The sequence below is a fragment of the Arcticibacter sp. genome, assembly GCF_045629565.1.
Classification (GTDB): domain Bacteria; phylum Bacteroidota; class Bacteroidia; order Sphingobacteriales; family Sphingobacteriaceae; genus Arcticibacter.
This window is the reverse complement of record NZ_JAZQRL010000123.1, coordinates 1-56,301: the sequence shown is the minus strand read 5'-3', so window position 1 is coordinate 56,301 and position 56,301 is coordinate 1. Positions and strand designations below refer to the sequence as shown.

Below are 56,301 nucleotides of genomic sequence, written 5' to 3'. Positions count from 1 at the left end.
TTTTTCAGCAAACAAAGATTCAAAGATGGACTGACCATCATGAAGGGCGCTATCGCAGGATTTTCTGATGACAAGGCTATGAAATTGAGTGCTTCTCTTGCATATTATACGGTATTCTCTCTTGCCCCTTTGCTCTTACTGATTATTTCGCTCGCAGGAATCTTTTTGGGAAAAGAAGCGATTCAGGGTCAAGTGTTCTCCGAGATTAATGGCTTGGTCGGAAACCAGGCCGCTAAGCAGGTGGAGGACATGATAAAGAACCTGGAAAAATCCGGACAAACGACCATGTCTGTTATAATAGGTTTTATAACTTTATTAGTGGGGGCAACAACCGTATTTGGTGAGATGCAAGACTCAATAAATACTATTTGGAAGGTAAAGGCAAAACCTAAAAGAGGATGGGTAAAGCTCATAAAAGACCGGCTCCTATCATCTTCCCTAATAGTGAGTATAGGGTTTCTTTTGATTGTATCATTGATGGTTAACGGCATGCTGCTTGCCCTTAGCGACAACTTAAAAAGTCTACTTCCGGATGTGACGGTGGTGATCTTTAATATAATCAACGCAGCAATTAGCTTTATTGTGATAACTATTCTATTCGGAGTTATCTTTAAAGTGTTGCCGGATGTCAAAATAAGTTGGAAAGGAGTCAGAGCCGGAGCGATTTTTACAGCTTTGCTATTTATGCTAGGACGTGTACTTATCGGGATCTATATAGAGAAGACAAGTACGGGTTCAGCGTATGGCGCCGCAGGTTCCTTAATAGTGATTCTTCTATGGGTATACTATACTGCAGCGATCCTTTACTTCGGAGCAGAGTTCACGCAATCTTACGCTCAGTTTACAGGCGCCAGGATAGAGCCTGCCGATTATGCTGTACACGTAGAGCAGAAAGAAACGGAAAGGGATGTAGACGTATTACCACCACAAAAAAGGACTGACGAATAGTGTGCTAGTATCTGTCAATCCAATCCTCCGCCTCCTGGGCATTATTAAAAAATTGTGCAATAACGGCTCCGTTCATCACATCAACCGTTTTCCGGGCAGATAATTGCGCAAACGCACTTGGAGAAAAGATCCAGGCAAAATATTTCAACCCGGCTTTCTCCATGAGAGAAAGCCATTCCTTGCCAGCCCACTCGGATGCTTCGGACCATGTGCCCGATACGTTAGTATTATCGTTTACAACCTTGTAACACTTATTGGCTTTCAGCATGTCCAACATCTGCATGCATCCATGCTTTACGGATTCAAGATTTTGATAGCCTGTCCAATCAACGTCAAGGCGATTCTTACTGGCATTATAAACAATCGTTACTTTTTCATCGTTATAATATCGGTCGGTCTGATTATGAGACTTCAGAACTGAATCCCTATCAATAGGGAGCATGAAGAAGAATACTGAACCGCTGTTAATCTCGCTCTCTATCCAGAAACTTCCTTTATGTCTTTTGAGTATTTCTGAGGATATGAACAGCCCCAGGCCCAACCCTTCAAAACGCATAGCCGTGTTATCAACCCGATAATATCGATCAAACAACCGATCCAGGTCTGTCCTCGCTATGCCGATTCCAAAGTCTTGAACGGAAACAACAATATTCCCTTGTTCTATACGACTGTTCACTATAATCCTTTTTCCTCCGGGTGAATATTTAACTGCATTGGTTAAAATATTGTTCATTACCTGCTCCAATCGGAACTGATCACCTGTATACAGCACATCTGTAACAGCCTCAAGAATAATTTCGTGCGATGAACTTGTATGCTGGACACTCTCGATGCTATCACGAAGCATTTTTTCGAAAGAAAACGGACTCATTGAGTAATTCAGCTTTCCGGCATTAATCTTACTGACGTCAAGAAGATCACTTATAAGTTTCTCAAGTCTCAAAATATGATCCGACGATTTTTGCACAAAGCCATTCAATTTGCTCTCATCCGTTGTGCGTTTCATCAGCTGGTTAAATGCTTTGATACTTGTCAGGGGCGTTTTAAGCTCATGACTGGCAATAGACAAGAACTCATCTTTTCGGCGTTCGTTGTCTTTTTGCATTTCAATGTTAGTATTTGTGCCCATCCAAAGCTTGACCTCTCCGTCCTCAATAAGAGGAAGGGCTCTGGCTAAATGCCATTTATAACTTCCATCGTGAAACAACAAACGAAATTCGGCCTGATAGGCTTCACCCGATGCAAGAGCGGCTTGCCATGCTGTAAACGATTCACTCAAATCGTCTGGATGAACAAATTTCTCCCAGCCAAAGCTTGCAATCTCGCTAGGTTTATAACCAAAGTCGTTCGCAATAATCTCGTTTACGTAATCCAGTGTTCCATCTGCCGCGGCAGTCCACACTTGTTGGGGTATCGTATTCAACAGAAACCGAAAACGCTTTTCACTGGCTTCAACCAGACGCTTCGAGAGCACCTGCTCCGTAACTTCTGTAGCCACAATCATAATACTCACCGTCTGGCCTGTTTGGTCCTTCATCGGGTGGTACACGAAATTAAAATACACGTCCTCCAAAACACCATTTCTTACCAACCGAGCCATGACCTCGTTGCCATAGTAAGGCTTTCCGCTTAGGTATACCTCATCTAATATGGGCAAAAACGACTGGCCCTCAATCTCAGGCAAAGCATCCTTCAGATACTGGCCAATGATATCTTCTGTTTTGCCCCACACCTCAAGTATTTTATGATTTGCCGACTCAATCAGGAGGTTGCGGCCACTTAATACGCCTATGGCAACCGGCGCGTCGGCAACCATGAAACGAACTCTTGACTCGCTTTCGGCCAACCGTCGTACCATTTCCTGAAGATCTTGCTGCGAATGTTCGAGCTGCTCATTAATCGTAACAAGCTCCTCATTGGTTGATGTCAGCTCTTCGTTTAATGCTTGCTGCTCTGCCTCGCTTATTGACAAGGCAAGAGTTCTGTTTGCAACCCGTTCCTCAAGTTCCTCATTAAGATCACTCAAACTCTGTTGAGTTTGCTGAAGAGCATCATTAATGGCACTTAATTCTTCGTTAGCAGCAGCAAGTTCTTCATTAAGCGCCTGCTCCCTCTGCAGTAACCCGCTTTGTTCGAACGCATAGCCATTATTTAACAAGATACCAACGTTCATCCCTACCGTCTTAATAAACAGGGTGTAGTCCTGATCTAATTTCTTTCTGGGAGAAACGCCTGCAATCATGATTCCTCCAACCTTGTTTCCTTTACTTATCGGAACGACTAAAGCCTCACGACAATATTCATCAACCCAAACGCTGCGTACAGGCTCACTGAGATGTCCCTGCAAAGATTGAATATGTATAGAATCCTCTTCAATGATATCGGCTATTGATGGCCACTGGCAAGCCTGAGCATCCTCTTTTGATATACCTGTATAGCCCGCCAAATAGAGATCTTCCTGATGACCTTCTACGTAGGTATAAATTAAACAAAATGGAATATCTTCTTTTGCGTTATTCAAGATCTCCAATGCGGTACCCAATCCGGAAGCAACACTTTCAGGTGTATCCAATTCTGCCAGGAAGTGCTGTAAGACCACATTTCTCCGATCATTAATTATCCGGTAGGTCGTCTCCACAACAGCATTAAACACTCCTCCGATTTCACCGTCAATCCCTATAATCGGTGAAAGAGTATAGTCAAAATAACATTCTTCGGTATAGCCAAACCGGTTCATCAACAATAAAGCGTCGGGCCTACGGATAGAATCACCTGAGTAGAGTACCCGTTTAAATTCCTGATCCAGTACTTCCCAGATTTCTGACCAGGCAACTGCTCCCGGCTTTCCTAAAGCCCAGGGATGCTTATCGCCAGGTATAGTGCTGTAAGCATCATTATATAGGATGGTATGATCATCTCCCCAATAAATTGCAATAGGAAACCCTGAGTTAAGGCTGATACTGACCGACATTTTCAGACTTTCCGGCCAGAGGTCGGGTGCACCGAGTGAAGTTTGCGACCAGTCAATAGAACGCAGGAGCGCGCCGGTTTTGGCACCGCCCTCGAGGAATTTATATGTTGACACGATATGTAATGATAAAAGGGTATGAACGGCTAACGCAGCTGCAAATAAACGTATTTCTAACCGTGTTAATAATCTTTAACATCAAATTGTTTGTCCCTGAAGTAGTAATGTCTATCTTCCTCAGTGATTGGCCTGAGTACCCGACATGGGTTTCCTGCCGCAATTACATTGTCTGGAACATCGCGCGTAACTACACTGCCAGACCCGATTACCGCATTATTTCCAATCCGCACACCGGGATTAACAACTGTGCTGCCTCCTATCCATACATTATTGCCGATATGGATTTCGATCCCATATTCATAGCCAGAGTTCCTCGACTCCGGATGTATCGGATGGCCCGCTGTGAACAATGAAACATTAGGCCCAAACATGACGTTATTACCAATGCGAACCTTAGCCACATCTAAAATAACGCAATTGAAATTTGCCCAAAAATTGTCACCTACTTCTATATTTCTTCCGTAATCACAATGAAAGGGTGCCAAGATATGGACATTCTTCCCGGCGACACCAAGAATATTTCTTAAGGCTTTATCTATCGCTTCGGATTCGTCAGGCTTTAAAAGATTATATTCATAAATCCTTTTTTTATTTTCCAATTGCTCTTCCGCAAGCCCGTCCAACCAGGCTTTGTACGGCAGGCCACTTAACATTCGTTCTTTCTGATTCATGTCTATATAACGGGTAATGGTATTTAATATATATTTAGAGAATACGTGATTGCTAGAATCCTAGGATTTAACTACACAAAGCAAAAGAATTGTTTCTTATTTTTAAAGCTTATGGTTGACCGATTTTCATAAGACTTGCCAGGGTTGATATGAAGCTCCATCCAGAAAAGATCGCGTTGGGCTATGTACTGATTATATGATTAATTGTATATGAAACCAATATGGAATTCGGTCTCCCTTCTTGCTTAATTCTATGCACTAAAAAAGCATCGAGAATCGAATTTGCATAATGTAAATGAGTGCCAGAGCATATTTCAGGATCGCCCTTTCCCCTTAGGGATATATGATCGCAGTAATTTGAAATGCATAGAAGTGGATAAGGCTGCTGAAGATCATTATGGCTATACGCGCAGTGAATTCTTAAACATGAGCATCCTTGACAATCGCAGCCTTCTAGATCTTGGCAATGATAGGCATCAACTCCGGGAAATTAAGAAATTTATAAACTGATTGGAAGCTGTGCAAAAGAATTCGATATCCTAATAAAAGATATCGCCAAAAACATCAGGGACTAACTACAGCTTAACGAGATACTACTGATTAGCCTCTTTCAAAAGATCCTCAATATCCAACGTTCTAGTGTACATATCCAGTGACCCATCGCTTTGCACAGGCCACATCTCTTTTGGCCTATCCCAATAGAGCTCAACTCCATTACCATCAGGATCGTCCAGGTATATCGCTTCAGAAACACCATGATCGCTTGCTCCTGTCAATGGGTAGTCTGAAGAATATATTCGCTTGAAAATCAAAGCAAGATCTTTTCTTGTGGGGTAGACTATCGCTGTATGGTACAAACCTACGCTTCGAGGATCCGCAGGGCCAGAGCCCTTGCTCTGCCATGTGTTTAAGCCTATATGATGATGGTATCCCCCTGCAGAAATAAAGGCTGCCTGACTGCCATACATCATGGTAACCTCGAAGCCTAACAAGTCCCGATAGAAAGCTAAAGAGCGGTTCAAATCAGCTACCTTAAGGTGAACATGCCCTATCCGTGTCTGAGCAGGTATTTTATATGGTTCCATAAGCAATTAATCTTGGTAATTTATAAAGAAAGCTGGCAGATGCTCCGCACAAAGCTAATTAACTTTTATTTATTAAAAAGTAATCCATCAGCCAATTGCCTATTTGAAGTTTCTGCCTCCATGAAACGCATCTTTTGGTATCTGTTCCCGTACCTGCGCCCGCTTATTATGTATGGGGTAAGGAGCATTCTTTTCGTCAGCTCTGGACATTGTAAGCACTGGTAGATCATCTTGCGGTTGCTGGACAAGCTTGCTGAGTAATTTTGTCAGATCATAACACTTCCTGACAATCACGTGCACTACCTGGCCCTCTCGTTGAAGTTTGCCCTCTACCATAAGCAGTCGTGCCTGCAATATCTCTTTACGGTAAGTTTCAAATAGCTTTTCAAAAACAACAAGATTAGTAAAGCCGGTTTCATCTTCAATGGTAATAAAGCATACACCGCCTGCTGTTCCGGGCCGTTGACGCACAAGAACCAAACCGGCTACCTTCACCAACTGACCATCCTGAATGTCGTTATTAACAACCTGGGTAGATAAAATACGGAGCATTTCCAGTTGCTGCCGAACAAAACTAACAGGATGAGCCTTTAAGGATAAACCCACCGTTGCGTAGTCTTGAACCACATGTTCGCCGGGCGTCATTAATGGAAGTTCAACCTGAGTTTCCAGAATACTCTCTGAAGGTTGGCCTTTAAAGATTTCAACTGGCATATCCTGTAAAGCAGATACTTCCCATAATGCTTTTCTGCGATCTAAACCAATCGACCTGAAAGCATCGGCATCCGCTAAGCGTTCTAACATTGCAATGGAGATACCTGCATCCCTTAATGCTGTAATACTCGTATAGCCTTCCCCACGTTTTGCTACCAGCATATCCATCTCATCTTCACGCAGACCCTTAATTTGTCTGAAGCCCAGCCTTATGGCATAGTACTTACTTCCTTTCTCTTCAAGCCGATTATCCCAGCATGAATGGTTAATATCAGGTGATCGGACATCCACTTCATGCTTTTGGGCATCAATAACAACCTGCGCAGGCTGGTAAAAACCCATAGGCATACTATTCAATAGCGCTGCTGCAAAAGCATCGGGATAATAGCATTTCAAATAGGAAGAAACATAAACCAACTGAGCGAAACTGGCAGCATGGCTTTCTGGAAAGCCATAACTTCCAAAGCCTTCAAGCTGTTTAAATATTCGCTGTGCAAATTCTTCAGAATAACCGTTAGCCAACATACCATTAATGAGCTTTTCCTCATACTGATTGACCAGCCCTTTAAATTTAAAAGTTGCCATACTACGACGCAAACCGTCTGCTTCGGCTGCCGTAAATCCGGCAGCTACCATAGCTATCTTCATGGCTTGCTCTTGGAACAATGGAATCCCTAACGTTCTCCATAAAATCTCCTTTAGCTCTGGGGATGGGTATTCAATGGGCTCTTTAAGTTCGCGCCTTCTTAAATATGGATGAACCATATCTCCTTGAATTGGCCCCGGACGTACAATAGCCACCTCAATAACCAGATCATAAAAACACTTAGGCTTAAGTCTTGGCAGCATTGACATCTGCGCACGACTTTCTATTTGAAAAACCCCTATAGTATCTGCATCACTGATCATTTCATATACTTTCTCATCCTCCGGGGGGATATTTGCCAGTGTAAAGTTCTTACCATAGTGCTGCTTGCAAAATTCAAATGCCTTCCGGATACAAGTAAGCATTCCCAGTGATAGCAAATCCACTTTCAAAAACCCGAGAGCATCAATATCATCTTTATTCCATTCTATATTCGTCCTATCCTCCATACGCGCATTCAGGATAGGACATAAATCCGTCAGTTTACCTTGTGTAACCACAAATCCACCTGTATGCTGTCCTAACTGTCGCGGAAATCCCATCATTTGGGCAGTAAGCTCAAGCGTCTTTTTTAAGTGAGGATCATCAGGATTTAACCCTTGTTCTGTTATACGCTTACCTTCAAACCATTCATCAGTAAACTCCCATATAGAATTAGAAAGACGATTCACCGTATCCACGGATAGGCCCATAGCCTTTCCTACATCGCGGATAGCTCCTTTTTGATGTTGCTGGGTAACAGTTGCCACAATAGCAGCCCTATCACGACCGTATTTAGTGAAAACATACTGGATGATCTCTTCTCTCCTCTCATGCTCAAAATCTACATCAATATCTGGCGGTTCATTACGTTCCGGAGAAATGAAACGTTCAAATAACAGATCAAATTTAGTGGGGTCGACTGAAGTAATGCCCAGGCAAAAGCAAATAGCTGAATTGGCAGCAGAACCACGGCCCTGACAAAGTATCCCCCTTCTTCGTGCTTCCCTAACAATGTCTTCCACAAATAGAAAATAATTTGCGTAATCCATTTTCTTAACGAGCTCCATTTCATAGTTAACCATGTTTACCACTTTATCAGGAATTACCTCTCCATAGATTTCATGCGCTCCTTTCCAGGTCAAGTATTCAAGCTCATCAAGTGGCGGTCTGCCACCTTGTTTTATTTCTGTCGGGTAAACATATTTAAGCTCATCCAGAGAAAATATACAAGCTTCAGAGATCATCAAAGTATTCTGTATCGCTTCAGGGAAATGTCTGAACAAACGATGCATCTCATCAACAGGCTTGAGATACCGTTCTGCATTCTGGAACAAGCGAAAGCCTGCCTCCTGAATAGTACATTTATCACGAATACACATTAAAACATCCTGCAACTCCCTGCGGGAAGGATGATGATAATGCACATCGTTTGTGGCAACAACTGGTATATGGTATTGGTCAGATAGCTGTCTTATCCGGAATATCTTTTTATCATCATCTCCGAGGTAAGATCTGGTTGCCGACAAATACAACCACTTCCCAAATGCTTCGCGATATTCCCTTATAGAATCTGTAAAAGACTGTTCAAATTTAAACTGACGATTAAGTGCTTTTGGCATCACAGCTGTAAAAAGGATATCTTTTGCATGATCATAAACATCTTGCCTGTATAAATAACACTTCCCTTTTTCAGCACGCAAATTCCCTTTGGTTAAGAGTGCAGACAAGCGACTATATGCTTCTTTATCTGTGGGATAGGCAAGTAAAGAAGGACCGTCAAGTAAATCCAAACGGCATGCCGGTATAATCTCCATATCCTTATCTCTGGCAACAACATGAGCCCTTACAATCCCTGCAAGTGTATTACGATCTGTAATGGCTATTTTTTTATATCCAAAAGCAGCTGCCTGATCCACAAGCTCTTCTGGATGAGAAGCTCCCCGAAGAAAGCTAAAGTTTGAAGTAATTTGTAATTCACTATAGCCCATAACATATTCTTATGCAAAAAATCCGTGAATGTACCATTGATAAGGTTGTTCATTAGAATAGTGTCCTGACCGAAACAACCAGTAGCGTTGACCATGTTGATCTTCCACCTGGTAGTAGTCACGGTGTTCTCCGGCATCCAGCCACCATTCCCGCTCTATCCTTTCGGGGCCATCCGCTTTAATTATTTGATGGCGCACAGCCTTGTAAACAAAAAACTTTGGTGGATGGTCAGGTATCAAAGCCATCACTTCAATTGGTTCAGGATTTCTGAGCAGCTCTGTAGGTCTGGGTCTGTCAATACGCCATTGAGTAGAGGCTTTTTCAGAAATAGAATCAGCGTCTTTCACTGAATATTCTGGCCAGTACCGAGTATCCGGCAGATAACGATGTATAACATGCGCTCCAACTTTGCCTGCTACTCTATCCAAAAGACAGATCACACTCCTGTCCTTTAAACCACGAGTTCCATCCCATAACACCTCTTGTGGAACGATAAGATTGTCAACGCTCGAGGCAGTCAGGGTAAAGAGTTCTATACCCAATGCCGGGCGAATCTGATCGATCTTCAGCTCAAAAAGCTTGAACAAATGACTAACACTATGTGTGGGAGCATTCGTTCCAATGTCAATCTTGATAATCTTTCCGTCAACCCTATAACATGTTAATACTCCGGTGCGTAAGCCTTTTCCCTCCTTTTCAAGACGGAGGCATAAACATTCAAGCAATCTGTTTATACCAATTTCAATTCCTTTACGAGTTTTAATGGGCTCCAGGCAAGGCAATCTTTCCTGAAACTCCACCGGTAAGGTAATTGGATGCATGGCTTCCTCCTGTGTACCTAATGCCTGACCTAACCGTATAAGAAAACTTTCTCCAAAGCGCCTTCTTAAAACCGATCGAGGCATTCCTATAAAGCTTTTGATATGATAAAAGCCCAGTTTCTGAAGCTTGGCAACAGTTGATTTTTCTAATCGTAAGGCTTCTGGAGGAAGAGAAAGCAAGGCTTCCGCATGAGTTCCCGGAAGAACCAACGGTGTTGTTTTTCCAAAATGGGATACCGCCCATGCAGCTCCAGGGGTATCAGCAATAGCTAAACGTATGGTGAATCCTTTTGCTTTCAAATGTGACTTAATATCCTTCAGGTATTCCCGCTCTCCTCCCCACAAATGTGGACATCCGCTAACATCCATTATCAATCCGTCTGATGAAAACTCATCCATCGCAACTATTGGTGTATACCTTATACACCATTCTCCCAAAGACTTAAGCAATTTCAAGACCCTTCCTGGCTTTTCAGCAATGACTTCTAGTCCAGGACAAATGGCTTTTGCATCAGCAGCACGCATCCCTGGCTCAATACCCTGCCTTTGCGCTTGAATACTAACTGCTGTAACCACCATACGACCGTGGTCAGCCACTACAAACACAAAGGGAGTATCCTTCAACTCAGGGTGCCTGATTGCCTGCCAATCAGCCAATAAATGACAAAACCATATAGATACATAGCGCTTTCCCATCACTATCCAATTTGTTGTTGATCTCCGTAATAGAAATTATCCTTGTTTTTCTCATGATCTATATTGACGAACCGGTCGCCTGCCCATTCCAGTTCCCAGCTTCCCAGGGTACCATTTCGTACCTTCAGAAGTTCCACATTCCATCTAGGGAAACCAATGCCAGGCATCTCTTCTTCATTATAACTTGGCAAAGGGCTTATTCTCCACCTTGCAGTAGCAATATTGCTTATCGCTTTTCGCGGATTTTTGCGCAGAATGAAACCGGTCACGCCATTCTTCTCCACAGCGAGCTGTAGCCTTCGGGATTCCGTTACATTAAGGGAGTTAATTTCAGCTACTACCGCACAAAGTGCATCACATTTTAAAGATTCTTCCATAATCCAGAGTACGTCTTGTTCTTTAGACACATCCATGAAAATGATACGCTCCGGATCTACGTTAAAGGTGCGAAGTGATGCAGGATAGAGTTTGCGGGATGTACTAATCCAAACGCAACCAGCACCATCTTTCATAAGAACGGCAAGAAGAGCTCCTATAAAACCTTCACTTGCAGCAGAATGCTCAGGCATAGCACATATAAATTCATGGATTCCCTTGGTTGGAAAGATTCCGTTAGGAAAGGCTGTTTCAACTATTCCGAGTCCTATTTGCTCCGCTGTACCAGACTCTTGAGGCTTATATCCCTGCCATAGAAGAATATCTTTCTGTAATTTTTCAATCAATTCTTTTTTTGCATCCATCATGATACCATTAGTTCCTACTGTCCTCGCTTATACTGTCCAGCAAAACTAATGCTAAAATTATTAGCAAAGTATATTTGTTGAAAATATTCCTTTAAGGTTTAATCTCCGGGTATCCCTGCTTTGATGCTTGAAAGCAGTGGCCCTATTACTAGAAAAGAATAATTAACTAAAGCACCCACCAAATGGCCCATACTCTCTGGCACCCATATTATTCCTCTAAATTCTGTGCATATAGCTTAGGGCTTTTACCGAAATGTTTTTTGAAACATCTACTGAAATAATACGGATCATTAAATCCTACTTTCTCGCTTATTTCACTTACAGAGAGCTCAGAAGTTTTAATCAGTTCTAACGCCTTCTTCATACGATACAACAAGATAAATTCTGTTGGCGAATAACTCGTAAGTTTGGATATTTTTTTTTGTAGAAGACTCAAGCTTACGCACATCTGATCTGCCAGTTCACCTGCGCCGAAATTAGAATTAGACGTGTTTTGTCGTATAATGGATATGACTTTTTCCAAAAAGATAGCGTCCTGATCTTTTACGCCTGCTTCAACAGGAACATCCTCTGCAGATGTAGAAAATAACCGGCGCAACTTCATTCTGCTTTGAACGAGATTACGTATTCGTAACCGTAAAAGATCTACATCAAAAGGTTTGCTAATATAATCGTCAGCTCCCGCTTCGATTCCTTCAATCTGACTTTCTATGTCTGCTTTAGCTGTTAGAAGCACAACCGGAATATGCATGGTTTTAACCTCCTCTTTCAGTTTAATTAAAAGCTCCACTCCTGACATTCCTGGCATAACCACATCCGAAACAATAATATCAGGTGTATATTTGATTGCTGCTTTAAACCCCTCCATAGCATTTCGTGCTTGCGATATCCGATAGTCAGTTGACAACTGCCTCGATATAAACTGCAACAGTTCTTCGTTATCTTCCACCAAGAGCACATGTTCTTTTCCTTTTTCATATTTTGGAAGAGTTCTTTCCTTGGACTGAAGAACTCTTCCCCCAAAAAGATCCAGGACCTGCCCTTTTTCGTAAATAATCCCTTCTGTTTCAGAAATTTCTCTCTGTTCATTTGCGTATGCTTCAACATTTATTGGAATTCTGACAACGAACTCTGACCCGATATCTACAGTACTCCTTACGGTAATATGCCCCTTATGTAATCGCACCAGTTCCTTAACGATTGATAGTCCTAAACCCGTTCCTTTGGTATCGATATTTGTTAATGACTCTCTGTAAAACTCCTTAAATACTTTACCTAAACTTTCCTCAGGAATTCCTACACCCGAATCTCTTACAGAAACTTCAAAATAAGTTAAACCTTTTATCCACTTACCAAATCCAACTTCAGGTTCTCCGGTACGCAGAGGTTGGGTTAAGCTGATCCCTGATCGAACATTAATCCTCCCACCAGAATTTGTATAATTAAACGCATTTGCAATTAAATTAAAAATCACCTTCTGAATCTTAGTTGCGTCTGCGGCTCCTTCAACGTCACAATTATCATGCTCTACCTCAAACAATATCTGCTTTTCTTTTGCCAATTCTACAAACAAAGCCGCTATCTCATCCACTAAGGTCGTGAGACTTATAAGTTTAACTTTCAATGGCAGATTTTTATTTTCAATACTCCTAAAATCCATTAACTCGTTTATCAGATGAAGAAGTCTTCCTGCGTTGCGCTTAATGACCATTAGATTTTCCTTCATTTCGAAGGTATCCGCAACTCCTGACAGTAATTTATTAACAGGCCCAATAATCAGTGTTAAGGGCGTCCTGAACTCATGAGATATATGTGTAAAATACTGCATGCGGTATTCACTGATGGCTTTTATCCGGCTATTGAGTTTCACCACCTGATCCCTGCTTTCTTCAAGCTGCTTATTTTGACAACGAATGACCTCCGTTCTAGCCTTTACTAGTTGATCAAGTTTTCGTTTCTGCATCCTTAAGCTCCGGGTTCTGTAAAAATTAAGCCAGATAATAACACCCAACAAAACAAATGCGGAAATCCACCGAAACAAACCGGTTTGCCACCAGGGTGGTGTTATATTAACTTGCAAAGCTACTTCGTCCTCACTCCAAACACCATCATTGTTTGAAGCCTTTACCCTGAATACATATTCACCTGGTTGTAAACCGGTATAAGATGCATACGTTTTATTACCTGCAACATTCCATTCTTTCTCAAGACCTTCGAGTTTATATGCATATTGATTATTTTCAGGAGATGTAAAACTTAACCCAGCAAACTCAAACTCAAGAAAACTCTGGAGATGACTTAATTGCACTCTCTTTTCAAAGCTTATACTCTGGCTAAGTGGTGACCCTTTCGCGTTTATGGAGGCAGACTTGTTAAAAATCTTTAAATCAGTCAATACTACAGTCGGAACCAAAGGGTTTTTCTTGATGCTATCAGGATAAAAGTAGTTGAAGCCATTAATTCCCCCAAAAAGCATAGCACCATCGCTCGTCTGCAAGCATACTCCCTTTTCAAATTCGTTACCTTGTAAACCGTCATGAATATTGAACTTATTCATTTCTCCTGTTGAAGTTATGAAGTTTACAAGACCATCAACGGTACTCACCCATAAGTTGTCATGCTTGTCAATTAATATTCCACATATGATATTACTGGGGAGGCCGTCACTGACTGTAAAGATTTTGAACTTTCTATTTTTAACATCAAATTGATTTAAACCATTATTGGTTGCGATCCACAAATTCCCTTTATTGTCCTTTTGTATGGAATTAGTTCTCCCATTACTCAAACTAAACTTCTTTTCACTTGGAGAGAAGTGCAGTAACTTACCTGTTTTCCTGTTGAAGTTATACATCCCGGAGAAGAGAGTAATAATATACATCTCCTCGTCATTATACTCAAAGATCTGCACCGCAGATGGAATTTTCAGAACGGACTTTAGCGACGAATTCACCGGATTATAGGTACAAAGAGAACTGGTTGTTCCTACCCATATTATGCCTTTTTGATCTTTGTGAACTAGCTGTATTCTCCCACGTTTAATTACCGCAGAATTTTCATATCTTAAAACAGGTGTAGTGAACGCTTTATTGGATTTATTAAAGATGAACAGGCCTGAACTGTTTGTTCCGATCAATAAGCGTTCAGAATCCAGTGAGGTAATACTCAGCACATTTCCGTCGGTCAGGCCCTTCTGTGCACGTGTGTTGCTTTTATAGTTAATGAAGGTGCCTTTTTTGGGATCAAACTGACTGATACCACCTTCGTCACGTGTTCCGACCCATATCTGCCCATCGGGTTCTTGATAGAAACATCTAATATTACTATTAAACAATCCATCTGACTTAAAATTGACCTTATATTGAAAAAAACTTTTTTTGTAAGGATCGTAATAGTTAAGCCCTGCGTAAGTACCGACCCATATATACCCTTTTTTGTCACGGTAAATAGCAGTTATAGCATTACTGGTGATCCCTTTTGGATCATTTGGAATATTACTATGCCCGCTAAGAAAATCGACGTTCTTTCGTGCATAATCATAAGTATAAAGTCCTCCTCCATCTTTTGCTCCTATCCATATTTTTCCATGTTCATCTTCAACAACTCCTGTTACATTATTTGTTAACAGCGAATGCCCTTTACTATAATGCCGGCTTTCACCACTTAACTCATCGAAAAGAAAAACGCCATGATCTCCCGTTGATATCCAAAGGTTCTTTCGGCTATCTTCTCCAATAGAGCGGACATTTGCCGTATTCTCTGGCATGTTGTAACGAAGCAGCCTATTGTTTATCAAATCATACTGAAACAGGCCACTCGTTCCTAACCATAACCTTCCTTTCGAGTCTTCGAATATGTCGTTTACTACCTTCTTACTTATCAGTCGGCTAGTCTGAAATACAGGACTTTTCTGGTTCGATATATCTTTATTGAAATAAAATAGACCAGTTGATGTTCCAACCCAAAGACAGTTTCTTTTATCAAGATAAATCTTCAGAATACTTGTCCTGAAGAGTACCGAATCCCTGCTGCTGATACGCAACATATTACCGTTATTATAAAACCGCTCTTCCTTACGGTTAAAAAACGAGATTCCCTTTCTGGTTCCTATCCACAGATCTCCATTTTGCGGATCACAGGATATCGAGTTTACATAATTATCGGACAGGCCATCCTCAGTTTTATAAAATTTAAACCGCACTCCATCATACCGTGAAATTCCATCTTCTGTACCCAGCCATATAAAACCAAACTTGTCCTCTGTGATGCAGTTAATTTTATTTGACGATAACCCTTCCTGGCGGGTGAGATGTTTAAAATATGGAGCTACCGATTGTGAAAAACATGCCGTTATTTTTAAGCTAAAAAGGGCGGTGAAGATCACAAACACATAACATTTGTTAACTAGCATTTATTAAAATTAGGTTTACTGTGCTAAAATTACCACAATTATCATGCGTCCACAAAACAAAGTCTGATAACTACCTACATACCTCCTAAGTGCTTCTATAAGAGCATTGATAAGATCAATTTCTGTTTTAATCCATTCGATATCCTCTTTCGTCCATTTGATTGGATCTTGTCAAAACGTTCCTTTGGTAAGGCAGGATGATATAACTAACCATAGGCCTGCCAGCTAATCCCATTTTTATGAAACCTCAATTATTACGACTTTCAAAGGAGCCGACACAATCTTTTAATGTAAGGCAGGATATAGTACCTGATGTCAATAACAAGTGGCACTATCATGTAGAAGTGGAGCTCATACACTTCAATAAAGGTAAAGGAACGCAGTTTGTAGGTGATAGCATCAATCGATTTCAAGCAGGTGACGTTGTTTTGATAGGTTCAGAAATGCCCCACATTTCCCGCTTTGATGATCAGTATTTTGAACCAACTAACAATCTTCCCGTCGATATCAGAGTAGCTCACTTCCAACCTGGCTTCCTCGGTGAAGTTTTCTTAAATCTTCCAGAAAATAAGATTATTCGAGAGTTACTCGATAAAGCTAAAAGAGGTATAAAGGTCACTGGGCAAACAAGGAAAATCGTAGCCGCGCTTATGGGTAAGATGCTGCAAACAGAAGGCTTCGAGCGAATGCTCATACTTATAGAAGCCCTTCATGAAATAGCTAGATCACCTGGCATTGTTCTTCTGTCTTCTATAGGTTTCAAACTTGACTTCAAAGAAAGCGAAAGAGTAAGCGATATATATGCCTATACGTTCAAACATTTTAAAGACAAAATATCACTGGAAAAGATTGCTGAAATTGCGAATGTCAGCCCAAATTCATTCTGTAGGTTTTTCAAGTCCAAAACCGGAAAGACTTTTTCTCAGTTTATTCTGGAACTAAAAGTGGGTCACGCTTGCAAGCTGCTAATAGAAAACAATTACAGTATCAAACAAATTTGTTATGAAAGTGGCTTTAATAATTCAGCTAGCTTCTATAAATATTTCAAGACAGTCACAGGTAACAGTCCATCAGCATACCAGAAAGATTTTTTGAACAAAACCAAGGTGGTTTCAATGTTTACAAATAATGAAATACTCCATTATAAAGAAGCAAAATAAACCTAGAACAGCAGTTAAAATAGCAGATACAATTGCCAATTTGCTCCTATATCTACCTTAATGATCTCTATATATTCGCTTAATCCTGGCGCATGTCAGTCGGATAATGGCATGCTAACATCAGGAGTTCGCACAGTATGATAAAGAAAATCCTTTTATCAGGAGGTGTTGTCCTTATTCTGGCCTTCGCTCCTAAAACCGAAAAAAAATGGCAGTCTGAATTGTTAAAAGTTAGTGCTGATGGAAAGCTTGAATATATCCCTGATGAGAAAGGGAATATTCTGCCTGACTTCAGTCGGGTAGGATATCATCACGGAGACCTGCAGATTCCTGATGTTCCTGTAATAAAGACCGTGTTTCCTCACCCGACAGGAAGCAGCGATCAGTTAATTCAGAAAGCCATAGACGAGGTTGCCAGAAGGCCTTTAAATAACAAGGGTTTTCGCGGCGCTATCCTCCTGAAGAAAGGCACATATAAGATTTCAGGCAGCATAAAGGTGCCTCATAGCGGAATCGTATTACGAGGCGAGGGGGATAGTGAGAATGGAACACGTATAATCGCTATCGGAACAGCTAAACGACCACTCATTGAAGTAGCAGGTTCGGGGAACCTTTCAGAAGTCCCAGGAACCAGAGTAAGCGTTACAGACTCCTATTTAGCTGTGGGAACCAAGTCATTGAACGTAAAATCAACTAAAGGATACCATGTAGGGGATGAAGTGGTTCTTCTTAGAAAGGGAACCTCGAAATGGATCAGCGATATCCGAATGGATGCGATTCTGACCCGTCCTGGGACGCTACAGTGGCGACCGAATGACTTCGATCTTCATTTCGAAAGAAGAATTACAGGAATTAAGGGCAACACGATAGTACTTGATAATCCCGTCATGATGCAAATCGAACAGCAATACGGAGGAGCAAGCATCTATAAATCCAGCTTCAAGGGAAGGATTCGGGAAGTTGGCATTGAGAACATTCTTTTCGAATCTGCCTATGTGCATGATACTGACGAAGAACATAGCTGGACCGGCGTCCTCTTTAATAAAGTCGAAAATGGATGGGTGAGGAATATTACTGCAAAGTATTTTGTATATGCCGGAGTAAGCCTCGACGAATCAGCTAAAAACATTACAGTAAAAAATTCCCGATGCCTGGATGCAAAATCGGTAATTACGGGAGCCAGAAGGTATTCCTTTAATAACAACGGACAACAGAACCTGTTCATGGACGTGGAAGCCAGTGACGGTCGTCATGATTTTGTAACAGGAGCCCGTACTCTCGGCCCAAATGTTTTCTACAATGGTAAAGCTAGGAAAACACATGCAGATATAGGCCCCCACCACCGCTGGGCTGTCGGAACATTATATGATAATATTACCACAGATGGAGACATAAATGTGCAGGACCGTGGCAATTGGGGAAGTGGCCATGGCTGGGCCGGTGTTACTCAAGTCTTATGGAACTGTACAGTTAGAAAAGCTGCGGTACAAAGTCCTTGGGCATCGGGAACCAATTACAGTATAGGTACCGTGGGAGAGAAATATGAAGGACGACTTCCTGGAAGGCCTGATGGATTTTGGGAGAATCCAAATAAGAAAGGCCTATATCCTCAATCCCTATACATGTCTCAATATCAAAACAGACAAAAACGATAGCGGTTCATTCTTCTCTTAGAGCTTGAGACCACCACATTAAGAACGTCAGAGTTTGCTACTTAAAGATTAAATTGCATTCATACAAAAAGGCTGGTCGTAACCCAGCCTTTTTTGTATGTACAGAAATATTTTTTTGTCCGGTCTCCTTTTCTGCCTATTTTAATAATTTGAGTACAGGAGCGCCGGCATCTAGATTTCTTTTTCGCAGCAACGCTTCCAGGTAATAATAGTCGGCATAATTTAACGGCACATCTACTTCACTATTGGATGGTTTAGATCCTGTACTATGAAGCAGAATAAAACCCTTGTTGTGCTTTACAGGAGAGATATATTTAGTGCCTAAACTTGTCAACATGTTGTCTGCTGACTCTCTATACCTTCTTTCACTCTGGCTGTATGTACTGAGTTCATATAAGCTGGAAGCAATAACAGCTGCCGCCGATGCATCTCTTGGCTCATTCGGAATATTCGGAGCATCAAAGTCATAATAAGGAACCATATCTTCCGGCATATTCTTATGGTTGAGGATGTAATCTGCAATGTGTTCTGCCTGCTCTAAATATCGCTTATCTTTGGTTTCACGGTAGCAAAGTGTATATCCGTAAACGGCCCAGGCCTGCCCACGTGACCACGCCGATTCATGACTAAAGCCTTGATGCGTATTTTTCTTTAAAACCGCACCGGTTTGCGGGTCATAGTCAATGACATGATAAGAGCTGTAGTCGGCCCTGAAATGGTTCTTCATAGTCGTATTGGCATGCTGAACAGCAATGTTATAAAAGGTGGAGTCCCCTGTTAGTTTTGTTGCAGCGAATAATAACTCGAGGTTCATCATATTGTCAATAATGACCGGATTTACCCATTTATCACGGCTATGATCCCAGGAAAGAATCGCTCCGGTTTTCGGGTTAAACCTGGCAGATAATGTCTTAGCAGATTGCACCACAACATCTTTGTAATGAGGATCCTGAGTAAGATTTAAGCCAGTACCAACGCTACAGTAAATTTTAAATCCCATATCATGTGTCGTTCCATTGGTCTGTTCTTTTTCTATTTTTGACGTGTATTTTCTTGCTTCATTCTGCCACTTATTCGCTCCTGTATGCGCATACAGATACCACAACACCCCCGGGAAAAATCCGCTGGTCCAGTCCCGGGATGCCACAAGTTTTAATTTACCACCTTCAAGGGTCCGGGGCGAAACAAGTTCAGGCTTAGCCGGATCATTAGCCTTTATAACTTCACCAAGCATAACAGAAGTTTGCTTTTCAGAATGTTTAATTGCTTGGTTGATTTTGAACTGCTGTGCATCAGCACTCTTATACAAAACAGCTGTAAGTACAGCAATACAGATATAACTATATTTCATAATCTAAATTTATATTTACTTAACCAGGGGTATTAATTGCATTTCAAGAAGTTTAAAAAGCTCCGTTCCTTCAGTATGCAACCGTTTCACTGATAGTCGGTAAGAGGAAGCCGGTAAATCAATAATACCAAGCTCCTGGAGAACTGGAATATCCTTCGTACCTCCTTTCGGGATCATCTTAAATGAAGAACCATTTATACGGATATCGTAAGCCATCCCCGGTTCTGTTACAGGAAGATACCGGGCCAACAGCCTGTACTTAGAATCATGAAGCATCTTTAAATCCCATGTCAGGTAATCATTGGCAGACTTCCACCCTTCAGCAAAATAACGATTTGCTTTCCCATCTCCGAAACTGAAGCCGTCTCCATGGATGTCTGCGTCAAAGGCGAGCAAACGATAAACGCCTTCTTTGGAAGTAATCCTTCGTTCCCCATCAGACTGTACATCTCCGGCTATATCCACAACAACAACTGCGTCAGCGTCATCCGGAGATTCCAATGGCACCCCAATCGAAAAATCAGCTTCTCCTACTTGCTTCACCTTTAATGAGCGGCCCCTTGGGTCTGTTAATACGTATGCTTTCAAAACTTTATTCTTCAGTCCGCCTAACTCCAGGATGCCATCTTTCGGCCAGTTGAATACATGCAAATAAAGCCTGCCCGGCTTTTCGGTTATAACTCCCCAGGATGGAACAGGTATACTACTCTTTCGTGTGCCATAAATACTCTCTTTATTCTTGCGGATCCAGGATCCTATACTGTCTAAGATCTGCGAATCTTTTGTATCAAAACTTCCATCACCCTTAGGGCCAATGTTTATTAATAGATTACCGCCCTTTGCGGATGCTTTCGCGAGAAGCTGGATAAAAAATCTGGCTGGCTTGTGACTTTTATCGTGTCTCGAATAGCCATACGATTCATTTGTTGTTGGTATAGCTTCCCAGTCTCCGCCAACCGACCTGAATTCTGCCGGACGATCACCGGTATTGATATAATCACCGAAATTAAATGATGAACTTCTGGCAAGACGCCCGTTTACAACAATATGAGGATCTGCTTCCCGGATCGCCTTCAATATGCGCAGATTTTCTGACAAGGGAAGTTTATGTGGAGTGTCAAACCAAAGAATGTCAGGATGATAATTAGCAATTAGCTCCTTTATTTGCGGAATAGCCTTTTCATCGACATATTTAGCTGCCTTAGGTAACCATTCAGGATGCGTATCAAACCAGTTAGTACCTCCCAGCAGCTTATCACCTCCGGGATTAGCATATTCCCAATCATTTCCCGGCGCATCAGGATGCTCCCAGTCAAAAGCATGAGAATAATAAAATCCGAATCGGATACCATGTTTCTTTGCTGCTGCCGCCAGCTCCCCCATAGGATCGCGTTTGAATGGGGTCTGATCAAATATATCAAATTCGGACACCTTAGAGTTCCATAGAGCGAAACCGTCATGATGCTTGGCGGTAACAATAAAATAATTCATACCCGCGTCTTTTGCTTTTAATATCCACTCTTCAGCATGGAACCGTTTTGGATTAAATCGTAGAGCGAGATTGCTGTACTCTGATTTACTCAACTGCTCCTTACGCATAAGATGCTCTGCATATCCCTCGACTTTTTTTCCCTTCCATTCTCCTGCAGGATCCGAATAGATTCCCCAATGGATAAACATTCCGTACTTCGCTTCTCTCCACCATATCAGTCTTTCAGACTGCGTTTTCTGTGCGTTTGTCCACCAACTACTTTTCGCCTCTTCAATTGCCTGTTGATCTCGTTGTTGCGCATGATTAAACATATTTTGATCTTCATCTCCCTGCACCTGTGCTTTCGCTCTATCATGCATGATCATAAAAACAATGGAGAGCATAAACGATAACATGCCGGGACAGCTTACTGTAAGTCTATTCATAGTTAAAGCTTAGTATTTGATGGTGTTATTGCTTCTATAACATATTCATGCCCGGCAACCGTTTGAAAATCTATAACATAACTATCCTTGAGATTCAACGCAGGCAATTCCGTTTTGGATGATCTTTTATACACAGGCATTCCTGACTTGTAAATCAAAGTATTGCTGTTTTCGCCCTCCGCTTTTTTCGTCTTTGTACCACGCACTAAAACTGGTGTATTCGTTCTAAGTCGGCAATTCCCTCCGGCCTTGGAAACAACAACCGCACGATGCAGTCGACCATTTCTCCATCTAAGATTCACTTCAAAATTTCCTCTCGCCCGTATCCCATTAATATATCCGTTTTTCCAGACTTCTGGCAGAGCGGGTAAGAGCTCTATCTCTCCGTCATGACTTTGTACAAGCATCTCCGTCATACCTGCCGTTCCACCGAAATTGCCATCTATCTGAAATGGAGGGTGCGCATCAAACAGATTAGGGTAAGTGCCTCCGCCGCTCATTTGCTCTCGCTTTTCGGTAGGATCAATATAGTTAAATGCAGAGGCTAATATCTTGTATGCCTGGTTCCCATCCTTCAACCTTGCCCACCAATTGATCTTCCAGGCCATTGACCAACCAGTGCTGATGTCTCCCCGATGAATCAACGACTGCTTAGCCGCTGCAGCAAGTTCAGGAGAAGTATATACAGAAATTTGATTGCCGGGATAAAGACCAAACAGGTGCGAAATATGCCGGTGACTATCTTTAGGATCGTCCCAGTCTTTATACCATTCCTGAAGCTGCCCGTATTGACCGATCTGATACGGATAAAGCTTCAACTCGGCAGCCTCTAGTTTTGCGCGGAAAGAGCTATCAATACCCAGTAGCTTTGATGTTTGAATACAGGCTGTAAATAACTCTCTGATGATAGCCATATCCATGGTTGAAGCCATACTGAGTTGAAACTCTTTCCCTTCTATCTTAACGGTATTCTCCGGAGATGTCGACGGATTAGTCACCAAATACTCACTTTGAACATCGTCGATCAGCCAGTGCAGAATAAACTCTGCAGCCCCCTTCATTAGCGGGTAAGCATCCTCCTTTAAAAACTTGCGGTCCCCATTAAATAGATAGTGTTCCCAAAGGTGGGTGGAAAGCCAGGCTCCTGCCATTGGCCAGGCCGACCATCGGGGCATACCTCTAGGATCCCAATCATAACCTCCCGTAGGCGACGTTTTAGCCCATAGATCGGAGTTATGGTGTGCCAGCCAACCATTGGGAATGTCGTAATTTATCTTCGCTGTTCTCGAACCGTTTACCGAAAGCTCTTTAATAAAATCAAAGAGTGGCTTATGAAGTTCTGATAGATTTGTATTTTCTGCCAGCCAATAATTCATCTCCGTGTTGATGTTCATGGTGTAATTGCTTCCCCAGGGGGGCTGAACCTCGTCATTCCAGATCCCTTGTAAGTTGGTCGGACGGGAGCCTAATCTCGAGCTGGAAATCATCAGGTACCTGCCAAACTGATAATAGAGCACCTGCAAGCCACGGTCACCATCTGACATATTAAAATTCCGTAAACGTTCGTTTACCGGCAATCTCGTATCCTCTTCATCCAGAGAAAATTCAACGCGACTAAAAAGCGATGCGTAGTCAGCCATATGTGACCTTTTAATCTCGTCATAGCTTTTTGTCAAGGCCAGTTCCATGTTCACTCTGGCTTCAATTGCCGGGTTTTTTCCTTCAAGGCCCGGAGACTTGTCAAAGCCGTTAAAGCTCGTCGCTTCAGTAAGATATAACGTAACGCTAGTAGCATCAGTAATCTTCAGACTGTCGCCTGATACCGAGCAATTCCCGCCTTCGGTCTTCATACGCAAGTGTATTTCGAAAGTCATTCCCTCTCCGTCCTCTAGCTCATCATATACCACCTGCTGCGATTCGTAGTCTCTGTTAGCGACATACTTCGGCGCCTTTCCTTTAAGTACCAGATAATCGTTTTGCAAGGCAGCGACTTCAAAGCGAAGCTTGCTGGATAATGCGGCACTAAAATTTAAAGCGCCTTTTTTATCAGCACTTAGCTTTATCATCATTACCTTATCCGGATGACTGATAAAACTTTCTCTCGAATAGTTTACCCCGCCTACCTTATACCTGGTAGTCGCTAACGCACGACTTATATCCAGATCTCTGTAATAAGAGGCAGCAGTAGAATCCTTAAAATGATTATCCAGGATAAGATCCCCCAATGGCAGGTACCTGGCGGAATAAGGTCCCTGCATCTTTTTCCATAAGGAAGAGGCCCGCTTGTAGTCCCCCTTAAATATGGCCTCTCTCACCTTAGGCAGAATAACAGGGCCGTCAGAATTGTTTCCTGACGCAGGGTATCCAGACCAAAGTGTATTGTCGTTTAATTGTATCCGTTCCCTGCTTACTCTGCCGAATACCATCGCCCCGGTTTTTCCGTTCCCCAAAGGCATTGCTTCCTCCCAGGCTCTCGCAGGTGTGTTATACCAAAGCTTTAATCCGGAGACCTTGCTTTTCCCTTTAGCGTAAGCCCGGTCGGAAAAACAAATTCCGAATGCTAATAAACAACAGCATATTTTTAAATTCATATTTTAAAGATTTAGGGAAACGGTCGGAATTCCTTCAGATTTAACAGCAATCACGTACTTCCCCTTAGTGGATTTTACGCGAATTATTGCCCTTCCATTATACATTTGGAGAAAACTTGACCCAGATGACGTTCCCTGGTTTTCGATGAGTTCCCCATCTCCCGACAATGAAAAACGAACCCAGTTCCGTGCATCCAAACAAGGAACATTATTTTCGTCAACTATCCTCGCTTCCAACGTTTGGATACCATCCCTGTCTTCAATTTTAGTGAGCATCATCCTGGCTGGCACAGACCACTTTGCAGTTTCGTATCGAAAACTTTTGGAGTCTGTAACAGTTACCTTTCCCTTCCTGGCAATTACCTTCACATCGTTTTCTCCCGCAATAAAATTCAGATTCCAACGAAGCCCTGCTGCGGGGAAGTCCTGACTATTCCGCAGCTTAACACCCTGACTTTTACCATTCAAGAAAAGTTCGGCCTCGTCGCAATTAGAATAGACTTTTATCATCTTATCCTCACCGGGCTCTCCCCAACGAACAGGCCATGAATGCCCATAAATATGGGCCATAGGCTTATCTGTCCAATACGACTGGTAGACGTAAAACACCTCCTTTTTGGTAAAATCACGTTCCACAACTCCTTTTTGATTCATGTAAGGCACCGGATTATCAGGTCGAACAGGTGTGGAGAAATCCTTAAAAGGCCATTGTGCGGTTCCTGTTAACCAAGGCATAGTTTCTTGCTCTTTTAAATGCCAGTCTACCAAATTACAGATGTACGATTCACTCCAATCCCCGTCTTTGGAAACACGGGTGCTGCCTCCGTACAAAGAAGCATCTCCTGCACGTTCATCAGCTTCTCCTGCAGCCTGAACCTTCATCAATGCATTGTCCGGATTTTCAGAATGACGACGGGCATGGCTATCTCCGCCCCACTCAACGTGGAGAAAATGCTTGTACTTTTTAAATTCTGCTTCACTAACCTGCTTGTATTCAGTATACACTCCACGATACCAACCTGCCCAGATAGAAGGAGAGTAAACGTCCACGATATCGCTGCAAAAATCGCAGCGGCGGATGGCTGTCTTTCTCGAATTATCCAGTTTATGTGAAAGATCGTTTAGCTCTTTCATGAACACTCTGATCTTTTCCTTATCAAACTCCGAAAAATCACCAGGCCAGTCATTCTCATTTCCCAAACCCCAGATAATCACCGAAGCATGATTGTAATGCTGCTCAATCATGTTAATGAGCATTCTCCTGGCCTGATCTTTATAGATATCGCCTCCTAATCCTCCGCGGCACCACGGAATTTCTTCCCAGACCAGTATGCCCAGACTATCGCAAAGATCTAACACAATACGCGATTGCTGATAATGACCCAGACGAATGAAATTTACGCCCATATCCTTCATCATCTTCATCTCTGTACGAATCATATCCTCCGTCATGGCTGCAGCCACACCCGCATGGTCCTCATGCCGGTGCGTACCACGCAGCAAAAGGCGTTTGCCATTTAACATAAACGGGCCCTTCTCGATAAATTCAAAGTGACGAAATCCAACCTTCTCAGAATGCTTAGATTCTCCATTCGCAGTGTGTATACTAACTTCAACGGTATATAATGAAGGCCGGACAGTAGACCAAACTTGAGGATTCTTTAGTTGCCAGTCGGTTAATGATATAGAACCATCCTGAAAAGGTACGTTCAAGCTTTCCCTTTCTACTATTCGTCCTTTTTCATCAAGTAATTTCACTTCAACGTCAGCTGAAGCAGCCTGATCAGGGTTATAGAATCTCGCTTTTACCTGCAGCCTTGCATTCCTGCCTGTTTTATCCACCTCAGCAAGAGCAAAAACCCTGTCGACGGAAAGCGCGGGGGCATAAACAAGATTAACATACCTGTATAAGCCTCCATAGATATTGAAATCAGAAAGATCTGAAGGTATCATTTCTAAATCCCGTGAGTTATCGGTTCGTATCGATACCGGGACCTCACCATTGAACACTTTTTTACAGATATCCGTTTTTTTAAACGCTTCTACAGCCTCCGTAATATCAGCGGTCCATTCATCATAACCCCCTACATGCGTTTTCACCTCTGTGGTATAGACAAATACTGAAGTCTTTTGCCCTGCTCCTTCAAAATGAAGGAGCGTCCTTCCGTTTTCATACGGATTGCTCACTTTTAACCGGGTTCTGTACCAGGAAGGGCCCTGATAATAGTTAAGATCCGGATGTACCCCGTCTACGGCGTTGACACAGTGTGGTAAGGTAACATTTTCCCATAAAGGGACGCTCTCCGGACTACCTGGCTCTACTCCGCGAACAGCCTCCCAAATGCCTCCCAAGTCCTGACGCATAAATTGCCAGTTATCATTTAGCCTTACTCGCTGTTGGGCACAGACAGATATCGCTGAAACAAATAATAGTAACAATAGTTGAAATCGCTTCACTTCATCAAATTTTAAAGATCCCTCTTGTATGGAATCAGTGCGTAATTAAGAGGCTGTAATCATGATCCATGAAGTGAACCCCAAAAGTTGGACAACAACTTTTGGGGTTCACTCTTCGGTTTAATGTGTATCTGCTTTTGCCAGGATACTAATCAGGTATGGTTGTAGTTAGAAAGCGGTCGATTACATGTACAACTCCATTGGTGGCCAAAAGGCTGCTGGTCCTCACGTTCCTCGTACCATTGAGCTGAACAGGATAATCAGAGGTATTAGACGGGGAGCTGTTCAGCACCCGCACAGACATTTTGGACTCCGGGTTTGGTGTAAAAACTACACTTGAATGCCTGGTGATACCTGCCGGAAGTGACATCAGCGAACCCGCTGGCGCTAGTGTATTTACCTTCACCGCTTCTATAACAGGAAGTGTATAATGGCTGTATTCGCCTTCCAGGATCAGGTATTCGAAATACCTTTTTACGAACTCCTTAGGATAATCGCTCCAGGCTGTTGCCGGCTTTGCGTTTACCATATTCGCTCCGAAGAAACAATCTGTCGGAGGTGTAGTGGCACGATTGATCGCGTCGTTATGAAGCAGAATAAAAGTCCTGCCTGGTTTTTTATACTCGTTGCTATCTATTTCTGCATACTGTATCCCCTCCAGCATTCTGCTAAAAATCTGATCATTTACAGCAGAACCTGTAGCACGCTCTTTTAAATATTGCCATGCTGTCTTGTTCAAATTAGGATTAAGGGTGTTGGGTTTACGGTCATAGTCTTCCTGCATATCCAGCCCAAAGAGGGTGCAGCCCTGAATGGCACTGAAAAGGATGAAAAGAAATAAACAAGACGTTAGATTTTTTATGGTTTTCATATTTACTAGTTGTAAGATGGATTCTGAACTAACTTTTTATTGTCCTCTAAAAGGGTTCTGTGAATCGGCCATAATATCTTGTTCATATCTGTGCCGAAACCGACAAGATCCGGTCGCTGCGTAATTCGCTCAACGCGATATTTAATTATCGGATCCATGATTTCTTTCACCTTATCAGCCCTTACGATATCGAACCATCTTTTACCCTCAGCAAAAAGCTCATATCTTCTTTCAGCAAGGATGGCGTCGGCAAGGGTCTCCTTGCTGGCCGCCTCTGGGCTTGACGTTGTAATCGCCGGAAGGCCTGCTCTTGTTCTGATGAGGTTCAGGTACCTGATCGCTTCAGACTGTAATCCGGTCTCATTTAATGCTTCTGCGTATAGCAGATAGACATCGGCAAGCCGGTACATAACCAGATATACCGGAAATGCTTCGTTTATACTGGCGTTGGTTCCGAACGTTTTAACGTCATAATATTTAACCACCTTATCAATGTGTCCTAGTCCGGGGAGTGTATCTATAGTCTTGGCAACACGCGTATCAGCTTTGATTTTTTTCCAATCCTCATGAATAATAGAGTCCACGCGTACCGGGTTGTTTGACTTGCCTACAGAAATCGGAAGGCATGCACAACCATTGTTGGCGAAATCCCAATGAATACTCCAAATTGCTTCATTGGTAATTGCAGGGTTCAAAAACAGGTTCTTCCAGCTAGCTTGTGGCTCAAGTGTTGCACCGGTATTGCCATGTGCCACACCCTTAGGTCCTCTCGCCTCAAACACTTTTGAAAGCCATAATTTAGAATTATCATAATCCTTCCTCCACGCATATACATCTCCCAACATGGCTGCAATAGCGCCCTCGCTGATGTTCCATACCACGGGAGTCTGAGCCTTTGGAATGAGATCATAAGCCACGGTCAAATCAGGAATAATAACCTCCGTAAAGATTTTTTCCTTAGACTCTCTCGGAAGCTCCGGGTTTACTGTCAGACTTTCGTACGCCTCGGTACGAATGGGTGCATCTCCCCATATACGTACAATATAGAAGTAACATATAGCACGCATAGCATAACACTGTGCCAGCGCAGAGTTGATTGTTGCCGTCGAAACATTCGGATCATATTTCTGAACATCAGGCAAGCGCTCAATCATCAGGTTAGCCCTTGCTATTGTACGGTAGAAGTTATTCCAGTTCGCAGAAGCATTACCCGAAGTCAATGTATTGATTGCAAGCTCAGATATCATACTGTTTGCATATTGTGACCGATCAAAATTATCCGATCTTCCTTCACCCCAGTAATGATACATTCCCGAAAATCCTTCTCCTGTTCCCGTCATCATCTCCTGAAATGAACTGTACACACCCGCCAACCCCGAATTAATATCCTTACCCGACTTAAAGTAGGCCTCTGTGGCAACCTGCGCCAAGGGCTCCTCTGTTAAAAAATCCTTACAACCAGATAAAAAAATGGCTGCAGCTATAATGGTTGTTAATATCTTTTTCATCTCTACTAAAAATTAACGTTTACACCTAAACCGATCTCTCTTCTCTTAGGATACCTTCCGCTATCCTGACCGATCTCTAAACCTGAAGAACTGAACTCCGGATCGTACCAGCTGTAATTGGTCCACGTAAGAAGATTCTGACCATATGTATACAGACTTAATCCCTTTAGCTTCATCCTGTTAGCCAGTTTCGAATCAAAGGTATAGGTGAGTCTTGCGCTCGACAAACGGATAAAAGTACCGTCCTCGATGTAAAGGCTGTTATAACCCGTAACGATACTCTGTCGATCGTTCTTTCTTACCCAGTTAGGATATTTGGAAATATCTCCTTGCTTAGCCCAGGCTGTGGTTGCCGCATCCCAGATTGGAGGTGTATAAGTAGATGAGGCAGCGTTTTGATCGTTTCTTACTTTGTTGTAGATCTCGTTGCCTACCTGTCCTGTAAACAAAAAGCTTAGAGACCAGGCCTTGTACCGGAAATTGTTATTGATACCGAAATAGAAGTCCGGCAACCCGTTTCCAACGATAACCTTATCATTATCATCAATCAGTCCGTCATTATTCAGGTCATACCATTCTGTATCTCCACCCTCAAGAACAATTCCGTTTCTCATCTTTTTGCGAACATCTCCGGTGTATGGCTGGCCGTTCAACGTGTACCCATCAAAATCTACCACCGATGAGCCGTCTGCCGAAACCTGCACATTTACCGGGGTTAGTCTTTCACCTGATGGCGTATAAGCGTTCGATACATCGTATTGATAAACGCCTAAGTTTTTCCACATAAACATATCGCCGATTTTACCACCCTCTTCAATTCTCCAGATGTTTCCGCTAATAAACGGCGTGCCGTTCGCAAGTTTCTTTACCTTTCCAGTCTGGAAGGAAATATTGGCACTTACATCCCAACCCATATTTGTATTTGAGATCGCGGTACCGGTTAATGACATTTCCAATCCTCTGTTCTCAATTGATCCCAGATTGATGGTGGTGTTTGATTTTCCGGTTTCTTTCGGGATTTCCTGTCTATACAGAAGGTCCGTTGTCGTCTTAGTGTACAAGTCGGCAACAAAGTTTAACCGTCCTTTAAGAAAAGATAGATCAAGCCCCAGGTTCTTTGAGGTTGTAGTCTCCCATTTGATCGCATCGTTACCTAAAGTCGACGATTCCGCTGCAGCGCTGTTTCCGTTATAAAACTCTCCACCGAAATTAACCAGCGTATAGGCAGAATAGTTACCAATAGCATCGTTACCGGCTTGTCCGATACCAAATCGAAGCTTGGCATCAGTAAGCGCAGGTTTTGCCCACGACATGAACTCCTCGTCTGATACTCTCCATGCTCCGGAACCAGATAAGAAAGTTCCCCATCTGTTGTTTATACCAAATTTCGACGATCCATCCCTTCTGATCGTTCCCTGCAAAATATATCGGCTTTTGTAATTATAACCTAAACGGCCAAATACGGAAACGTTTGAATATGCGCCGGCGGTAGTGCCGGTTCCACTAAGATCCAACATACCTGCGTTGGAAGTATTAATGGCCTCGCTCACATACTTGAACATTGAAATTCGGTAATCGTCAAATCTGAATCGATCTGCAGTAAAGGCTAATAGACCGGTAACGGAGTGGTCTTTGGCAAAAGTCTTGTCGTAATTCAAAAAAGACTGAAATTCCCAGTAGAAATCTTTGTTAAATGTATTACTTCCCCTGGCATCACCTGTACCGCCAGCAGTAAGTGATGATGGAGTGAACGATCTATTCGTTTCGTTGTCAAGTCTGGCATTAAACAAGCTGGTGAACGTGAGCGAACTCAAGAGCTTGTATTCAGCCTTGGTATTAAACTGAGCCGTGTAGTCATTATCCAGATCTTCATTAAGCATGGCAAAAGCAACCGGATTTCGCTTCGACTCCACATAACTTGCTAAACTTCCATCCGGCCGGTATAAACTTGTCCATGGATTACGTTCAAAAACTTGCTTAGCACTATTTGCAATCGGAATCTGATTTCCTGTCTGATAGCTGTAAGAAAGATTATTATATAACTTTAATTTGGGAGTCGCCTGGTAGTCCACATTGATCTTAGCCTGCAAACGCTTCATCCAGCTGTTAATAACAATTGCCTGATCATCTGTGTAGGTAACCCCTCCGTAATAACTCAAGCCTTTAGTTGCTCCGCTGACGTTCACACCTAATACCTTTCTGTTTCCTTTCCTGAACAATAAATCCTGGAAATCATTATCTGCGTTCAGGTAAGGATTAACTGAATCGATGTTTCCACCAAAACCGTCGCCACCTCCGCGCATCTTTCTGAAATAGCGGAGCTCATCAGCACTCGTAGTACGTAGTTTGTTAGCCAAGCTGCCGAATACATTGGAAAGATTGACCTGCACCATCGGGCGTCCCTCTCTACCCCTCTTGGTGGTAATTAAGATAACACCGTTCGCACCCCGCGCACCGTAGATAGCTGCGGTGGAGGCATCCTTTAAAATCTCGAAAGATAAGATGTCCGAGGGATTTACAAATGACGCGTCCTGAGATATCAAACCGTCGATCACATAAAGAGGACCATTCCCGGAGTTAAGTGATGAGGCTCCTCTGATTTGAATAGTTCCCTGACCGAATGGATCGCCATTGTCATTAGACACCTGCACACCCGCTGCCTGGCCTTGCAAAGCATCGAATATGGTTACTGGTTGTCTTTCAGCAATTGCCTTTTCACCGACAGTACTGATAGGACCCGTAAGGTCCCTTTTCTTTGCAGAGCCTCCATATCCGGTGCTCACCACGACTTCCTGAAGCGTATTAGCACTTTCGGCTAATGATACATTTACGACGCTTCGGGAACCTACATTGACTTCCCTGGTCTCGAAACCTATAAAAGTAAACTGCAGTATAATCCCTGTTCCCGTCACTTTGAGGTTATATTTTCCCAAAGCATTCGTACTGGTACCTTGTGTTTTCCCTTTCACGCGTACGCTGACGCCCGGAAGTGGTTCGCCCTTATTATCGGTTACCGTACCGCTAATGGCCAGAACTGACTGCGAAAATGCGTTTGAATTCATATTCATAACGAATAGAAGTATAAGCAGCTTAGTGGCCCCGGCTATCCACTTACTACTTACTGTCAAACATGAAGAAGATCGGGTACAAATTTTAATCATATTATTTGGTTTAATTCTCTTGGCTGATTGCCCTGGTTAGTAGTTAAAGGCCTATTTTGAAAAATCCTTTCATTGCTGCAATTGACTGAAAAAACAAAGGCGATTATGTAGGCTGGTTAGCGAATTATTCAACTGGATTTACACTATTCCACATGGAATAGATGCCTCTGTCTGATATCAGTTGAGGAGCTTCCAATCAGAACTTCAAACTCGCCAGGTTCCACAACTGCTTGCATATCGCGGTTTAGAAGTTCAAGATCCTGGGGCTTAAGCTCGAAGGTGACAGTCTTCTTCTCTCCAGGTACCAGGTGAATTCTTTCAAATCCTCTCAGCTGGGAATCATAGACAACAACACTGCTTAACTTATCTTTCACATAAAGCTGCACCACCTCGTCTCCTTTAAGCGTTCCTGTATTGGAAATATCTACTGATACCTTGAAATTTCCGGCGGCAGCCTGCTTTTCCGGACTGATCTTTAGATTATCATAGTCAAAAGTGGTATAACTCAAGCCGAAGCCAAATGGATACAGAGGCCCGTTAACGCGGGATCTTCCAAATCCGTTATCACCACTGGAAGGCTGATTGGCGTGAGAACCCGGCTTAAAAGGAAAGTTAAGCTCAATTTGACCGATAGATTTCGGAAATGTCACGGGAAGTTTACCACCCGGATTATAGTCACCGAACAGGGATTCAGCAACCGCCTTCGCCCCTTCTGGACCGGGGAACCAGGCTTCAAGAATAGCATTTACATTTTGGTCGGCCCAGTTGATGGTTAGCGGACGCCCGTTGACAAGAACTACGATAATCGGTTTACCTGTTTTGTGCAAGGCCTCCAACAACTGCTGCTGCCGCCCGGGAAGATCCAGGCTTGTTCTGCTCAAACTCTCTCCCACCCGTTTCTCATCTTCACCAACTACGGCTACGATCACATCCGCGTTCTTTGCTTTCTCGACAGCTGCTGCTATACCCGCATTTTCTTCGTCCGTTAAGGGCGTCGGAACGAGTTCTGTACCCGGCCATCCTTCATTAACAATATCACAACCTCTGGCATAATCAAACTTCACTTTTTCAGTACCATATGCCTGCAGCGCCTTATAGATAGAAAGCGAAGGGTTATTACCGGGGCCGTACCTGCTTACTGTATAGTTTACTTCCTCAGCTAAAGGTCCGGTAACCAATACCTTCATGGCTTTATCCTTACTCATTGGCAACGTCTTAGCCTCATTCTTCAGAAGCACCAATGCCTCCCGGTTAAGCTGATGAGCAAAATCCCGGTCTGCCTGGGTATGTACCAAATGATCCGCCTTGCCGGGATCTTCAACCAAAGGCTTATCGAAAAGCCCCAATCTGAACTTGACGGCAAGCACTTCTCTGACACGCTGATCCAGCACATCTGTAGAAACCCTGCCCTCCTTAACCAACTCACGCAAAGGCTCCAGATAAATCTTCGGATCCCTAAAATTCGTCCAAACATTAAGACCAGCCTTTAATGCCTGTTCAATAGCTCCCTTGAAATCCGCAGCAACATGATGCTTGGAAGCTATAAATTCAACCGCCTCACTATCTGAAACGACATAGCCCTTAAATCCAAACTGATTACGCAGCAGTTCCGTCAGGAAATAATAGCTTCCCGTAACAGGGATCCCGTCCCAATCATTATAGCTGCTCATGACGCCCATAGGATGGGCTTCTTCAATAACTCTTCTAAAAGGATACAGATACAATTGGTGCATTTCACGCGGAGCAACGTGCGGGTCTGTACGTGCGTGGCCGTCCCTTCCCCCTTTTGGAACACTATAAACTGCATAATGCTTTAAGGTTGCTGCTACTCCTTCGGCCTGTATTCCCAAAACCATCTGCTTACCCAACTCCGCAATATGAAAGGGATCCTCTCCGTAACATTCTACAACACGTCCCCATCTTGGGTCACGTGCCGGATCCAGGATCGGCGCATAGACATTCGTGTAGCCGAGAACTCTGGCTTCCCGGCCAACGATATGCCCGGCTTTGCCCACTAAATTTTTGTTCCATGTACTTCCGATACCAATCGGAGCGCAAAAAGGAGTCGCCTTCTCATGACATAATCCGTGAATCCCTTCGTTAGTGAAATCAACCGGAATCCCCAGCCGGGTTTCCTCTATGAACCATCTCTGCACCGTATTTTTAGCTTTTACATGCTTGCTGAACGGATATGAATAAGAGGTAGCAGCCTTCTTATTATTGGGTACGCTGTTTAACTCTTCATCTATGTTTGCTATGCCATCTTTCCAGATGGCATTCTTCCACTCCGGCCTGGGTAGCTCGTCCTGAAGTACACGCCCGTACCCATAAAGCGTAGCTGTTTGGGCGGTCTTCTCGTCCGTGTTCATCTGAGATAACAGATCTTCAACCCGTCTTTCTATACTTTGTGCCGGATCCTCATATATATCTTTCTTTCCATTCTTATTGAAGTCGATCCAACCTTTTTGATAAATCGACTTCGTTTTATTTTGCGCCATGGAGTCCACCGGGAAATGAGCACCAAGAACGACACTAACAAACAATACTATTCCGCTTGTTCTATTTACAGACATCTGAAAAAATTAGGTTTACTTTGATTACGAAGATCCGGGTTTTCCGAGATCAGAAAGTGCCCCTTAATTGGCTAAATAGTCTGTTATATTAACATCACAGCCTGGAAAGATGGGTCTCTACATGGCCGTTAATCTCAGCCGTTCGTTAACTGAAGTGTTAAATGATACAGTTGCTCCCTCAACAAATTCGGTCTTGCCATTGCCTCGAACCACCTTTATCTTCCTTCCGGGCCATGGATTTTCCATTACACAGACCCTGCCTTTTTCACTTTCCAGATCAACGTACTGAACATTTCCTTTTTCCAGTTTACTGCTAACCAGAAACGCCCCATAAGCCCTAAGTGTCTTAAAACTTGCGTCTTTCTGCTTGTTCCAGTTTGGAAACATCCGGATGATACCTTCGTAGCTTTGCATAAGCATTTCATTGATAGTGAGTGGCACAGCAGCGAGTGTCTCAATACCACCACCACCTTGAGTGATCCAAAAATTGGGAAGTGACTGTGCCGAAATTCTTTCTTTCAGATACATCAGAACCGAATCTGCGCTATATCCCACCCGTACAGCTGCCGGATAACAAGTCTCAATACCGTTTCCTGATGTATTAGCCCAGTCAGCTTTCGAAGCAATGTTATCCTTCCAATGAGAAATGTCGCTCAACAGGATCTTATTAAATTCAGGATCTGTTTTCGGGCCGGTTACTCCTCCGGGTAATATCAATCCATGAATCGATACCCGTGAAAGCCCTACAGCCGGTGGGTTATCCGAATCAACATTTCGTTCTACGCTTCTAAGCGCCATCCTACCGTTTACCTCTCCTACAGGAGGTTGACTTAAGTGATTCACGATATGTTTCCACTTATCCCGACGTTCAGCATCCACATTCAAGTGTTCACTTACGTCCAACATTCCCTTGAACAGCATCTTCACCAGACCAACTGATAAGGTGGAATTAAAATCACCTAGGCGGTTACGCCATATTCCCTTGTTGCGAATATTAGGCATAACTTCATTGAAATGGTCCATATAGATAACATATCGCCCATTTTCAAACTTCAGATACTCTTCCCAAAAGATCGCGCATTGTTGCATATAAGGATAAACGCGCTTCGCATAATCGCTATCATAGGTACTGTAAAAGCGCATCAGCATATTTCCCACACTGAAGACAGCATTGATTTTTTGGCCAAGAAACTTATATCCGCCGTCAATGGTATTTTCTCTCGTGGCATACCTTTTCAACATTTCATCCTCAGTGAGTGGCCAACGGGTCGTCACTAGGCCTTTGGGACCAATTCCTACCGGATAGTAAATACCGTTTTGTCCGAGAAGATCACGCGCATGCGCCTTTCCCTTTTCCATGTAATCCAGGATAGGCTGATCGAAATTATCCGTCAGATCTATCTGGTTAGATGAAAATGCTGCCCAATAAGGAGCCTGGTAATTATAGTTCAGATGATAATCACCACCCCAGAGGGACGAATCCTGAGTAATGAAAGGCCCCCAGATGCCCGGAGCAAATTTGTCCTTTCGTGAGCTGCTTCCCAGAAGATATTGTGACGTATAGTAATACTTCTCCAGCATCTTGTCTGGAATCTGAATCTCAGACTTACTCCAGAAATCCGACCACCATTTCTCGTGACTTTCTTTGAGCCGTGCTACCGCCTGTTCATCAATACTCCGAACGTTGCTGATAGCATGGCTTTTCCAATCAACTCGATCATGATTGGTAAACATGCTCAACACAAAAACAACTTTCTTATTCGTTGGCAATTCAACACTTTGCTCAGAAGAACTTGCTGCGTTTAGAACCTTCATGGCAATTGCCACATGAGAGGGCCATTCCAGCATCGGGGTGTTGGCAAATGATCGTACCGCCCAATACACATCCTTATCTTTCCCATTAGAAACCTCCGATGTATTTCCTTCAGCCGGCCACAAATTAAATTTCAAACGGCTATTTCTGTTAGCGGTCAGCTCAATCAGTACGTTATTACTGGTTGCCGACACGATAGTATTCATCTGTACACGCAGCTTGCCTTTTCCAAATTCCGCAGCGATACGCGCCTTACCGATCTGCTGTTCGGCACGGTAACTGGCTCCCGCCAAATCACTTATCATGATATCAAAGCCTCCGGGAAACGCTATCCCTCCTCCGGGATAAACCGGGTGAGCCCGCCAAAAATCGTTCTTACCCAGATAGAATGTCAAATGATCAGGATTCCCTCCGAGAGTTAAGCCTATGTCACCATTTCCCGCCACAGCGGCAGCCGGAACCCTTTTCACCGGCAGCTTAGCCGGAGCCGTAGTCAACACAGCCGAATTTCTGCTCTCATAAGCAGGCTGTGCTTGTAAGCTGGCATACACTCCTGCCAAAAAGATAAGTACGAAAATAAATTTATGATTACGCATATTGATATAGTTAGTCAGAAGCTACAAGAAACTAATTCACCAGAAAGTGAACGATCCTGCATGCTTGGCCTTTTGAAGCGGTATTTTTTGAGTTCTTTATTCTTATCATTAAGTGGTGGGGTGTCCCCGCGTTGAGGTTATCCCCCAGCACCAGATACCAGGGCAGATGTAACGACTTGCTCCATGGTGTATAGAGGTCTATCTCCTTCAATGCTCCTCCATCAATACTGTATTCGATTACCCCGGCGTCCGGACCCGAATTAACGGCTATACCGACAGCATCCCCCTGGAAATTAAAGTGCAGCTCTGCTCCCGCGCCCTCTCCTTCCAACACGGGACGGTTAGCGAAACCTGGCCTCGTACGTGCGCCATCTTTGGGCTTCCATGCAGGATTTAACTGAAAGCCTTTGATGGATTGAGCCTGACTGACAGGCACGTATCTTCCCGAACAATAGTTCTTCATCTCCATAGCACGAGGCAGCTCATGGGCAGATAATCCACTTGCCGTCACAACCTTAGACCGAAGCCGCTCGAACAAGTTTTGTATTGATCTGAAATAGACTTCCTGGCCAAATGGAGAGGGATGAAGGTTCTTAAAATCTTCCTTCCAGCTAAACTCTTTGTTGTCTATTCTACGGGTCACCTCCTCTGCGAAATTGATAAACGGCAATTTATATTTCGAAGCAATTTCCTGATGGATCCCTACTTCCGGAGGAACCTTTCCTGATCTGTAGTCTTCCATTTTCAGCTCATCCGCAAAAGCCATTAAAATGATGTCGGTATGCGGATTGGATTTTAAGGCCTGACGCACTATCCCCTCCAGTGCCCGTCTTTGCTGAATTTCCGGAGTACCATTTCCCCGGTCATTTACGGCAGACTCTATAAAAAGAAGATCTACCTTCCCCTTGGCGAGCACGTCTTCCTTAAACCTGAAAGCATGGGGAACGCTGCCAAGAGAAGGAATACCGGCATTCAACAGATTGAAGCTGATATTGGGATAGCTGCTTTTCAGATACTCCCCAACCTGGTCCCTCCACCCGTCGTTTTTCGTGATCGACCCGCCGAGAAAGGCCACGTTGATTTCCTTTTCGTGCTTAAGCAAGTAACGAAAATTGCTGAGATCACCGTAATAATGGATAAATGACCCGAAATCAGCTGAAGTATTTGTTTGAGCCTGGGCCTTTTTAAAATAGGACCAGGAAACCAGCATAATTGTTAAACAAACGGTCTTGATCAAGTTCATTACCTTACTGGCTTTAAGATCAGCGACTTTAATTTAAACAACTCTTTGCCAGATCCGGCAGGGCGTAAAACGACAGGATAAACCCCTGGTGTTGAAAAAGTGGTAGTAGCCAGAGTATGTTTAATAAACATTAGGGGAGCACTCTTTACAAATTCGGATGTGCGCAGCGTACGGAACAGATATTGCTGATCCTGAACATGCAATGAGCCCTCCAGTTTTGCACTTTCTTCCGGGCAACTATACTCCGCTATGATCTGATAGTCTCCCGGGTTCAGCACATTCAGCTGAAATGTGATCGCATCTGATGAGTCCTGCATGCCCGTTACGCATGTCGTATGCTTCCAATCACCATAATAATGACTGTATGTAAGTGATCTAACTGTTGTCTTGCCCTGCGGTTTCCCAAAAATAGCTTCAACGTAATTTGATTCGAACTGGCTGGATATGCTCACCGGAGCGTTCAAGTCAAGATCTGCCAGCTTCCCGGCATAATTCACCACGCATACCGTACCTAAATTCGCCGCATCTCCCGCAGGAAGGCTGATTTCCAAAACATCTCCCCGCTTTTTAAAAAGAACGGCCGCCGGTCCACCTAATATGGAAACAGATTTGACGTTAGCCTTAAAGCCGGGAATAACCAACTTGCCATCCAGCGGCCTGTTGAGCACATGTAGGTATTGTTTACCGGGTTTTGAAGTCGACACTCCCCAGGGTTGAGCCGGTACAAGACCATACGTTGAACCGTAAATACTCTCCCCATTCCTGGCAAGCCACTTCCCGGTCTCCCTTAAGAACTTCTCCGAATACTCCGGAATTTTACCCGTACCATCAGGGCCTACATTGAGCATCAAATTGCCTCCCTTTGAAGCCACCTGTGCCAGGAGATGCACAATTTCCCGCGGAGTTTTGAAGTTCATATCATGTTTAATGTACCCCCAGGAATCATTATGCGTGTAAATAGATTCCCAGGCTCCCTTAATAGGTGTCGCCGGAATCTCCGAATCACCATAATCCCGGTAGTCGCCCAGACCGTGACCCACTCTACTGCTAAACAGACTGTTTGGCTGCAGCTTACGAAGTCCCTTAATAAAATCGTTTGTTTGTTCCTTTGTTAGCCCGCCCGGCGTATCAAACCATACAATCCCAAGGGGACCATAGTTAGTCATCAGCTCCTTAAGCTGCGGAATCGCCTTGTTGTTATAATATTGCTGATAATCTTTCTTGCTTTCGTCAAAATCCCAGGTATTCTTACCACCGTTAGGTTCATACCAGTCCTGAAATTGCGAATAATAAAAGCCGAATTGAATCCCTCGTTTGCGTGTAGACTGCGCTAAAGCCTTCATCGGATCCTTTTTATATGGCGTTGCGTCAACAATATCGAAGTCTGTAACCTTCGAGTCAAACATGGAGAATCCTTCATGATGCTTAGCTGTAATCACCATATACTTAATCCCTGCGTCTTCGGCAAGCTGAGCCCACTTCTCCGCATCAAAATTGGTCGGATTAAACGTTGCCGCTTCCTTACTGTATGCCGCAATCGGAATTCTAGCCTGGTTCATAATCCACTCCCCGCTTCCGTAATAACGCTTGCCCTTCCACTCTCCTGCAAGCTTGGAGTATAAACCCCAATGAATAAACATCCCAAATTTTGCATCTTTGAACCAGCCTATGTTCGGATGCTCCTGATCAGAAGACCTGCTGTCCCACATTTCATCCATCGTTTGACTATTGGCCTGTAAAACGCTGACTGATAAAAAAAAGGCCAGTAAAAGCTTATTCGATAATGATCTCATAAAATGTTAGTCTAAATTGATTTGCCGGTATTTATTTACTGAGGCATCCAGTCCAGCAGTCGAATGATAACCACTCGCTCTGAAAACAAACTGGTATGGCCGATATAGAGTGGCAGCGGCCGGATCTGAACGCTTCAGTTTCCTGTATGATTCCCATGCCCGGTCATACCGCTGTATGGAACCTTTAATTTTAGCAATGTCATATTGGCCTGTCTTATCCCCTTCAAAGCCCAGAGCCATCACATTCCAGCCTTCAGCAATGATCTCGTGTAATAAACGACCATATCGTGAAGAGGTCCGGATGTATCTCTCGTCTTCTTTTGATGCGATTTTTATCTTCAGGCTTAATGCTTCTATTTCCAACCATAGCTTCAAGGCTTGGTACTTCTCTTCCACCGCATCGTCAAGTAAAGAGCTGGAATAAAGTTTCTCAAACGCAGAGCTCAAGATGGGGCCATCTGTTCCGCTAAGAAACTCGTCCCTGGTCCACCAGACCCATCTGCCGTTCCATTCAAGCGAGGCACTATTATGGCCTCTCAACACGGCCTTTGCAGATAAAAGGCATAACTCCCTGAACACTTTCCTGCTTTTTTTAGACACCCCGTTCTCGACCATAAACTGGTCAAAAATCTGTTCTTCAGAAGCACCCGGACTCTTCATCCACCGGCTGATAACAAATGCGTTCAGCCGCGGCCAGAATTCATTCGTAATAAAAGGACCAACCCAGCCGCCGCCCCTGCTCCAGGTCCACACCCCCCTTACATTCGGATGACTCTTAATCTCTGCAAGCCCCTTGTATCCGGTCTGTGGGGTGTTTGATGCAAACTCCTCAAATCCGTTTATCACGCCCTCAGCGATATAATTGGGATAGGCACCCTTTCCTTCGTACTCCCGCTGGCATTGGACTTCCACAATTTGAGGATGCTTACCCAGGGTAAGCGTAGGATTAAAATCGAATGTCCGGTGAAAATCTCCTTTCGTATGTTTGATCGAAAATATCAGGTTAGGGTGAGGACTAATTTGGTTGGTTACTGATAGATAAACTTCTGGCTTTTCGTGCATACCAGCCGATAGCCACGTCCGATAAAACACTTTCTTATTGCGCTTGATGGCTACCTCGTCTTTCAAAAAATCAATCAGTTTGACATGGCTTTCAACGCCCCTGGTAATGGGGTTATTACCCGTATGATAAGGAACATTATTCAGATAGGTCTCACCTGTACGAATCACCAATCCATCCAAATCCGGAAACTTTTCGAACAGCTCGGCCAACATGACCTTATGAATTTCAATTGTTTTAGGCCGATCGAAAGTTATTTTTCCGTCTCCGTCAACAATCTCATCCCGATATATTTCCGCGAGCTTCTTTGGAACAACAACCATGTCAGTGAAATAATATACCTGCAAGCCAGCTTTCTTTGCTCTGGATATATTCTGCCTGACCCGCTCTGCCGCAGACATCACCCACGCCCTTTCTTTACTTCCGGCCGGGAAGATATCACGGTTTAGGCTATCATAAGTTAAAGCAGCATGTGCAAACGTGAAGTCATTAACAACAATACCATTATATCCGTAAGATCTTAAATACTCAGGATCACTGAAAGCCGTCTTGGTTAACGGCTCTCCAGGGTTATGGTGAACCATATCCAAAACAAAGGGCTGTCCGGTTTGAGCCTTACCAATCCTAAGACTACAAGCTATAAAACAAAATACTATTAAAACGCTAAGTGAATATTTACGGATCATTTCTTAATACCTCAGTGAACCAAAATTAACTGATGCGGTAACAGAAATTCTCTTTACAAATGGCTATTGATTCAACTAATTCAGCTTGCTTGGCGGCCTATTCCTTGTCAATTCTATATAACCTTCCTTGATCAGTAACTGCATACAGGGCGCCGTCGGCACCCTGTGTAATATCACGAAACCTCTGATTTTCATCGGTTAGCAGTCTCTCTTCCGCTGTAACCTTATTATCTTCAATCACCAGACGAATGATGTGCATTCCACTTAAAGCTCCGATAAATAGGTTATTTCTCCACTCTGGAATACGATCGCCGCTGTAAAATGTCATGCCACTGGGCGATACAACAGGATCCCAGTAGTAAACAGGTTGCGTCATACCCTCCATTTGTTGAATACCTTCACCTACCCTCTGGCCACTATACTCAATTCCATAAGTGATGGTAGGCCAGCCATAATTGGCGCCCTCCTGAACCCGGTTAAGCTCGTCACCTCCCTTAGGACCATGCTCACTCTCCCATAGGTCGCCCGTTACAGGGTGAAATGCCAGACCCTGAGGGTTTCTGTGCCCGATAGAATATAATTCGGGGCGCGCTCCCGCCTGCCCCAGGAAGGGGTTTCCCGCAACTGGCTGTCCATCTTTAGTTATCCTGACGATCTTGCCTAATCCTGAACTGACTGATTGTGCTTGTACCCGCGTAGTCATATCAGAACGTTCACCAGTACTAGCTAAAAGGTTTCCGTTACGATCGAAAACCACCCTGCCACCATAATGATTTGATCCTCCATAAGCCGGTGTTGCACGATAAATAACAGTCACGTTCTCAAATGCACGTTCATCAGCCGATAATTTCGCCTTAGCGATGGCAGTGAGATTACCTGGTTCTGAAAACGACCAGTAGACCATCCTGTTAGATACAAAGTCCGGATCGAGGCATAATCCCAACAAGCCACCTTGCCCGGAAGCATTAACTTGCGGCACACCGGATATAGGTTCACTTACGCTTCCCGAAGAATGAACAATTCGCATGCGTCCGGCCTTCTCAGTTATTAAAAACCGTCCATCTGGTAATGAGGCAATTCCCCATGGGCTGGCCAGAGACGATGTAATAACAGTCGCTTTATAAGCAGTCTGGGTTTTTATACCATTTATTCGTGTCTGCCCCTCAAACGCAGGTTTATAATTTGCATTTGGAGGATTTATTTCTACTGGCGATGTCGTTGCTCCTGGTGTTGATGGATCTGCGTGACTACCCTTCTTTTCTGAACATGAAATTAGTACTGGTATAAAACCAGCAAACATGACCATTCTCCTAAAGTTCAGGCTGATACTCATAACATGTCTTTTAGTTGGGACTACTTTGTTATACTACCAGCGCATCTAAGTTTTGTTCTGTAATTTATTGTTAAATAATCAACATACTTTGCTTCGCGCATATTATCCAGATCCTTAACTTCATTGAAAGATATACAACTACTTATTTTTTTAATGTAGCTTTTTACATCCTGTTGGTACTAATTGTTAAAATAAGATAAGGTCCAAATGGAAGATAAACTGGAAGACGCATTTATCGAGCAGATCAACCAAAATATGGGCATCGCACATAAGGTCTGTAACATCTACTTCAACGATAGCCAGGATCGTGAGGATGTGATACAGGAAATGTTGTATCAGCTCTGGAAAGGCTATCCTTCCTTTCAAGGGAACGCCAAGTTTTCAACGTGGATGTATAAAGTATGTCTTAACACAGCCTTGACTAATTTAAAAAGGAGCAAACGAACCAAGAGTGAATCCATCTCCGAAGCACATAATCAAATAGCCGATGATCCGGTCACTGAGCGAGAGTGGGATATAACTATGCTTTATAGATTACTGGAGAAGTTGTCTCCATTGAATAAGTCTATAGTCCTACTATATCTGGAAGATCTTCAATACGACGAGATCTCCGGAATTACAGGTCTCTCAAAATCAAACATTAGTGTCCGGCTCGTGCGGATTAAGAATGAACTGAGGAAATTTAAACAACATATCTTGTAGGAACATGGAAGAACTTAAAAAAAGCTGGATGCAAGACAGTTCCGCTGCCCGCTATACCTCTCGCTTAGATAAAACTTCGTTGCATATCATATTAAGACAGAGAGCTAATAAGCAAATGAAAATAAATATGCAATATTTCTGGTCGTCATTCACCCTTCAAATAATCGTATACGCCTACCTCTCCCACGTCATCATTAAACACTGGAGTGATTCATTTCTAATGGTCGTCGGGGTTCTTTGCATATTAATGTATATACCCTTTACCATCGTATTATTAAAAAAGTTCAAGCATATGGCACGCCTTCGATCTGGCGACCAGCATACTTCTGGCCTTCCCATTCGAGAGTACATACAAACGCATCAGCATCTTCTGTATGGCTTCTATAAATTTAAGAGAAGATATGAAATCTTTCTGGTACTCCTGAGTACGGCGATAATGACCTGGATGGTTTTCAGAATTTACGTTCCGGGCGGTGTGGTCGCTTATCCTGTAAGTGCATTGCTCATTTTCGTTATATCACTCCTTTGCTGCACCGCCGCCATTCGTGCCGAAAACAAAAAACATTTTAAAGACCCCTTAGCGGAAATCCAAAAGCTTTTAGCTGAATTTCAACAATAACTAAACACAGGTAAAACTCATCCTCTAGTTTTCTAAATCATTTTCGTCCAGGCGCTTATTCCTGGCATGAGGAATCCGTGATTCGATATGGTCAGCCAACAAATCCAACAACTCCTCGTCCAGTCCGGCCACGTTCTGACAGACATGTAAATAATTCTGTCTGTCAGGCTCAAAGCTGGCTACGTAGTTGCCATTTTTATAAACCCGGTATTTGCATCGTTCATCATCATAGTGCGGATATTCGCCCACTTCAAACTGATGCAACTCCTCCGCATAGTTGACCTTAATTGAAAAGTTTTCCATTCAGATAAAACGACTTTGACAACTTATTGTTTAGACCCTGATCCGACGTCGAAGCTTCGATGTCTTCCAAACATCTGATTAATCTGCCTGAATCACTGATAAAATATTACCTGCCGGATCCTTAAACCAGGCGATGACCGGTCCTTCATCACGAAAAATCCCTTTTGAATCGGTTCTGATACCCTCATCATCGTAATGTTCAAACTGAACTCCTTTTTTGACCAGTTGATCGACGGCTGTATCAACATCTTCGACCGGAAAGTTAAGTACCGTAAAACTAGCGGGCTCATGATTCGGTTTTGGATAAATCAAAACAGGTGATGAATCAGGAATATGTAATTCCAGAGTCCCCATAGCCCCATCCTTTACGTTCAAATTCAGGATAGTTTGATAAAATTCCCTCGCGCGCTGAAGATCATTTACTGAAAATGAACTAAATGCTTTTGAATCCTTCAACATGATTTTTATTTTAATGGTTGAACCGCGTCACTTCCATATGCCCAACAGGCGTCGGATCATTACAATCTCAGCAATGTGGTAGGCGTTATGATCAGCGATCTGGAGGGCCTCCCTTAAGATATTTTGACCATTGCCGTAGGGAAAGGGTTTGTATAGATCCTCTGTTTCTAATAATGTCATAAAAGCTTCTAAGTCATCTCCGATCTTTTCCAAAGTTCTTAGCCAGGCAGGTTCATCAGAAGGAGCGCTCTCCGACGGCCAATATCCCTTGGGCCACTCAGGGGATGTATGCCCCGCATCCCGGCTAAACTCCAACATATCCCATTGTGCTATCCTGATATGCTCTACCAACTGCCAAATACTATACGGCAGGCCATGCGGAGCTTCACCGAGCATCTTAAACGGGATGCCCGAAGTGGCTTCTTTAAAACTGACATGGGCTCCCCCTCCATTCAATAGTGTTCTTAGTTCTGCTATCAAGTCTTCCATCGGGATAAGTCAAATAATATCAATTATTTACGTTCCTTATAAAGGACAACTTACTGCATAAGAATGTTTTGATTTCTTAAAAGACAAATACTTTTATCCCCGCCTTTACACTACAGCAAGGGCTAAGATGGAGAAATGCTATTCGACACAATACTTCACAACCAAGAAATCCACCTGATGAAGGCTTTCAAACCCTGACTTTTAAGAACGGTTGACGTAATACCTATTCTACTCTTCTCTCGACAGTTTTCACCAACGACGTGCCAAAGTAGCCAACCACATTCTTAGAATCCGCTGTCAATTTTCTCACATTGGTACGGGTATTCGTTAGTGGGGAGGCAAAAATGCCGCCATTTTGCAGTTGCGTGCGAATGTCGGTCCAAAAATTATAAGCACTCTCTGTGAGCGACCAAACCTCAGCCCTAATGGTATCGCCCTCGGAGAATGCACCATCAATAGCCAGGCCCATTGATATATAATTCCCGTCGACAAACTTATCAGGGAAAATGTTAATATCATTTACACTGTTCAGATATTGAGTGTTCTTAAAAAGTTTAACCTGTATGAAATCATCTTCACCTTCCAGTTCCTGTCCGTGGATATAAGGATAAAAACCAGACTCTTCATAAACGATAGATTCTTCCTCATACTTAAAAGTAAGAGAATCCGGAGCCATAGAAAGGCGGGGCATTTTAGATTCTACCTCATAATTTCCGTCTGAAGTCTGAATCCTCAGCGTATAAGTATAACCCTCAACACCCTTCATAGTTGATATTTCATACCTTCCGGAACCGACCTCATGAAGTTGTTCAGCATTTCCGGCATCATCTGTTAATACAAGTGATGCGTTGCTTACCGGTTCAAACTCATCAGCGCCGTTAAGCGTAGTGGTTAAATATAATCTCACATAATGGTGTTCTGGGCGATTGGTAAGCCAGCCTTCAACAACCAGTGCTGATGTGCCTTTGTTCACTTGAATATCAACGGTGTCTTCACATGCAGAAAACAAGAAAGTGAAGAATGAAAACAGCAGTATAAATGGATGTCTTTTCATGATCATTAAAATTTAAAGTTCCAGGTAACAGAGGGAATTACAGAGCCAAACATGGAGAAGCGGACTGTCTCAAGCTGGGTAGGATGGTTTTCGTTCTGACGGAGATACAGGGAGAAGGCGTTCCGGCGATTCAGGGCATTAAATAAAGAAACTACCCATTCACTGGTAAACTTCCTTCCCGGAACCGGTTTCCTTTTAAAAGTAGCCGAAAGATCAAGACGGTGATACGAGGGAATTCGATAGTTATTCCTAAAATTTGCTGAGTTATACTGAACAGGAAAATTATCAAACTCAAAACGGCCATCGGGTAATGTTGCCGGTATTCCGGAAGCAAAATTATAAGTTCCCGAAAGAACAATCCGTGGCTTTAACTCATAAACCGCCACAAGCACAAGCGAATGTGTTTTGTCATACTTCGCTGGAAAATAAAGATCGTTATTGATTCCGTTAATTTTTCTTTCCGTCCTGCTGAGCGTATAACTTGCCCAGCCATTCAGCCTTCCGGCATTCTTCTTAAGATAAAATTCAGAGCCGAAGGCCCTGCCGCTGCCAAACAGCATATCTCCCGGCAGATCTTCATTAAGCAGGGTTTCAGCCCCGTCTATGAAATCTATCTGATTATGAAGCTTCCGATAATAAAGTTCAACCGATGCTTCATACCGGTTATCTTTAAAGTTCTTAAAATATCCAATTGAACCCTGATCTGCAATCTCCGGTTTGACGTTATAAGAACTTGGTGTCCAAATATCCAAAGGACTTGAAGAAATAGTATTAGACACCAGATGAAGATTCTGGGCAGTCCGGCTAAACGAAGCCTTTACCGAAGCATCCTCACCGGTTTGAACCTTGACAGAAACTCTCGGCTGTAAACTGTGATACCACTTTATAGATTGCCAGTCACTGAATGTTCGCTGGTTCACGGGTTCTTTTCGTTCGCCGATAGGTCCCACATAATCACTGATGACAGTTTCTCCTTTTCCAAGACTTTGAAATGATGAATATCTCAATCCGTATTCCATCGAAATTGCATCAGACAATGCAATCTCATGATCCCAGTACACGTTGTACTCGGCAGCCCGCTGTCCGGGGATTTCGGTATAGTTGAATATAGAATTATCGTTGGAGGGTTTAGCCCCTCCTGGCATAAAGTCATGTAAGGCAACTTCAGCACCGAAATAAATGGTATTGCGCGAGCTTGGGTACCAGGTATAAGCGTTCTTTAAGCTATAATCAATAATAGAAGCATCCCAGGTGAAGCTGGTCGCCGGATCCTGATAAGCACCCAGACGATATTTGTAACCAGAATACATTGCGCTGGTATTAGAAAACAACCGTGGATTGAAGATATGATTCCATCGTACCGTTCCCGTACCATTAGCCCATTGTAACAGAAAACTCTTTGCTGCCTCAATATGATCCTTACCGAAATAGCCAGAAACAAATAGTCGATCCTTTTTTGACAGGGTGAAGTTCAGCTTGGCACTCAAATCATAAAAATAAATGGAATTATCTTTGATAGCGGGATCTGATGACTGCTTAGTAAGTACATCGGTATAGGAACGCCTTGCACTAATAATCATTGAACTTTTGTCTTTTTTCAGGGGTCCTTCAGCAGTGAATCTGCTTGCAATAAGGCCCAGCCCCCCTGCAAAGTTCCAGTCTTGATTATTACCATCCTTCATACGGATATCCAAAACCGAAGACAAGCGGCCGCCAAATCGTGCAGGCATCTCCGTCTTATAAAGAGCGGCATCCTTAATGGCATCCGGATTGGCTACAGAAAAAAGATTAAATAAATGGGATGTAAAATAAAGTGGCGCCTCATCAATAAGAACCAGATTTTGATCCACACCTCCGCCCCTTACATTAAATCCGGATGCTCCGTCGCCAACAGTACTTACTCCCGGAAGCAACTGGAATGAGCGGATCAAGTCCGCTTCACCCAAAAAAGCAGGCAGCTGTTTTACCTTCACCATGGTAAGTGGAGCGACACTCACAGGTTTGCCAACATGATCATTTTTAGACGAAAAATTTACCACGACTTCGTCCATCATATTAGATGCTGGCCTTAGATTTACACTCAACGCTGTATCTCTCCTGAGTGAAACCGCACGTTCCTCCTGCTGGTATCCCATATACGAATACCTCACCCTATAATCGCCAGCATGAAGTGATAAAGAATAAAATCCATAGTTATTAGCTGAAGCCTTGATGCCGGTTTCCGGCACCAGGATAAGTGCACCGGCAAGACTTTCTCCGCTGACAGCATCCTTTACATAACCACTGATCGTAACTTTCCTTTGGGCATATGCTGTAGTAAAAACGCCGGGGAACAGCAGTGCCAGATAAAACAGTTTAAAAAATTTCATGCATATCGAATTGTTCTTATTCAATACAACGAACTCCTGCTTTACCCCTATTACTTTGTAAATTATTTTATAAAAGACTATTGGGAAACGCAGCTCTATATACCTGGATCTTCAGCGGATCGAACTCCAACCTGGTTCCGGTCCTATCTTTCCAAGTTAGTGATCACGGGAAACGGGCAGGGAAAAAAGTGCCCAACTTGATAAGAGCCGGGCGATGAGAGCATTAATAGGGTTTAGTAAATGACGTTCCAAAGTTAAAGTTTTGGCGATGTGGCATATACCTGTTATGTAGGGAGTTAATACGTGATTATTGTGCATCGTGCAAAAATCCTGGTCGACAATGCAGACCGGGCATCGGAAGTTGCTCCATGTCCTATCGGTGACGACGACGAATAGATACAAGGCCATTTCATCCAATTTGCCCATCAAATACCTGATGGAGCTACGGCAAATACGTGTTTTAACATCTATTGTATCCTTCTGAGATTCAACACGTATATATAGATAATTCTTCGGAAGATTACTTGGTACAGACTACTGCCCCCTCCCATCGAGGGGGTTTTTGTTTTTAAATCTGCCTGCCTCTACCAAAACCAGGGGATGAATGCTATTTACCCTCCCAACTGGCTTTGTTCCCGTTCGCCTAATCCTATTGCTTCGGTAAACTTTCTGTTGACTGCTTACAGCCGGTACCCGTCCCCTTCTAAAGAGAAAATGACAGAGTTTGAAAATGATTTCCAGCGACAGATTTATGAGGACTCTAATGAAAAGAATAATGGAGATGAATAAAAAAAGCCCTTTCTGTTTCCAAAAAGGGCTTTTTACTTTTGGGTGGAATATGGGGCTCGAACCCACGACCTCCTGAACCACAATCAGGCGCTCTAACCGACTGAGCTAAAACCACCGTGCTTTATTATGCTGCAAAAATAACTCAAAAATTACATTATGCAAATTTTAAATTTACTATTTCATTAACTCCCTAATTCTGAACACAATTGTTTTTATGCACCTTCTCCTCCCCTACTATTCTCCTTTATCTTGCTATTTTTGCCAGCTCTAAAACCCCGCTGCAAAATGATCGAGATCTTTACTGATGGTGCTTCAAGTGGTAACCCTGGTCCGGGAGGATACGGTGTGGTGTTAAGGTCGGGCCCCCACTACAAGGAACTGTCGGCAGGCTTCAGGAAAACCACCAACAACAGGATGGAGCTTATGGCGGTCATCGTGGGACTCGAAGCACTGACCAAGCCCGGACAAGACGTCGTCATCTACTCCGACTCCAAGTATGTTGTCGATGCCGTAGAAAAGAAATGGGTTTTCGGCTGGATGAGCAAAGGTTTTGCAGGTAAAAAAAACAAAGATCTGTGGATACGCTTCCTACAGATCTACAAACAGCATAAAGTACGCTTTCAATGGGTGAAAGGTCATGCCGGACACCCGGAAAATGAACGCTGCGACCGTTTAGCGGTCGCAGCGGCTCAACAAAAAGATAAATTATTAATAGACACCTTTTTCGAGGCAGAGGCATTATAATTCTGAACTTTCGACTTCTCTCGGAGCAAGTTCCGGGCAATGTTCCCGCATAAACTCTTCCACTTTAAGTACCATATTCTCTGATCCCAGGAATATAGGAGACCGTTGATGAAGCGATTCCACTTCGGTGTCCAGGATGCGCTTGAAACCATTGGTGGCCCTTCCTCCTGCCTGCTCGATGATAAAAGCCATCGGATTGCACTCATATACCAGGCGCAACTTTCCGTTTGGCGCACTCGCCGTACTCGGATAGATAAATATACCGCCTTTCAGCAGATTACGGTGTAGATCGGCAACCATTGAACCAATATAGCGCGAAGAGTATGGCCTGTTTGTAGAAGCATCCTCTTCCTGGCAATATTTAAGGTACTTCTTCACCCCTTGAGGAAAATGAACGTAGTTTCCTTCGTTTAATGAATAGATATAGCCGTCTTTTGGCATGCTCATATCCGGATGTGAAAGACAAAACTCGCCTATAGAAGGATCGAGTGTAAAGCCGTTAACACCCTTTCCTGTGGTGTATACTAACATCGTTGACGATCCGTATACCACATAACCGGCAGCAACCTGCTCTGTACCGTTTTGAAGGGCATCTTTCAACTGGGCAGGCCCATCTGTAGATAGTCTGCGGTAAATGGAAAAAATAGTACCTACCGAAACGTTAACATCGATATTGGATGAGCCGTCTAAAGGGTCAATTGCGACAATGTACTTGGCATTGGGAGATATCTCCGAATTGATGTAAATGGGTTCATCATTTTCTTCCGAAACAACAATACAGCACTCTCCGCCCACTGTAAGCGCAGATATGAACTGCTCATTGGCGAACACGTCAAGCTTTTTCTGCGACTCGCCGTGGCTGTTTTGTGTTCCTACTTCACCAAGAATGTCTACCAGACCTGCTTTATTTACCTCACGATTCACAATTTTGGAGGCGATACCAATATCCCTCAACAGACGGGACAGCTCACCCTTTGCATAGGGAAAGTCTTTTTGTTTTTCAATAATAAACTGGCCTAACGTTTTAACTACCGACATACTTAGTGTATTTTATACATTATCTATTTCCTAATTCAATGATCTCTAAGTTATGAATATTTTCCTCAGAAACGCTGAATCTTAACATAGAACGCACTTTATGCCAACCTTGTTTTCCCGCTGCACCGGGATTTAAGTGTAAAGTACCGATCTTTTTATCAAAGATAACTTTTAGGATATGCGAGTGCCCGCTGATGAAAAGTTTGGGAGGATTATTGTATAATTCTGTGCGGATCCTTGCGTCATATTTTCCCGGATACCCACCAATGTGCGTCATCCAGACATCCACCCCCTCACACATGAAACGCAGATCCAGAGGGTGACAAATCCTAACATCCTGGCCATCGATATTCCCGTAAACACCCCGAAGTGGCTTAAAAGCAGCCAGTTTATCAGCAAGCTCAATGTTGCCAAAATCCCCCGCATGCCAGATTTCGTCACACTGATCGAAATGTTTAAAAACCGCATCATCCAGAAACCCATGAGTATCTGAAAGTAGTCCGATCCGTTTCATATTATGTATCTAAAAAATGATTAAGAAGTCACGAAGCAGGTCTTTATATGCTTCTGAATATATTTTTGGAGCCTCGTAAATAATTAGCGAAGCCGTATCTTTTTTTTTATGCTGCCTGGAAAAAACGAGGATCTCACGGTGCGGCAGATCACCTGCAAAGGATCTGACTTCAATACATGCTGTGAGATGAAACCCCTCACCGGCAGCAAAGTCCCTGGTTTTGAGGGCTGCTTCTGTCGGTAAAATTAACCAAAGTTCCCCCTCCCAACGGAGGTGTTTCTGTGCAAACTGCATCAACTCCTGGAAGAACCCCTCTTCTGCATGCCTGGCCAGCTTCTTCTGGTGGTCAGGATTTTTTAGGGCGTTTAGAAAAAAAGGCGGATTACTCACGATCAAGTTGTACGCTGCCAAATCCCGACGCTCACCATAGTCCTGAAAAGAACCGTCTATCAGCCGCAGTCGATCGGCGAATGGGGAGGTCGCAAAGTTCCGCCGCGCTGTCTCTGCTGCAGAGGGATCAATTTCAACAGCGTCAACTCTGGATTGTGGAAAGCGTTGGGCCAGCATAAGCGAAATAACTCCCGTCCCCCCTCCTATATCCAGAATCCTTTCCGGTTCCCGCCCTCCGGCTAAAGCCCCTAACAAGACTCCGTCTGTGTTGATTTTCATGCCGCAACCGGATTGATCGACGCTAAACTGTTTAAAGCGGAAGATGTTCTTCATCTGTATAAGGTGAACTTGCCAGCAAGGGCAGATCTCCAAATGTAAGAATTTCTGTAAAGCCATACCGGTACTTTTGCAGAAGCTCTAATTAGATTAAGTGGTAATTGTCCTTGAACCGGCGTCAGATCGAGACCCTTTTCCTGCCGGAATGTATTAAAAAACATACTCCCTTTTAAATCTTCCAGTCCGGAAAAAAAGGATCATGAGCGCTCCCGGGATGAGCAACCGAATTAGAAGCGAAGGGTGTTCTCCTGCCAAACTGATCTTTTCTAAAACTTTACTACTTATCGGTTGATATTGCGACCCGATTTCTTTACCAATCAACGATAAGCACTAAGAAATCTGGTGTGGGCGCACCTTTTGTCATACAACATCATTAATTTAAAATTTTATTAGCTTTTTAGCTAGATTATATAAATATTTGAGCCCAACACGAATATTTTATTTAAATATTTTTAAAAAACAACATTAAATCATGTCAAGTCTTAGATTCCAGGCATTAAATGCCGTTCTAACCAGGACTGTTCCTGAGGTCACTTCTCCATCTCCTAAAATTTCGGATTACTTCGCTTCACTCGTTTTTGACAAACGTAAAATGAAAGAGTATCTTTCTAAAGATGCTTTTGCAAGCGTTGATAACTCCATCATTAACGGGGAAAGAATTGATCGCGAGGTTGCAGAACAAGTTGCTTCTGCAATGAAAGCCTGGGCGATGAGCGTTGGTGTAACACACTATACGCATTGGTTTCAACCACTGACTGGAACTACGGCTGAAAAACATGATTCTTTCTTTGAACCAACCGGCGACGGTTTTGGAATTGAGAAATTCTCTGGTGAAGCTTTAGCACAGCAGGAACCTGATGCTTCCAGCTTCCCTAACGGTGGTATCCGCACAACTTTCGAAGCGAGAGGCTATACGGCGTGGGATCCTTCTTCTCCTGCGTTCATCATGGGCAAGACGCTTTGTATTCCAACGGTTTTCATCTCTTATACAGGTGAGTCATTAGATTATAAGGCTCCTTTGTTAAAAGCCATTTCTGCTCTTGACAGAGCCGCTGTATCCGTTGCTCAATACTTCGATAAGGGCATTGAAAAGGTTTCTGTTTCTTTGGGTATTGAGCAGGAATATTTCCTGGTTGACCTGTCGTTGTTCAATGCGCGCCCGGATCTATATACAACCGGAAGAGCGCTGTTCGGTCACATGTCCGCTAAAAATCAGCAGCTGGAAGATCATTATTTCGGATCCATTCCTGAGCGTGTACTTGCTTTTATGCAGGATTTCGAAACCGAATCGCTAAAACTCGGCATTCCTTTAAAAACCCGTCATAACGAGGTTGCGCCTTCGCAGTTCGAGTGTGCGCCATTATACGAGGAAATGAACCTGGCAATCGATCACAATCAGCTGTTAATGGACTTAATGGATAAGGTTGCCCGTCGTCATCATTTCAAAGTGTTACTACATGAAAAACCGTTTGCTGGAGTAAATGGCTCAGGTAAGCACAATAACTGGTCGCTAATTACCAACACGGGTAAAAACCTGCTTGCTCCTGGAAAAACGCCAAAGAACAACCTGATGTTCCTTACATTTTTTGTGAATACCATCAGAGCGGTTTATGAGCATGCTGACTTACTCCGCGCTTCTATCGCTTCGGTTAGTAACGACCACCGTCTTGGAGCTAACGAGGCTCCTCCGGCAATCATCTCCATTTTCCTGGGCACTCAGCTAAACGAAGTGCTTGACGAGATTGAAACTTCCCGTGTAACGAGCAAAATGAAACAAGAGCCTGCATTGTGGACGCATATCCCTAAGGTTCCTCAGATATTGCTGGACAATACTGACCGTAACCGTACCTCTCCTTTCGCCTTCACAGGTAATAAGTTTGAGCTACGTGCAGTAGGTTCTATGGCAAATTCAGCTAATCCGATGACTATTTTGAACACTATCGTTGCTGAGCAACTTGGCAAGTTCAAAGTAGAGGTAGATAAATTGCTTAAAAAAGGCGAGAAGAAAGATGTTGCGCTGATGACTGTCATTAAGCGTTATATCAAGGAATCTAAAGCGATTCGTTTTGAAGGTAACGGTTACAGCGATGAGTGGGCTGCAGAAGCAGAAAAGAGAGGCCTTTCTAACATAAAAACTACTCCTAAAGCTTTAGATGTCCTGGTTACGGAGAAAACCACTCGTCTTTTTGAAGAAGCCGGTGTCTATACACAGCGTGAGAGTCATGCAAGACATGAAATCCTGCTGGAAAGTTTCTTTAAGAAGCTTCAGATTGAAGCTAGAGTAATGGGTGAGATGGTGAACAACGTAATCATCCCGGCTGCCGTAAGCTATCAGACTACGCTGATCGATAATGTTAAGGGTCTCAAAGACCTTGGTTTGGACGAAGAATCTTATGCCGCGCAATTGGAAATCATTAAGAAGATCTCTTACCATGTAAACTTTATCAAGTCGAACACTACTATAATGATTAACGAGCGAAAGAAAGCCAATGTGATTGAAGATACACGCGAAAAGGCGATCGCTTATGATGAGAACGTCAAATCGTACTTCGACCCTATCCGTTACCATGTGAACAAGCTGGAGAAGATCGTTGCGGATAGCATCTGGCCGCTTCCTAAACTGAGCGAGTTGCTATTCATTAAATAAATTTTTCTTGTCAATATGTGAAAGAGGGTGTATCATAAAACTTGAAGTGACCCCCAAAAGTTGGACAACAACTTTTGGGGTTTATCATTTATGGCAAAACACACGTTTGAAGAGAAGCTGGAGATAATTTCTCAAGTAAAGACCGGGAAGCCAATCCTGTGCCTTTCCCGCCAGCGTCACATCCGCGAGGGTATGATATTAGAGTGGGTTCGAAAGTATGATCTTTACGGTGAAGGAGGGCTTCGCAAACAACTTAATGTCAGGGCCA

General features: G+C 43.3%; 36 protein-coding genes and 1 tRNA gene. 8 read left to right on the top strand and 29 right to left on the bottom strand.

What is annotated here, in order from left to right:
* The coding region (locus tag ACKI5J_RS16800; protein ID WP_407430646.1) for a YihY/virulence factor BrkB family protein at nucleotides 1-948 on the top strand (948 nt) is incomplete at its 5' end.
* A gap of 4 nt (nucleotides 949-952) precedes the next feature.
* Here ACKI5J_RS16800 and ACKI5J_RS16795 read toward each other — a convergent pair.
* The 7 genes from ACKI5J_RS16795 to ACKI5J_RS16765 form a co-directional block, all read right to left on the bottom strand.
* The gene (locus tag ACKI5J_RS16795; RefSeq protein ID WP_407430645.1) at nucleotides 953-4,033 is read right to left on the bottom strand and encodes an ATP-binding protein; all 3,081 of its coding nucleotides are present in this window, start codon (nucleotides 4,031-4,033) and stop codon (nucleotides 953-955) included.
* 65 nt (nucleotides 4,034-4,098) lie between these two features.
* A complete protein-coding gene (locus ACKI5J_RS16790; protein WP_407430644.1) occupies nucleotides 4,099-4,707 on the bottom strand; it encodes a sugar O-acetyltransferase in 609 nt (202 codons plus the stop codon).
* A 593-nt stretch (nucleotides 4,708-5,300) separates the two neighbouring features.
* Complete coding sequence (locus ACKI5J_RS16785) at nucleotides 5,301-5,792, bottom strand: VOC family protein (protein WP_407430643.1); 492 nt, start codon at nucleotides 5,790-5,792, stop codon at nucleotides 5,301-5,303.
* Nucleotides 5,793-5,891: 99 nt separating this feature from the next.
* Nucleotides 5,892-9,122: an error-prone DNA polymerase gene (locus tag ACKI5J_RS16780; protein WP_407430642.1), complete on the bottom strand. Its 3,231-nt coding sequence runs from the start codon at nucleotides 9,120-9,122 to the stop codon at nucleotides 5,892-5,894.
* 9 nt (nucleotides 9,123-9,131) lie between these two features.
* Nucleotides 9,132-10,640 carry a Y-family DNA polymerase gene (locus tag ACKI5J_RS16775; RefSeq protein ID WP_407430641.1) on the bottom strand — a complete coding sequence of 503 codons (1,509 nt, stop codon included), beginning with the start codon at nucleotides 10,638-10,640 and terminating at the stop codon, nucleotides 9,132-9,134.
* Nucleotides 10,641-10,642: 2 nt separating this feature from the next.
* Nucleotides 10,643-11,383 carry an ImuA family protein gene (locus ACKI5J_RS16770; protein WP_407430640.1) on the bottom strand — a complete coding sequence of 247 codons (741 nt, stop codon included), beginning with the start codon at nucleotides 11,381-11,383 and terminating at the stop codon, nucleotides 10,643-10,645.
* 208 nt (nucleotides 11,384-11,591) lie between these two features.
* The gene (locus ACKI5J_RS16765; RefSeq protein ID WP_407430639.1) at nucleotides 11,592-15,794 is read right to left on the bottom strand and encodes a two-component regulator propeller domain-containing protein; all 4,203 of its coding nucleotides are present in this window, start codon (nucleotides 15,792-15,794) and stop codon (nucleotides 11,592-11,594) included.
* Nucleotides 15,795-16,033: 239 nt separating this feature from the next.
* Here ACKI5J_RS16765 and ACKI5J_RS16760 point away from each other — a divergent pair, with 239 nt between their 5' ends.
* Nucleotides 16,034-16,954 (top strand): helix-turn-helix domain-containing protein, encoded by a 921-nt coding sequence (locus ACKI5J_RS16760; RefSeq protein WP_407430638.1) that lies wholly within the window; start codon nucleotides 16,034-16,036, stop codon nucleotides 16,952-16,954.
* 137 nt (nucleotides 16,955-17,091) lie between these two features.
* Nucleotides 17,092-18,609, top strand: coding sequence for a hypothetical protein (locus ACKI5J_RS16755; protein ID WP_407430637.1), 1,518 nt, complete (start codon nucleotides 17,092-17,094; stop codon nucleotides 18,607-18,609).
* Between the two features lie 154 nt (nucleotides 18,610-18,763).
* Here the strand turns inward: ACKI5J_RS16755 and ACKI5J_RS16750 are convergent, their stop codons facing one another.
* The 13 genes from ACKI5J_RS16750 to ACKI5J_RS16690 form a co-directional block, all read right to left on the bottom strand.
* The gene (locus ACKI5J_RS16750) at nucleotides 18,764-19,978 is read right to left on the bottom strand and encodes a glycoside hydrolase family 88 protein (RefSeq protein WP_407430636.1); all 1,215 of its coding nucleotides are present in this window, start codon (nucleotides 19,976-19,978) and stop codon (nucleotides 18,764-18,766) included.
* 15 nt (nucleotides 19,979-19,993) lie between these two features.
* Nucleotides 19,994-21,895, bottom strand: a complete 1,902-nt coding sequence (locus tag ACKI5J_RS16745) for an alpha-L-fucosidase (RefSeq protein WP_407430635.1) — start codon at nucleotides 21,893-21,895, stop codon at nucleotides 19,994-19,996.
* A gap of 2 nt (nucleotides 21,896-21,897) precedes the next feature.
* Entirely contained in the window at nucleotides 21,898-24,486 is a 2,589-nt protein-coding gene (locus ACKI5J_RS16740; RefSeq protein WP_407430634.1) for a glycosyl hydrolase family 95 catalytic domain-containing protein, read from the bottom strand.
* A gap of 3 nt (nucleotides 24,487-24,489) precedes the next feature.
* The gene (locus ACKI5J_RS16735) at nucleotides 24,490-26,943 is read right to left on the bottom strand and encodes a glycoside hydrolase family 2 TIM barrel-domain containing protein (protein WP_407430633.1); all 2,454 of its coding nucleotides are present in this window, start codon (nucleotides 26,941-26,943) and stop codon (nucleotides 24,490-24,492) included.
* A gap of 148 nt (nucleotides 26,944-27,091) precedes the next feature.
* Nucleotides 27,092-27,814, bottom strand: a complete 723-nt coding sequence (locus ACKI5J_RS16730; protein ID WP_407430632.1) for a hypothetical protein — start codon at nucleotides 27,812-27,814, stop codon at nucleotides 27,092-27,094.
* 5 nt (nucleotides 27,815-27,819) lie between these two features.
* The gene (locus tag ACKI5J_RS16725) at nucleotides 27,820-29,322 is read right to left on the bottom strand and encodes a RagB/SusD family nutrient uptake outer membrane protein (RefSeq protein ID WP_407430631.1); all 1,503 of its coding nucleotides are present in this window, start codon (nucleotides 29,320-29,322) and stop codon (nucleotides 27,820-27,822) included.
* A gap of 5 nt (nucleotides 29,323-29,327) precedes the next feature.
* Nucleotides 29,328-32,483 (bottom strand): SusC/RagA family TonB-linked outer membrane protein, encoded by a 3,156-nt coding sequence (locus ACKI5J_RS16720; RefSeq protein ID WP_407430630.1) that lies wholly within the window; start codon nucleotides 32,481-32,483, stop codon nucleotides 29,328-29,330.
* Nucleotides 32,484-32,626: 143 nt separating this feature from the next.
* On the bottom strand, nucleotides 32,627-35,056 hold the full coding sequence (locus ACKI5J_RS16715; protein ID WP_407430629.1) for a glycoside hydrolase family 3 C-terminal domain-containing protein: 2,430 nt from the start codon (nucleotides 35,054-35,056) through the stop codon (nucleotides 32,627-32,629).
* A gap of 117 nt (nucleotides 35,057-35,173) precedes the next feature.
* A complete protein-coding gene (locus ACKI5J_RS16710; RefSeq protein ID WP_407430628.1) occupies nucleotides 35,174-37,465 on the bottom strand; it encodes a glycosyl hydrolase family 95 catalytic domain-containing protein in 2,292 nt (763 codons plus the stop codon).
* Nucleotides 37,466-37,496: 31 nt separating this feature from the next.
* Nucleotides 37,497-38,708 (bottom strand): SGNH/GDSL hydrolase family protein, encoded by a 1,212-nt coding sequence (locus tag ACKI5J_RS16705; protein WP_407430627.1) that lies wholly within the window; start codon nucleotides 38,706-38,708, stop codon nucleotides 37,497-37,499.
* Nucleotides 38,708-40,501, bottom strand: coding sequence for an alpha-L-fucosidase (locus tag ACKI5J_RS16700; protein ID WP_407430626.1), 1,794 nt, complete (start codon nucleotides 40,499-40,501; stop codon nucleotides 38,708-38,710). The genes ACKI5J_RS16705 and ACKI5J_RS16700 overlap by 1 nt, the downstream gene beginning before the upstream one ends.
* Before the next feature lie 6 nt (nucleotides 40,502-40,507).
* A complete protein-coding gene (locus ACKI5J_RS16695; RefSeq protein WP_407430625.1) occupies nucleotides 40,508-42,145 on the bottom strand; it encodes a hypothetical protein in 1,638 nt (545 codons plus the stop codon).
* Between the two features lie 199 nt (nucleotides 42,146-42,344).
* Nucleotides 42,345-43,580 (bottom strand): PQQ-dependent sugar dehydrogenase, encoded by a 1,236-nt coding sequence (locus ACKI5J_RS16690; RefSeq protein WP_407430624.1) that lies wholly within the window; start codon nucleotides 43,578-43,580, stop codon nucleotides 42,345-42,347.
* Between the two features lie 207 nt (nucleotides 43,581-43,787).
* Here ACKI5J_RS16690 and ACKI5J_RS16685 point away from each other — a divergent pair, with 207 nt between their 5' ends.
* Together ACKI5J_RS16685 and ACKI5J_RS16680 are read left to right on the top strand one after the other, a co-directional pair.
* Nucleotides 43,788-44,282, top strand: coding sequence for an RNA polymerase sigma factor (locus ACKI5J_RS16685; protein WP_407430623.1), 495 nt, complete (start codon nucleotides 43,788-43,790; stop codon nucleotides 44,280-44,282).
* Between the two features lie 4 nt (nucleotides 44,283-44,286).
* Nucleotides 44,287-44,901 (top strand): hypothetical protein, encoded by a 615-nt coding sequence (locus ACKI5J_RS16680; protein WP_407430622.1) that lies wholly within the window; start codon nucleotides 44,287-44,289, stop codon nucleotides 44,899-44,901.
* A 24-nt stretch (nucleotides 44,902-44,925) separates the two neighbouring features.
* On the opposite strand, the gene ACKI5J_RS16675 is transcribed toward ACKI5J_RS16680, so the two are convergent.
* The 5 genes from ACKI5J_RS16675 to ACKI5J_RS16655 all read right to left on the bottom strand — a co-directional run bounded on the left by ACKI5J_RS16675 (nucleotide 44,926) and on the right by ACKI5J_RS16655 (nucleotide 49,575).
* Nucleotides 44,926-45,204 carry a hypothetical protein gene (locus ACKI5J_RS16675; protein WP_407430621.1) on the bottom strand — a complete coding sequence of 93 codons (279 nt, stop codon included), beginning with the start codon at nucleotides 45,202-45,204 and terminating at the stop codon, nucleotides 44,926-44,928.
* A 78-nt stretch (nucleotides 45,205-45,282) separates the two neighbouring features.
* Nucleotides 45,283-45,663, bottom strand: a complete 381-nt coding sequence (locus ACKI5J_RS16670) for a VOC family protein (protein ID WP_407430620.1) — start codon at nucleotides 45,661-45,663, stop codon at nucleotides 45,283-45,285.
* A gap of 27 nt (nucleotides 45,664-45,690) precedes the next feature.
* The gene (locus tag ACKI5J_RS16665; RefSeq protein WP_407430619.1) at nucleotides 45,691-46,152 is read right to left on the bottom strand and encodes a DinB family protein; all 462 of its coding nucleotides are present in this window, start codon (nucleotides 46,150-46,152) and stop codon (nucleotides 45,691-45,693) included.
* Nucleotides 46,153-46,375: 223 nt separating this feature from the next.
* A complete protein-coding gene (locus tag ACKI5J_RS16660; RefSeq protein ID WP_407430618.1) occupies nucleotides 46,376-47,206 on the bottom strand; it encodes a DUF4249 domain-containing protein in 831 nt (276 codons plus the stop codon).
* 5 nt (nucleotides 47,207-47,211) lie between these two features.
* The gene (locus ACKI5J_RS16655; protein WP_407430617.1) at nucleotides 47,212-49,575 is read right to left on the bottom strand and encodes a TonB-dependent receptor; all 2,364 of its coding nucleotides are present in this window, start codon (nucleotides 49,573-49,575) and stop codon (nucleotides 47,212-47,214) included.
* A 600-nt stretch (nucleotides 49,576-50,175) separates the two neighbouring features.
* On the opposite strand from ACKI5J_RS16655, the gene ACKI5J_RS16650 reads away from it, so the two are divergent.
* Nucleotides 50,176-50,364, top strand: coding sequence for a hypothetical protein (locus ACKI5J_RS16650; protein WP_407430616.1), 189 nt, complete (start codon nucleotides 50,176-50,178; stop codon nucleotides 50,362-50,364).
* Between the two features lie 40 nt (nucleotides 50,365-50,404).
* On the opposite strand, the gene ACKI5J_RS16645 is transcribed toward ACKI5J_RS16650, so the two are convergent.
* Nucleotides 50,405-50,480, bottom strand: a tRNA-His gene (locus ACKI5J_RS16645).
* A 169-nt stretch (nucleotides 50,481-50,649) separates the two neighbouring features.
* On the opposite strand from ACKI5J_RS16645, the gene rnhA reads away from it, so the two are divergent.
* The gene (gene rnhA / locus ACKI5J_RS16640) at nucleotides 50,650-51,108 is read left to right on the top strand and encodes a ribonuclease HI (RefSeq protein ID WP_407430615.1); all 459 of its coding nucleotides are present in this window, start codon (nucleotides 50,650-50,652) and stop codon (nucleotides 51,106-51,108) included.
* Here rnhA and fbp read toward each other — a convergent pair.
* The 3 genes from fbp to ACKI5J_RS16625 are packed head-to-tail and all read right to left on the bottom strand — an operon-like array spanning nucleotide 51,103 to nucleotide 53,383.
* Nucleotides 51,103-52,146: a class 1 fructose-bisphosphatase gene (gene fbp, locus ACKI5J_RS16635; RefSeq protein ID WP_407430614.1), complete on the bottom strand. Its 1,044-nt coding sequence runs from the start codon at nucleotides 52,144-52,146 to the stop codon at nucleotides 51,103-51,105. The genes rnhA and fbp overlap by 6 nt on opposite strands.
* 19 nt (nucleotides 52,147-52,165) lie before the next feature.
* Nucleotides 52,166-52,660, bottom strand: coding sequence for a metallophosphoesterase family protein (locus tag ACKI5J_RS16630; protein WP_407430613.1), 495 nt, complete (start codon nucleotides 52,658-52,660; stop codon nucleotides 52,166-52,168).
* A 9-nt stretch (nucleotides 52,661-52,669) separates the two neighbouring features.
* Nucleotides 52,670-53,383 carry a tRNA1(Val) (adenine(37)-N6)-methyltransferase gene (locus tag ACKI5J_RS16625; RefSeq protein ID WP_407430612.1) on the bottom strand — a complete coding sequence of 238 codons (714 nt, stop codon included), beginning with the start codon at nucleotides 53,381-53,383 and terminating at the stop codon, nucleotides 52,670-52,672.
* A gap of 475 nt (nucleotides 53,384-53,858) precedes the next feature.
* On the opposite strand from ACKI5J_RS16625, the gene ACKI5J_RS16620 reads away from it, so the two are divergent.
* The gene (locus ACKI5J_RS16620) at nucleotides 53,859-56,033 is read left to right on the top strand and encodes a glutamine synthetase III (RefSeq protein WP_407430611.1); all 2,175 of its coding nucleotides are present in this window, start codon (nucleotides 53,859-53,861) and stop codon (nucleotides 56,031-56,033) included.
* The last annotated feature ends 268 nt before the right edge of the window (nucleotides 56,034-56,301 follow it).

What these genes read in the sequence shown, in the direction of transcription:
- ACKI5J_RS16790 (WP_407430644.1), bottom strand. Translation starts at nt 4,707, where the DNA reads ATGAATCAGAAAGAACGAATGTTAAGTGGCCTGCCGTACAAAGCCTGG.
- ACKI5J_RS16785 (WP_407430643.1), bottom strand. Translation starts at nt 5,792, where the DNA reads ATGGAACCATATAAAATACCTGCTCAGACACGGATAGGGCATGTTCAC.
- ACKI5J_RS16780 (WP_407430642.1), bottom strand. Translation starts at nt 9,122, where the DNA reads ATGGGCTATAGTGAATTACAAATTACTTCAAACTTTAGCTTTCTTCGG.
- ACKI5J_RS16775 (WP_407430641.1), bottom strand. Translation starts at nt 10,640, where the DNA reads ATGGGAAAGCGCTATGTATCTATATGGTTTTGTCATTTATTGGCTGAT.
- ACKI5J_RS16770 (WP_407430640.1), bottom strand. Translation starts at nt 11,383, where the DNA reads ATGATGGATGCAAAAAAAGAATTGATTGAAAAATTACAGAAAGATATT.
- ACKI5J_RS16765 (WP_407430639.1), bottom strand. Translation starts at nt 15,794, where the DNA reads ATGCTAGTTAACAAATGTTATGTGTTTGTGATCTTCACCGCCCTTTTT.
- ACKI5J_RS16760 (WP_407430638.1), top strand. Translation starts at nt 16,034, where the DNA reads ATGAAACCTCAATTATTACGACTTTCAAAGGAGCCGACACAATCTTTT.
- ACKI5J_RS16755 (WP_407430637.1), top strand. Translation starts at nt 17,092, where the DNA reads ATGATAAAGAAAATCCTTTTATCAGGAGGTGTTGTCCTTATTCTGGCC.
- ACKI5J_RS16750 (WP_407430636.1), bottom strand. Translation starts at nt 19,978, where the DNA reads ATGAAATATAGTTATATCTGTATTGCTGTACTTACAGCTGTTTTGTAT.
- ACKI5J_RS16745 (WP_407430635.1), bottom strand. Translation starts at nt 21,895, where the DNA reads ATGAATAGACTTACAGTAAGCTGTCCCGGCATGTTATCGTTTATGCTC.
- ACKI5J_RS16740 (WP_407430634.1), bottom strand. Translation starts at nt 24,486, where the DNA reads ATGAATTTAAAAATATGCTGTTGTTTATTAGCATTCGGAATTTGTTTT.
- ACKI5J_RS16730 (WP_407430632.1), bottom strand. Translation starts at nt 27,814, where the DNA reads ATGAAAACCATAAAAAATCTAACGTCTTGTTTATTTCTTTTCATCCTT.
- ACKI5J_RS16725 (WP_407430631.1), bottom strand. Translation starts at nt 29,322, where the DNA reads ATGAAAAAGATATTAACAACCATTATAGCTGCAGCCATTTTTTTATCT.
- ACKI5J_RS16720 (WP_407430630.1), bottom strand. Translation starts at nt 32,483, where the DNA reads ATGATTAAAATTTGTACCCGATCTTCTTCATGTTTGACAGTAAGTAGT.
- ACKI5J_RS16715 (WP_407430629.1), bottom strand. Translation starts at nt 35,056, where the DNA reads ATGTCTGTAAATAGAACAAGCGGAATAGTATTGTTTGTTAGTGTCGTT.
- ACKI5J_RS16710 (WP_407430628.1), bottom strand. Translation starts at nt 37,465, where the DNA reads ATGCGTAATCATAAATTTATTTTCGTACTTATCTTTTTGGCAGGAGTG.
- ACKI5J_RS16705 (WP_407430627.1), bottom strand. Translation starts at nt 38,708, where the DNA reads ATGAACTTGATCAAGACCGTTTGTTTAACAATTATGCTGGTTTCCTGG.
- ACKI5J_RS16700 (WP_407430626.1), bottom strand. Translation starts at nt 40,501, where the DNA reads ATGAGATCATTATCGAATAAGCTTTTACTGGCCTTTTTTTTATCAGTC.
- ACKI5J_RS16695 (WP_407430625.1), bottom strand. Translation starts at nt 42,145, where the DNA reads ATGGTTCACCATAACCCTGGAGAGCCGTTAACCAAGACGGCTTTCAGT.
- ACKI5J_RS16690 (WP_407430624.1), bottom strand. Translation starts at nt 43,580, where the DNA reads ATGAGTATCAGCCTGAACTTTAGGAGAATGGTCATGTTTGCTGGTTTT.
- ACKI5J_RS16685 (WP_407430623.1), top strand. Translation starts at nt 43,788, where the DNA reads ATGGAAGATAAACTGGAAGACGCATTTATCGAGCAGATCAACCAAAAT.
- ACKI5J_RS16680 (WP_407430622.1), top strand. Translation starts at nt 44,287, where the DNA reads ATGGAAGAACTTAAAAAAAGCTGGATGCAAGACAGTTCCGCTGCCCGC.
- ACKI5J_RS16675 (WP_407430621.1), bottom strand. Translation starts at nt 45,204, where the DNA reads ATGGAAAACTTTTCAATTAAGGTCAACTATGCGGAGGAGTTGCATCAG.
- ACKI5J_RS16670 (WP_407430620.1), bottom strand. Translation starts at nt 45,663, where the DNA reads ATGTTGAAGGATTCAAAAGCATTTAGTTCATTTTCAGTAAATGATCTT.
- ACKI5J_RS16665 (WP_407430619.1), bottom strand. Translation starts at nt 46,152, where the DNA reads ATGGAAGACTTGATAGCAGAACTAAGAACACTATTGAATGGAGGGGGA.
- ACKI5J_RS16660 (WP_407430618.1), bottom strand. Translation starts at nt 47,206, where the DNA reads ATGAAAAGACATCCATTTATACTGCTGTTTTCATTCTTCACTTTCTTG.
- ACKI5J_RS16655 (WP_407430617.1), bottom strand. Translation starts at nt 49,575, where the DNA reads ATGAAATTTTTTAAACTGTTTTATCTGGCACTGCTGTTCCCCGGCGTT.
- ACKI5J_RS16650 (WP_407430616.1), top strand. Translation starts at nt 50,176, where the DNA reads ATGAATGCTATTTACCCTCCCAACTGGCTTTGTTCCCGTTCGCCTAAT.
- rnhA (WP_407430615.1), top strand. Translation starts at nt 50,650, where the DNA reads ATGATCGAGATCTTTACTGATGGTGCTTCAAGTGGTAACCCTGGTCCG.
- fbp (WP_407430614.1), bottom strand. Translation starts at nt 52,146, where the DNA reads ATGTCGGTAGTTAAAACGTTAGGCCAGTTTATTATTGAAAAACAAAAA.
- ACKI5J_RS16630 (WP_407430613.1), bottom strand. Translation starts at nt 52,660, where the DNA reads ATGAAACGGATCGGACTACTTTCAGATACTCATGGGTTTCTGGATGAT.
- ACKI5J_RS16625 (WP_407430612.1), bottom strand. Translation starts at nt 53,383, where the DNA reads ATGAAGAACATCTTCCGCTTTAAACAGTTTAGCGTCGATCAATCCGGT.
- ACKI5J_RS16620 (WP_407430611.1), top strand. Translation starts at nt 53,859, where the DNA reads ATGTCAAGTCTTAGATTCCAGGCATTAAATGCCGTTCTAACCAGGACT.